We start from the raw sequence: 55,164 nt of genomic DNA on the forward strand, positions 1-55,164 counted from the left end.
TCGTTATCGCCTTGTTTAGCGGCAACGAATAATAATATACCATCCTATAAATAATAGTGCAATAGTTTTTTTGAAGAAAAAACAAAAAAACTTTAATAGAGATTTTGTTTCAAAAAAAGAGTGCCTTCCTTATTCATGATAAGGCTGGCACTCTTTGAAATTAACGCTGTCTCATTTGAGGGAATAATAATACATCTCTAATAGAAGGAGCATTTGTTAAAAGCATGACAAGACGGTCAATACCGATGCCAAGTCCGCCCGTTGGCGGCATTCCGTATTCAAGAGCCTCGACAAAGTCTTCGTCCATCATATGCGCTTCGTCGTTCCCTTCTTCTCTTTCTTTTAATTGCGCCTCAAATCGTTCTCTTTGGTCGATAGGATCATTTAGTTCGGTAAATGCATTCGCATGCTCACGACCGACGATAAACAGCTCAAAACGATCTGTAAAACGAGGATCCTCAGGGTTTTTCTTAGCAAGAGGAGAAATCTCTACAGGGTGACCGTAAATAAATGTTGGCTGAATCAATGTTTCTTCGATTTTTTGTTCAAAGAACTCATTAATGATATGGCCTACTGTCATAGATTTCGTGATTTCCACGCCATGTTCTTTTGCATAGTCACGCGCTTGCTCAACAGTCACTTCATTCCAGAAATCAACGCCTGTTGCTTCTTTAACTGCGTCTACCATATGAAGTCTTTTCCACTCAGGTTTAAGATCAATTTGTTCTTCACCGTATTGGATAGTTGTAGATCCAAGCACTTCTTGAGCGATATGAGCGATAAGATTTTCCGTTAAACTCATGATGTCTTGATAATCAGCATACGCCTCATATAATTCAATCATAGTGAATTCAGGGTTATGGCGTGTAGATACGCCTTCATTGCGGAAAACACGGCCGATTTCATATACTTTCTCTAAACCGCCGACAATCAAACGTTTTAAGTGCAGTTCGATTGCTATACGCATGTAAAGCGGCATGTCTAATGCATTGTGATGAGTGATAAACGGGCGTGCGGATGCTCCTCCCGGAATGCTGTGCATTGTTGGTGTTTCAACTTCTAAGTATCCGTGGTCATCTAAGTATCTTCTCATTGCTTGAATGATTTTGCTTCGTGCAATGAATGTGTTTTTACTATCAGGGTTCACAATGAGGTCAAGATAGCGTTGGCGGTAGCGCTGTTCCACATCTTTCAGGCCATGATACTTATCCGGCAGCGGACGTAAAGCTTTTGTCAGCAATTCAAATGACGTTGCTTTAACAGAAAGTTCCCCAACATTTGTTTTGAACACTTTCCCTGTAACACCGATTAAATCACCGAGGTCGGACGTTTTGAAAATCTCATATTGCTCGTCGCCGACACTGTCTTTTCTTACGTAAATTTGGATTTGGCCTTCTAAGTCCTGGAGATGGGCAAAGCCAGCTTTTCCTTTGCCGCGTTTTGTCATCATACGGCCTGCAATTGTAACTTCGATCGCTTTTTCTTCTAATTCTTCTTTAGATAGTTCTTGGTACGCTGCGATGATTTGTTCAGATTGATGGGAGCGGTCATAGCGTTTTCCGAAAGGATCTATGCCGTTATCTCTTAATTGGTTCATTTTATCTCGTCTGACTTGCAGCTGGTCGTTCAATTCCTCATGATTTTGCTCTTCTTGACTCATTGGTATCACTCCGTTACGTTTATTTTTCATGAAAAAAGCAGAAAAACTGCCAGCAAAAAACTGGCAGTGAGCAGCAAATAGAGGTGATCGTTATCCTACCTTTGCGTCTTGAAGCTCTTTTGCCTCAACTTCAACCGTAAATGCATCCAATAGCTGCACAAATTCTTTCCGCGTTTCGCAATGGTTAATTTCGTTACGAACTTTCGCATTGGCTCTTACGCCTTTCAAGTACCAAGCAGCGTGTTTTCTCATCTCTCTGACTGCTACATTTTCACCTTTTAAATCAATTAAGCGGTCCAGATGAAGCTTACATACCGCCATTTTTTCACGCACTTGCGGTTCGTCTTTTAATTCACCTGTTTCAAGGTATTGAACCGTACGATAAATCATCCATGGATTGCCTAATGCGGCACGGCCGATCATAACACCGTCGACTCCGGTTTCATCAAGCATCCGCTTAGCGTCCTGCGGCGTTTTGACATCACCGTTACCGATTACCGGTATTGATACTGATTGCTTAACCTCTTTGATGATATCCCAATTTGCGGTTCCTTCGTACATTTGGACCCTTGTGCGCCCATGGAGTGCTACAGCTTTTCCGCCCGCGCGCTCCACTGCTTGCGCGTTTTTCACCGCGTAAATATGATCTTCATCCCAGCCCATTCTCATTTTTACAGTGACTGGTTTATCGACAGCATCCACTACTGCAGATACCATTTCATAAATCTTATCAGGATCGAGAAGCCATTTGGCTCCCGCATCACATTTTGTAATCTTTGGTACTGGGCATCCCATGTTAATATCAATGATATCAGCAGTTGTGTTCTGGTCTACAAACTTCGCCGCTTCCACAAGGGTTTCCTTTTTTCCTCCGAAGATTTGAAGGCTGAGGGGTTTTTCACGTTCATCAATGTAAAGCATACCCATTGTTTTGGCATTGTTGTAAAGGATAGCTTTGTCGCTGACCATTTCAGCGCATACCAATCCGGCTCCAAATTCCTTTACAGTCAATCTGAATGCTGAGTTGCAGACACCAGCCATAGGGGCCAGCACAACCCGGTTTTTCAATTGAATATCACCGATTTTAAACATTTTTTCCCTCCTTTCATTTATTATTTTCTGGCGGGGCTAATTCCTCCGCACTTATATTTAAAGCATCGGCCACATCTTTAATAATAGCAGGTGACGGCAAACGGTTCCCTCGTTCAATTTCGCCGAGAATGGAAACTGATATGCCTAAAGCCTTTGCAAATCCTTCTTGAGTATACCCTTTCAGCTTTCTGAATGCACGAATTCGTCTACCCCAGATTTCTGCTTCCATACTCTTACACCTTCTTGGTTTGTTTCAGCGCTTATTTTATTATTTTCCACTTGCGGGCAAATCTCTTTTAACGGCGCAAGGACAAATAAACGCTCATACATTCTCGGATGCGGAACAATTAATTGCTCTGTTTCAATATTTTCACGATTATAAAGCAAAATGTCAAGGTCTGCCGTCCGCGGTCCCCATCTGATATCTCTCTTTCTTCCCAATTGTGATTCAATGGTCTGGGTAAGATCAAGCAGCTCGAATGGAGTCAGAGAGGTTTTAATTTCTGCCGCCATATTCAAAAACTCATCCTGCGCTTCATAACCGACCGGATCGGTTTCATAGATGGAAGACACTTTTGTTACTGTTACGGCTTCATGCTGATGGAGCAGCACAACGGCTTGTCTCAAATAGCTTTCCCGATCTCCGATATTTGAGCCGAGCGCAATATAGGCTGTATTGTTCATGATTTTGTTCTCGTCATTTCGATGGCAACTGATTTGTAGTGCCCGCGAATAGGAGGGTCCGGCTTAATGACTTTTACCGTGCATTGCTGTACCGGCTGAAATTTTTTCAGTACGGTATCGGCAATGCGTTCCGCCAACGTCTCAACAAGATTTACCGGTTCGCCTTCTACGATGTCCTGACACACATGGTAAAGCTCAGCATAGTTAATCGTTTGTTCCAAGTCATCCGTCTGACCGGCTTTGCTCAAATCAAGCTCCGCTGTCAAGTCGACTTTGAAGCGCTGTCCCAGTTTGTTTTCTTCTTCAAAAACACCATGATATCCGTAAAACTCCATGCCTTCCACATAGACTTTATCCATGATGCGCCCCTCCTTTATTCAGCATGGCATCCATCATTTTAGCCATTCTTGCGATTTGTTTAACATCATGCACTCTGACTATATCACAACCCTTTTGAATGCCGAGGCACACCGTTGCACCCGTGCCTTCCGCCCGCTCTTCAGGCGGAAGATCCAATACACGGCCGATGAATTTTTTCCTCGAAGTTCCGAGAAGCACAGGATAGCCGAGTCCGCTGAATATCTCAAGCTTGTTCATAACAGCAAGGTTATCATGATATGTTTTCGCAAATCCGATACCCGGATCAAGGATAATATGCTTGTCCTCCACTCCGGCCTCTTTTGCAATTTTTACACTTTCCATTAAATCAGCAAGCATATCAGGAATTAAGTCATCGTAATTCCGCTCCGAGCGGTTATGCATCAGCACAATGGGAACTTTATGAACGGCTGCCACAGCTGCCATTTCCGGCTCTGCTTTCGCTCCCCAAATATCGTTAATGATGGAAGCCCCCGCTTTAACTGCTTCATCGGCAACAGCTGCTTTATACGTATCTATAGAGATTGGGACATCCAGTTCACTCGTTATCCGCTCAATAGCTGGAATGACTCGTGACAGCTCTTCGTCTTCTGATACATACTCAGCACCGGGCCTGGTTGATTCTCCGCCTATATCAATAATATGGGCGCCGTCTTCAATCATCTGTATGGCATGCCGGAGCGCCATATCTGTATTTTCGTATTTCCCGCCGTCCGAGAAAGAGTCCGGCGTTACATTTAAAATCCCCATCACCAGCGTCTTTTCTTTCCATGATAACTTGTGATGCTTGGCGTGAAGCAGTTTGGTTTGTTCAATCGTTTGCTGCGCCATTCTCTTCCCCCTCTTTTCTATCCTAGCCTGTCATTCGTATATAGTTCTTGAAGAAAGCCTGTCATTTCCCCGCTTACACCGGGAAAAGCTGCCTCTTCAATCTTAGAAAATGGAACAATCTCCAAAACTGAGTTTGTCATCCATGCTTCGTCAGCCGTCAAGAGGGCCTCCAGCCGAAAACGGCCAGTCTTTACTTCCGCTCCAAGCTTCTCCATTTTTTCAATCACAAAACGCCTTGTCACTCCGTCAAGTATCCCGGTATCAAGCGACGGTGTATAAATGCAATTACCTTTAGACCAAAAAATATTAGAAATGATGCCCTCTGCTACAGCGCCGTCCTCGGTTAAGAAAATCCCTTCATACCGAGGATCGTTGCCAAGCTCTTGTTTTGCATACATATTATTTAAATAATGATGTGATTTTAACCGGTACTGTCCTTCCGGCGTATTTCTCCGGATAGTCAGAACCTTCCCCTCTTTTTGAACGGGCAGGTTTTCCGGATTCAAAGGATTTACAAAACAGAGTACTGTAGGGTTTTCATAGGTTTGAGCGGTAAAGCCCTTGGTGCTGACGCCCGCAGAGATATTCAGCCTGACACGGGCGTTTCCGTCTTCTATATGATTCAGCCGGAGCAGGTTGTCCAGCATATCCGCAAGTTCATCTTTTGTTATTCTGTGCTTGATCTGCAGATCCTTTGTCGCCCGCTCCAGCCTTTCTAAATGCCACTCGATCAGAAAAGGCCGGCCTTCATACAGCCTGAAGGTTTCAAACACACCGATACCGTATAAGAAACCATGGTCAAAAGGAGAAAGAGATGCTTCTTTCTCCTCTATAAATTGACCGTTCAAATATATGATCACGCCGTTACTTCCTTGCGGTGCGTCTCTATGAAATTTCTAAGCATGTCTTTGCCAAAAGAGGTCATAATCGATTCGGGATGAAATTGAACCCCCTCAATCGGAAGGGCATTATGCCGAATAGCCATGATTTCTCCTTCTTTTGTCCGGGCCGACACCGTGAAACAGTCCGGAAGTGTCTCTGCTTTTACAATGAGCGAATGGTACCGGGTGGCGACAAGCGGGTTTTGCAAACCTTCAAATACAGTTAAACCGTCGTGTTCTATTTCAGATGTCTTCCCGTGCATGAGGCGTTCCGCCCTTACAACGTCTCCGCCGAAAACCTGTGCGATTGATTGATGTCCGAGACATACCCCAAAAATGGGTACCTTACCAGCAAAATGTTTGATTGCTTCCAGGCTGATCCCAGCCTCATCAGGACTGCACGGTCCAGGAGAAATCATTAAAAAGTCCGGCGACAGCTCCTCAATTTGCTCGATTGTGATTTCATCGTTTCGTTTGACGATAAGTTCCTCACCAAGCTCGCCTAAATATTGCACTAGGTTGTACGTAAATGAATCGTAATTATCAATCATTAAAATCATTTCTCAGCTCACCTCATCTAATTTTTGTCTCTTCTTGGCTCTGCTCTAACGCCTTCTTCATCGCAAAAGCTTTTTTGAAAGATTCCCTGTACTCATGCTTAGGAACCGAATCAATGACAACTCCTGCGCCGGATTGCATGAAGGCTTGCCCCCCGGCTGCATAGATTGTCCGGATCACGATATTAAATTGCATATCCTGATTATATCCCAGCCATCCTATAGATCCAGTATAAAGCCCGCGCCTTGTCGGCTCAAGTTCTTCTATAATTTCCATCGTTCTAACTTTCGGCGCGCCCGTAATGGTGCCTCCCGGAAATACTGCATGGATAATGTCTACAGCGTCATTTCCTTCACGCAATTCGCCTTTTACATTGGAAACAATGTGCATGACATGGGAGTATTTTTCTATAGCCATAAATTCATTGACCCGTACAGATCCATAACTGGATACTCTGCCTAGATCATTCCGTTCAAGGTCGACCAGCATGACATGCTCTGCCCGTTCCTTCTCGTTTTGAATTAATTCGTTTGCCAGTGCTTCATCCTCTGCGTCGTCTTTTCCTCTAGAGCGCGTTCCGGCAATCGGTCTAGTCTCAAGCATTTTGCCTTTTTTGCTGACAAGAAGCTCTGGAGAACCGCATATAATTTGAAATTCCGGGGTTTCAAGATACGACATGTACGGAGATGGATTTATCTCTCTCAGCGTTTTATAGATCTTGTACGGATGAGCAGAGAGAGTTGTGGACTGCCTGACGGAAAGATTGACTTGAAATACATCTCCGCTTGCAATGTATTGCTTAATTTTCTCAACAGCCTGAGAAAAACTCTCTTCAGTAAACGGAACTGCAAATGATTTGTCAGCGCTTGGCTTTTGTTCTTGCGGAAGCGGTGATGCGCTGTTTTCCGCTAACCACATTTGTTCCAGGGCGGAAAGCTTCATCTCCGCTAACGCTTGGTCATCTTTCTCTGTATGGGTAATCAGCCAGAGCGCTTCTTCTTCATGATCATAGACAGCTATATCATCGAATACGAGAAAATACAGATCCGGGGTTTCCAAATCGTCTAATGAAAGCATCTTAAAGTTTTCAATATAGCGTGCGTAATCATAACTGAGAAAGCCGATTGCCCCGCCTTGAAAGTCGGGGAATTCTTCATTTGTTTCAGTTTGAAGAGTTTCAAACCAGCTGTAAAACGCGCGGAATGGGTCACCTTCTTTAAATATTGTTTCTCCATTATATTTTATAGTGGTGATACCGTCTTTTCCCTTTGCTGTCGCAATCGGATCAAGACCGGCAATACTGTATCTCCCGCCTCTCGCGCTATCCAAAAGAACATGTTGTTTTCTGGACTGCGCAAGATTCTCATATTGTTGTAAAAATGTTTCTTGGTCAAAAGGTATTTTTCTGCCTGCCGGTCTTCGTTGTGCCATTGTATCAATCCTCTGCCTTCGTTTTGTGCTTATCTTTATTTTAAAGCAATCTTATTAGTGAAAAAAGGTGAATTTCGCTACCAAAAATAAGATTCGCAGCATACTTGGCGTTTTCGAGACATTCACATAAAAAACTCCCGGCGCAGATCCGGGAGTTTTCACACATTTTCTATTCAAATTGGTAAAGCGGTGTACTTAAGTAGCGTTCACCGTTACTTGGAATAACAGCCAAGACTTTTTTGCCTTTTCCTAGTTTTTTCGCTACTTGAAGCGCTGCATAGATTGCGGCGCCGGATGAAATTCCGCCTAGAATTCCTTCTTCACGTGCAGCTTTACGCGCATATTCAAAGGCTTCTTCATTCTTCACAGGGAAAATTTCATCATAAACTTCAGTATTTAAAATTTCAGGCACAAAACCTGCCCCAATTCCCTGAATTTTATGAGGGCCTGGTTTCCCTCCTGAAAGCACTGGAGAATCAGACGGCTCAACCGCATAAATTCTTATAGAAGGATAGGTTTCCTTCAGTACTTCACCTGCTCCTGTAATGGTTCCGCCTGTTCCGATACCGGCTACAAACGCATCAAGCTGGTCTTCACCGAACTGCTCAACGATTTCTTTACCGGTTGTTTGGCGATGAATTTCAGCGTTTGCCGGGTTATTAAATTGCTGAGGCACAAAGTAACCGTGCTCTTCAGCTAGTTCTTCTGCTTTTTTGATCGCGCCTTTCATTCCCTCAGCACCTGGTGTAAGCACTAATTCAGCACCGTAAGCGCGAAGAAGGTTGCGGCGTTCCATACTCATTGTGTCAGGCATGACTAAAATGGCTTTTAAACCTTTAGCAGCAGCTACCATCGCAAGCCCGATTCCCGTGTTTCCGCTTGTGGGCTCGATGATTGTATCTCCGGCTTTGAGTTTGCCTTCTTTTTCAGCAGCTTCAATCATCGCAAATCCGATACGATCCTTTACGCTGCTACCCGGATTCATGTATTCGAGTTTCAGATAAACATCCGCGCTGTTTTCTTCAACCAGACGATTTAGTTTGACTATTGGAGTATTTCCAATCAATTCAGTAATGGAGTTTGCTACACGTACCATCCTCGACACCTCAATTTCCGACTATTTTTATTGGTATTATGTATACAATCTATCAATTTCAAAATTTTTTGTCAATCTTTTAGTTTTCTTCATCAGCGTAAAACCAAGACACGTCAGCTTCTTTCCAAAGGGTTTTGACAGTTGCTTTATCGCCTAATTGATCCATGGCAATCTGCCGTTTAATCTGATCCTTCACTTCGTCGTATGTAAATGTTCTGGCATTCAGTTTTTCCTTCAGCTGAATAATCGCATACCCTTTACTGACTTTAATCGGTTCAGTCGACCATTCGTTTTCTTTAAGCGTTCTGGCCTCCGTTATATATGCGGCCGGAATGCTGTCCTGTGATTCTGTGACGAAACCAAGATCCCCGCCATATGGTGAAGTATATCTGTCGGTTGAACGTTCTGCCGCCACTGCTTCAAAACTTGATCCGCCCTTTAGGTCCTTTAAGACCCGGTTTGCTTCTTCTTGATCCTTTACCACGATATGACGGATTCGGTATGAATCATCAAATTGATACAGTTCTTTATTTTTAGTGTAAAATGATTTCATTTCTTTCTCGGAAATATCAATGTCTTTTGTGAGCAGTTCTTCCAGCAGAATATTGTAACGGATTTGGTCTTTCCACTCTTTTTCAGTTGTATGCTCGTCCTCATAAAAAGAATTATTCACTGCTTTGATCAAGAGAAACTCACGCTCGATATCACTATCCGATACCTTGAGTTTGTTCTTTTTGGCGAGCTGTTCCACCACACGGACGTTAATCATGTCTTCAAGTGTCGACTTTCCGTATTCATCCTCCATTTTCTTCAGCCAATCTTCTCTTGTTACACTTTTATCTCCAATGGTAGCGATGGATTCTTGAGATTGGGTTGCTGCCGCCTGTGATTTCGTTAACTTATACGCAACAACGATACAACTGACCAAAAGCACACCCACAATGATTGTCCAAATTGTTCTTGATTTCAAATTCAACTTCAGCCCCTTCTTTTCAATCATAAAACAACCCGCTAAAGAGCTTAGCGGGTTGTTTCGTCTCGAAGCTCTTCCAGCTCTTCTTTTGTAAATAAATATTTTTCATTACAAAAATGGCATTCTGCTTCGGCTTGTCCGTCTTCTTCTATCATATCTTGAATTTCTTTTTTGCCTAGTCCCAAAATGGCTGTTGTGAATCGTTCTTTTGAACAAGGACAGTGAAATTTGACCGGCATGGTTTCCAAAATATCAGGTTTCTCCCCTAATACTTCTTCCAGAACTTCTTCTGGCGTCAGACCTTTTTGGATCAGCTTAGAAATAGGCTCTACTTGAGAGAGACGCTGTTCAATTTTTGTGATGGTTTCCTCATCGGTTCCCGGCAGGAGCTGCAGGATAAATCCTCCGGATGCTAAAATGGTGTTATCAGGATTGACAAGCACACCCACGCCGACTGAAGAAGGAACCTGCTCAGACGAAACGAGATAATACGTGAAATCATCTCCCAACTCTCCGGAGACTATTTCTACTTGGCCTGTGAAATAATCACGCATTCCCACATCTTTTACGACACTTAATGTTCCGTCCGTACCTACGGCTCGTCTGACATCAAGCTTGCCATGTTCATTCAGGTCAAAATGAACATGCGGATTTGATACATATGCCCGCACTTCTCCTTTTGCATTGGCATCGGCAACAATTGCACCGATTGGGCCGCCGCCCTCCACTTTAACCGTAAGCTTATTGTCGCCTTTCAGCATAGCTCCGAGCATTAGTGTTGCTGTCATTGTACGGCCTATCGCCGCTGAAGCTGTCGGCCATGTATCATGGCGCCTTTGAGCCTCATTAACCATATCAGTCGTGTCCGCCGCATATGCCCGAACCTTTCCGTTATACGCAAGAGCTTTAACTAAATAATCCATTGTAACCTCCTATACACTTCCTACGCGATTCCGTTCATAAATAATTTCAAGCCCTTTCAGGGTTAAGAACGGGTCGACGATATCTATACAGTCTGATTCATTCGCAATCAATGGCGCAAGGCCCCCGGTCGCAATGACTTTAGGCTCTTGGCTCGACTGCCATTTCATTCTTTTAACGATTCCTTCCACTTGGCCGACATAGCCAAATAAAATTCCCGATTGCATCGCAGAAACTGTGTTTTTACCGATGATTTGATCAGGACGGGCAATTTCTATTCGAGGCAATTTCGCGGCACGGGAGTACAGCGCCTCTGTAGAAATTGTAATACCCGGTGCTATCGCTCCGCCCATGTATTGTTTGTTTTCATCAATATAACAATACGTCGTCGCCGTTCCAAAATCGACAACAATAAGAGGGCTGCCATATAACTGAATGGCCGCGACGGCGTTGACGATCCTGTCTGCCCCGACCTCTTTTGGATTATCATATTTTATATTTAAACCTGTTTTCATACCGGGACCGACAATTTGCGGGTCGATATGAAAGTATTTCTTGCACATTCTTTCTAATGCAAACATAATCGGCGGCACAACTGATGAAATAATAATTCCTTCAATTTGCTCAAACATAAGACCGACATATTCAAATAAAGAGTGCAGAAGCATCCCGAACTCATCTTCTGTTTTATGCCTGCTGGTCTCAATACGCCAGTGATATTCTAATTCCCCATCATGATATACACCAATCACGGTGTTGGTGTTCCCCACATCAATAACCAGTAACAACCTCTATCACCACTTTTGAATAGTTTCTCTATCATTAGTTTTACAACATTCTACAATACCATACACGATCAGTAACTGATTTGTAAATAAAACGATACTATATCGGGGTGTTCAGAAATAACTGTATTTTACCCTTTTCACAACAAAAAAACTGCCAAGACAAGCTGGCAGTTTTTTTAGAGTAAGAAAGTGAATTTATTCTTTAGGATTGTCTTTCTTTTCTTCTTCTGTTTTTGACAGAATGTTTACTTTTACATCATCGCTCTTCTCATGATCATCTGAGAACTTGCGCTCCGGCAATGTACCATGATCTGTAAGATGCTTGATTTGTTCAGCATCCAATGTTTCAACTTCAAGCAATGTTTGAGCGATCAATTCAAGCTTATCGCGATTTTCTGTCAGAATAGTCTTCGCACGTTCATAGCTTTCTTTAATGAAACGCTGAATTTCCTGATCGATTTGATAAGCGATTTGTTCACTGTAGTTTTGCTCGTTGTTGAAATCACGGCCTAGGAATACTTGACCGCCCTGGGATTGGCCAAATTGCAGCGGACCCAGTTTGTCGGACATACCGAACTCTGTAACCATTCTTCTTGCTATATTTGTCGCGCGCTGGAAGTCATTGTGCGCTCCTGTGCTGACTTCGCCGAAGATGATTTCTTCAGCAACACGTCCGCCCAAGAGACCGACAATCTTATCAAGCAGTTCGGGTTTCGTCTGGAAGTAACGGTCTTCTCTAGGAAGCATAACCGCATAACCGCCAGCCTGCCCGCGAGGTACAATTGTTACCTTATGAACCATATCCGCTTCATCCAAAACAAGTCCGATGACGGTATGACCGGCTTCGTGATAAGCTACGATATTGCGTTCTTTCTTCGATATGACACGGCTTTTCTTAGCCGGACCGGCAATGACTCGATCCGTCGCTTCATCAATGTCGCGCATATCAATTTTTTTCTTATTTTGACGAGCGGCTACAAGAGCTGCTTCATTCAATAGGTTTTCTAAATCAGCGCCGGAGAATCCAGGTGTTCTCGTAGCGATCGCTTTGAGATTAACTGTTTCATCAAGCGGTTTGTTTCTCGCATGGACTTGCAATACCGCTTCACGGCCGATGACATCAGGTCGGTCGACAGTGATCTGACGGTCAAAACGTCCCGGACGAAGTAAGGCAGGGTCCAAGATATCCGCGCGGTTTGTAGCCGCAATAATGATGATTCCTTCATTTGAGCTAAAGCCGTCCATTTCAACAAGCAGCTGGTTAAGCGTCTGTTCACGTTCATCGTGCCCGCCGCCAAGACCTGCTCCACGCTGACGCCCTACTGCGTCGATCTCATCAATAAAGATCAAACAAGGCGCGTTCTTCTTAGCATTTTCGAACAAATCACGCACACGGGAAGCACCGACACCGACAAACATTTCAACGAAATCAGATCCGCTGATGCTGAAGAAAGGTACACCGGCTTCGCCCGCAGAAGCTCTGGCAAGTAATGTTTTACCAGTACCAGGAGGTCCTACTAACAGTACGCCTTTAGGTATTCTTGCGCCTAGCTCGGCGAACTTGCGGGGATCTTTAAGAAACTCAACAACCTCGACAAGCTCTTGCTTTTCTTCGTCAGCGCCAGCTACATCCTTAAATTTGACACGTTTCTTTTCCTCTGTATAGAGCTTCGCTTTACTCTTACCGAAGTTCATAACACGGCTTCCGCCGCCTTGAGCCTGGTTAAGCAGGAAGAAAAACAGAATGAAGATAATGACAAACGGGATGATGGTCGTCAAGAACGTCACCCATCCGCTCGTTTCTTGAGCGGGCTCAACTTTCACATCCGTCTTTTTCAACGCACTAAATATCTGGTCTGCTCCCTTTCCTTCAGGAACATGAGTCAAAAAGTATTGATCCTTGTCGTAGTTTTTCAGCTGTCCTTTTACCTCATAAACACCCCTGACAGGCTGAACCGAAACGCTATCTACCTTCCCGTTATCCAGGTTTGTGATAAACGTACTGTACGACATATTTTCTGTTTTCGGATTTGAGGTTTGGAAATAACTCACAACCCCTATTACTACTAATAAAATAAGTAAATAAAAAATGGTATTACGGAAGACCCGATTCATTCCTTACCTCCTCCCACAGTAAGCACAACTATGTTCAATAGTATCATAGAAAATCATTCCAATACAACCAATAACCATCTCGGAAGCAGGCCGCTTATCAGCTTTCATAAACTGCCGGTTTTAACACTCCGATATAAGGCAGATTGCGATATCGCTCAGCGTAATCAAGTCCGTAACCCACAACAAATGCGTCAGGAACTTTAAAGCCTACGTAGTCTGCTTTAATATCCGCTTTTCTTCCGCTTGGTTTATCCAAAAGGGTAACAATCTTAATTGATTTTGCTTTACGGTATCGGAAGAGCTCTACAAGATAACTTAACGTTAACCCACTGTCGATAATATCTTCAATAATTAAGATGTCCCGGCCTTCTACAGATGTATCCAAATCTTTTATGATTTTTACTTCTCCAGAAGAAACGGTTGAATTTCCGTAGCTTGATACATCCATGAAATCCATTTCCAAATATGTATCAATATGTTTCAAAAGGTCTGCCATAAAAGGAAGAGCTCCCTTTAATACACCGATCGCCAGCGGAAATTTATCTTTGTACTCGCTTGTTAAATCAGCTCCAAGCTCTTTTACTTTCTTTTGAATCTCTTCTTCAGAGATCAAAACTGATTCAATATCTTGTTTCATGATTTTGCTTGCCCCCTACACATTTCATGCTGTCTATATTGTAATACAATGCGGTCGCCGTTTGGAATCACAAGATCTTCAAAAATGGATTTTTTTAAGCCGGGTATCCAGATAATTTCACCGGTTGTATCAGTCACAATCGGCCAGCTGTCTCTCATTTGCAGAGGCAATTTTTTATCAATAAATATATCCTTTACCTTTTTTGAGCCATTCATCCCTTTAAGTTTCATCCGGTCACCTATTCTTCTCGCGCGGACTGTTAAAGGAAATCGCACCTTGTCTTGACTTGTAATAAAAACAGCATTCCCAATTTCATCAAGAGATTCAGCATCGCGCTCAACCGTTATCTGAGAACCGTCGGGGAGAATCACCGTTTCACCGGCAGCTCCGCTTATTTGATATTCAAAGGGAACTTCTTTACATTGCAATTGTTCAAATGTAAACAAACATGTCTGATATGATTTGACCACCTTCAGTCCGTTTGGAAAGTCAAGCACTCCAGAAGGACTGCCGTTTTTCGCCCATTCTAAAAATTGCTGAATGTGCCTGGCGGAAAAAGACGATGGAACGTTTTCATAAAGATAGTTTAATATTAGTTGAACTCCTCTTCTTTGTAAAGGCATTGGGAGGGCAAGCAATGCGTCGGAATTCAATTCAACTGATGTTTCAGACTGGCTTGTGATTACTTTATTCATTTCGTCTTTCGTTAATGACTGCAAGTATTGTTCATCTTCAGTCAGGGCTTCGCTTACCTTTTGAAACTTTCTGTGCACATCGTGTGATTCTTGTTTTAAAAAGGGAAGCACAGCTTTTCTGAACCGGTTTCTGGTGTAATCATCTTTGGCATTGCTCTCATCTGTCCTGTAGCTTACATCATGTTCAAGACAATATGTAAGCACTTCTTCCTTTGTAATTGAAAGGAATGGTCTGATGAGCCATCCGGTCTCAAACTTCCGTACCGGCTGCATTCCGGCCAGTCCCGCTCCGAGGGTGCCTTTTGCCAGCCTCATGAGCATGGTTTCAACCTGATCATCACCGTGATGGGCAAGCGCTAAATAATCAGCCTGGTGCTTGACCATAAGGTCCTTAAAGAACCGGTATCTGCACTCACGCGCTGCGGCCTGCTTATTGAGTCTGTTCGTTTCAGCATAAGCAGAAACGTCAATTTTCACTGTTTCACAGGTGATCCGTTCAGTCTCGCAATATTCTTGGACAAATCGCATATCTTCTTCAGATGCTGCCCCTCTGAAACTGTGGTCAACATGCGCGGCGATAATAACCGAAGTACGGCCAAAGCATGTGTGCAGGAAGTTGAGAAGAGCCATTGAATCAGGGCCTCCGGAAACGCCTACAATGATTGTTGCCCCTTCTAAATGAAGATTGTATTTTTCGAAAAAGTCTTTCGCACTGTTCACAACGTCCTCCTCACGATGAGCAGGTATTTTAAAGATATACATATCCTATCACTTTCAAACCTTCCAAGCAAAGAAGAAGCACGGGTTTTGCATATCCGAAAACAATCAAATCAAAAAAAGGACAATGTATGCAAAATAGAGCGCAAGGACGCTAATAACAATAAGAGTTGTTTCAAACAATCCGCTCGACTTGACTGCTTTCTTTTTGGCTTTATATCTCGTTTGTGCCACTTTGCCTTGCCGAGGCTTTGACTGCAGTGTTCCTGATGATGCTTGAGACGATGTCGGAGCAGGCGCTCTGCTTCTTTCATTCTGACGGCCTGCTGCCAGCAAGTCATTTTTCATCGCATCGGCTGATTGATAATCTCCGTTCAAAGCGGATACCAGCACTTTTTTATACTTTTTTAAAAATGGGTTGCCCTCAATGATAGAGCGAAGCTGTTCCTTCGGCTGATTCGACTTTTTGAATTCCTTTTTATGTACACAATTGATCATAATCATCGCAACAGCAAAGAGGTCATATGAGGGCTCTGCTTTTCTTGTGCCATATCCCCAATAGCCCCTATCGAAAAACTCTGTATATTCTTTTACGGATCGGCCTTCCTTTGTTGTACCCCCGACATCGATACAGCGTATTCTCGCAGGCGGACCGTTTACAATCAGGTTATCCGGCTTCAGATCACCGAAAATCCAACCTTGCTGATGAAGAACGGAGAGACTCGACAAAAGTTGAATCATTAGCACAGGCACCCATTCCAAGCCCCTTTGGCTGACATATTGCAAAAGCAGCGGACCTTCTATATATTCCATTACATAAAAGGAAATATTGATTTTCGCACTTGGAACGAAGGCATCATCGACATCAAAAAAAGAAGGCCCCATAGTTCTCGATTGGGCCTTTGAAAAAGATTTTAAGACATTCACTTCAGAAGTAATAGACATGCTGTCATCACTAACTTTCAAGGCAACAAGTCCATCTGATGCTTCTGCCAAATAAACGATTCCGTTAGCCCCTTTTCCAAGCTGTTTAAGCAATCTGTAAGGTTTACCATTCCATTTCCCTTGGATTATAGTGCCCGTCGACAGACTACATGCCAAACTCGTCAAAGCGTCGTTCATCATCTTCCAACATGCCCCTTCTTGAGCGTATTTTCTCAAAATGCTGTGTCGCTTCACGTATCGCCGGGCCGGTAGGTGTAATGCCGCCTGTTGAAAGCTTCGCAAAGAGTGTGGAAAGAGATTGCAGCTTTGGCGTCCAGTTCAGCACAAGCTCGACCTCTTGTTTTTTCCCGGGAAATATAAACATCGCAAATTCATTATTCCCGATTCTTGAGTTGAGACTGATAGAGAGATCAATCAGCGCCTCTTTCACTGTGGGGAGCTTCGGAGCCATACTGGCGCTTGTATCAACAAGCACTAGCACCTGAAGATGCACCGTTTCCCCCAGTTCATCAACCACTTCCATCACTTCGCCGCGTTTTTCCGGAGAGAGTTCCTCCATTTCCACATTCTTTCCCAAGATTTGCTTAAGCTCTTGATTGACAACGCCTTGCAGAGTTTGAGTCATTGCCTTTTTCGTCACCATCTGTACGGTCTGAGAGAGCTGTGATGCGTACACCACCTGGTGCACACCTCCGCCGGCAAGGGCTATGCCTTCGACTTCTTTCATTGCTTCATGATCGACTGTGTTTTCCTCCATAATACCGATGACATTCACCGTAATTCCCTGCTCCTTAGCAAAAGCCGCCATTGCCAGCGGGTCTTCTCCATGGTTAGAGCAGCCGTCCGTTATCAGCAGAATCTGATTTAAATGTCCACTTTTCACATTCCATTCCTCCTGGAGAATACGATCATTCTCAGTCTGATTTATTTCCATCTTCGCCAGAAGAAATTTGATTTATACGGAACGGTTATGAAATTTCTTGTTTATTTTGAAAGAGAGCCGGAACAGGAATTGACGCCCATTTTGGAGTGTTGTGGTCAATTCGGACAACAACGACAGTCATATCATCTTCGATTTGACCTGATCGCGTACGGATGACCTCCTCCATCATTACATCCGCAATTTCTTGCGGGTCTTCGGTTTTTAGCCCTTTCATTTTGCGTTTCATCCATAAGTCATAATTCTCCACGTGCTTAGGACCTTCAAAAATACCGTCACTCATCATAATCAGGAGATCACCGGCCTTCAGCTGTTCGCTTACAACTTCGACATCAAATTCGTTAATAATGCCGATTGGCAGGTTGCTTGCCTGTATTTTTATGACTTGCTCCCCGCGTTTAATAAAGCTTGGTGTCGATCCGACCTTCAAGAATTTACAGCTCGCGTCCTGAAGATCAATAATGGACAGGTCCAGTGTGGAATAGATTTCATCAGTTGTCCGTAACGATAAGATACTATTGATTGTTTTGATAGCTATTTTTTCATCAATTCCCGATTCGAGAATTTTTTCTAGCAGCTTTATTGTCTCGTTGCTTTCAAAGTGCGCTCTTGCGCCATTTCCCATCCCGTCGCTGATTGCCGCTGCATATTTTCGTGCGCCCAGCTCCATCATGCTGTAGCTGTCGCCGGAGACAAGGCCGCCTCCCTTCGCCGCATGGGCCGCGCCCGTAGACACCCTGTATGATTTTGTTGAACCGAAAGCCACATGGCTATATCCATTTGGATGGTCTGAATGCTGTTCGGCTTTTACCAAGATCTGTTCTTCAAGTATATCCGAAAGCATAGGTGCAATGATTTTTTCACTTTCTCCATGCCCTCCGCTAAAAGGGATTGTCATTTCAATGTCAATATTGCCTTGTTCAAGGCTGTAGATTTCTACCTGCTGTATTTCTATTCCGAAGTGTTGCAAAGCCTCTATAATTTGCTCCTCTTGGATAAAGTGCTGTTCTCTTTCCCTTTTTATTTCCCGAGAAAAGTCTGACATAACTTCGGAAACGCCCAAAAGCTGTTCAGCAACCAGTCGCCTGCTGTCTTGGACCTTTTTCTTTAGTGTCAAATGGGCCTGATGGTGAGCAAGCTCGTCTTCAATCAGTTCTTCCACTTGACGGGATTTTGAACAGTGCTGTTCGAACTCTTTTTTCAGACGGCGGTTTGTTGTGTATTGATTTTGTTCGGTTTCAAGCATAACTTGTTTCATGACATCATATGTTTTATCAAAGTTCTGAACCCAGCATTTATTTTTCTTATAGCAGGTTTGGCAAGAATGCTCCGTGATCTTACTTAGGAAAAGATCCACTTCGCTGTCTTCATTCTGATCTTCCGGCACTGTTTGATAGAAGGTGGCAAAGCTTTCTGACAAAGCGTGAAAGACATTGGAGAACTGGTCAACCTTTTGAGCAGTTACATCTCTGATCTTCCTCGCATATTGCTGCTGCTCCTGTATATGTTCGGCAGTCCCCGGAATGTATTTCGCCACTTTTTTAGTAATCGATTGGGGGGTCAGCAAAAACAGCACAACGGCGATTAACGATTCATATAACGTCGTCATCAGCCCTGCTGATCCTTCACCATATAGTGATATAAGGAGAGATCCTATGATCAGGCCGATTGCCGCACCTGCTTTCTTTCCTTCTTTCAACAGACCGCCCAGCAGGCCGGAAAACGCGAGTAAACTCATTTGATACAGGTTTCCGATATTAGCAAGGCCGAGAATCAAACCCGTCACTACGCCTACAGTACAGCCGATGCTGGCCCCGCCGATAAAAGAAAAACTCAGCACAACATAACGGGCCAAAACATGCTCCGCCTGCATCCCTTGGAAAGATACACCTGCCAGCCCGGTAAGGACAGAGGCTATTAAAATCATAAAACAAATAATTTCTTCTATTTTTAATGATTGCTTCACTTTTTTTACGGTGAAAATCGGAAGACTTTGGAGAAAGATCAGCGTTAATATAAAGGAAAGCCCGGCTTCTACGACAGCCATTACATAATCATAGGTTGTAAATGCGCCATTTTGCGCGTAGATAAACCCCGCCCTTGCAACGGCCATGGACAAAAACACCACGATCGGCAGCATTTTGACCCGGTCCTCTATCATAAAGGCAGCAATCTTTGAAAAGATGGAGAACACAAGCAATGCCGATAAAATAAGCAGAGTATGTTTTGGAGATATGGTCAGCGCGCCCGCCAGCAATGCCAAACATGCATAAAATGCTTTATCTCTTCTGATAAGCAGCATGGCACCGAAAAAAGGAAGCGCGAAAGGAAGGACCTCAGATAGAATAAAAGCTCGTCCGAGTAAAAAACCAATTATTACATAAATGAAACCCTTATAGAAAAATAGTGAATGCAGATGATGGACCACCAGCTTCGTACCTTTATCAAAAAAGGATTGAAGTTTTTCTAAAGCTTGTCCCGCCATCGGCCCGTTCACTCTTCTTTCTGCTTTTTCCATTTCACTCATCTCCCACCTGTTCTATTCGTTGCTTGTCATTATAGCGAAAGCACAGATAGGATTTTGTCAAAAGAAGGTAACGAATTCAAAGAAGTCTTCGACGGTTTCTGCCCTGATCCTCATTACTCTCTTATTTTTCCGAGGATTTCTCAGAAATGTGTCAAATAACCGTGATGATTGAAATAAAAAAATCGGCTCCTCTATAGAAGCCGATTTTTCGCTTGATGACCCGTACGGGATTCGAACCCGTGTTACCGCCGTGAAAGGGCGGTGTCTTAACCGCTTGACCAACGGGCCATAAATGATATGGTAGCGGCGGAGGGGATCGAACCCCCGACCTCACGGGTATGAACCGTACGCTCTAGCCAGCTGAGCTACACCGCCATGTCATTTGTGCTTACAAGCACAAGTTATATAATACAAAGGTTTGTCTTATCCGTCAACAGAAACTTAAATGTTATAATTTTCTGACTATAAAACGAGATACAAATAAAAAAAGCACCCGCTGGGATAAACGGATGCTCCATTTTATTTATAGAAAGCAGCAAGGTTAACCTCTTCTTGCTCCGCGCCCTCCACGTTTTGATTCCGTGTTGCGTTTTAAAGATGATAAGCGGTCTTCGCTATCTTTTAAAAACTTATTCATTTTCTGCTCAAAAGATTCTTTTGGACGGAAATCATTTCTAGGTCTGGCTTGCGGACGGTCTTTAGCTTTTTTTATAGATAAACCAATTTTCCCGTCTTTTTCAACGTTGATGACTTTCACTTCAACTTGGTCGCCGACTTTTAGGTGTTCGTTAATGTCTTTTACATAATTATCGGCTACTTCACTGATATGAACGAGACCGGTTGAGCCTCCAGGCAATTCAACAAACGCTCCGAAATTTGTAATACCTGTTATTTTCCCTTGCAACTTGCTGCCAACTTCTATCGACATAAAAAAAGTGCTCCTCCTTAGGCTATAAAAAGATCGTTTGCTTAATTATACCTAAATAAAAATTTAAGTGTCAACAAGGCTACTTATTCTTCTTCTCTACGTTGAAGAGAATTTCACCGTCGCCAGACAAGAAATAGTCCCTTCTGGCAAGCTCTGTGACGTATTCTTCGTCTTTTAATTTGTTAATTTCTTCTTCTAAATCTGATTGTTTTGCCTTCATGCTTTTCAGTTCTTTTTGCAGCTGCGCTTTCTTTTCTTCTTTGGCGCTAAGGGAAGCGGTTTGCGTCCAAACAGAACTAGCTAAGACAATTGCCGTTAATAATACAAGGGCGCCAAATACGGCTAACCGCCTGAATAGCCCTTTTCGTCTTCTTTTTTTCTGCTGTGATTGACGCTCTACTTGTTCTTTATAGTCGTTTTGTATTTCAGTTATCGTTCGTTCCCTGGATAAATTCAAACCAGACGGTCCTCCTTTCACCTTTTCAGGTAACGTGTGATGGTCGTTTTGATTGTTATGAATAGTTTCTTCTTCTTTTCTAAAAATCCTGCACCTTTTTGAAAATAGCGTTTGACCCTTAGACGCAATGTTTCGGGAAGAAGTTTCAGACATTGTTTCAAAAGAAAATATATGGGAAAACATAATACCTTTACGATTTTATACAGACACAACAAAAGAAAAGTAATCAAACGGTATACTTTCTGTATCAAAAACATGACGAGCCCGATAATCAGTGTACATACCCAGACAACTGGACGGAATAACACGTGCTGAACAAGCCTTTTTATGAATTGGTATACAGAAACCGCGAGATAGATGGTGAATTTCAGTATTTTTATATACATTCGTTTGCAAAGGCCTTGATACGTCGCAACGCCTAATAAAACTGCCAAGAAAATATATATCCTGAGTTCACCCTCGTTCACATTGAGTAAGACATAAAAGAAGAGCAGCCCTTGTACGGCCCAAAAAAGGATATCATGGATAAATAAAAGCCACCTGGCTGTTCTCGCCCGAACGACAAACAGCCTGTACGTGTCTAATGACGCCCCAAGCCAGGCGCCCATGCCGGCCATTGCCAACATCGTATAGAATTGAGTCGTGAGCGTCATTTAAACAACTTGCTAAAAAATCCTTTAGCTTTATCCCCTTGTTGCTCGTCTAAATAAACAAGATCGAATACCCTGCCTTTGATAGATACAATTCCTTTTTCAACATCAAGGTTTTTCATTTGAAGATTTTCGCCTCTGACAGAAAGCATACCCATAACGGTTTCCAGCAGGAATTCTTCATTGTCAAAGCTTTCAACATGCTTGACGCCTGAAATATCTAAATGCTTCCGGCCTTTCATTGTGATATCATGCTGTTCCGGAACAGAAGAAGATCCTTTTTGTTCATAATATGAATTCATCTATCCAGCCCCCATATCCTCGATACTTTTAGCATTATTACTGCATTGTATGAGGCGGGGGAATTGTTTAGAACAAGCCTATCCGCCGAGTTTTTCTTCCTTCAGAATCGTGTACATATTGGCGGCCTCTTCTTTTTTAGTCGTGTCTTTCAATTCATTGACTTGAACGGTAACGAGTTTTTGGCCGAAGCGAACTTCTAATTGATCTCCCGCTTTGACATCAGAACTTGCTTTTGCCTGGTTTCCGTTAATGGAAATTCTTCCTTGATCAGCAACTTCCTTTGCCAAGGTACGGCGTTTGATCAGCCGGGATACTTTTAAAAATTTATCGAGTCTCATGTTCTGATCTCCTCTCAGTTTCTTTTGCTTCATTCCACAATTTGTCCATGTCTTCAAGCGACATGTCCGACAGCTCTATTCCTTTTGATTTTGCTGTTTGCTCAATATACGAGAATCGCCGGCGGAACTTGTCATTCGTCATTGCAAGCGCTTCTTCCGGTTCTATTGTATAGTAGCGCGCTACATTGACCAGTGCGAACAAAACATCTCCAAATTCAGCCTTTAAGCTATGCTCATGAGGAACGTTCTCGGAAACCTCGGAGGAGAACTCCTTCATTTCTTCATTGACTTTTTCCCAGATGTCGCCGACGTCGTCCCAATCAAATCCGACTTTCGCAGCTTTTTTCTGAAGCTTTGCCGCTTTAGAAAGGGATGGGAGTGTTTTTGGCACGGTATCTAATAACGATGCTTCTGACGTTGGTTTTTCAGCTTTTTTTATCTCTTCCCAGTTGGCTAATACGTCGGTCTCGTCCTGAACCTTAACATCCTTAAACACGTGCGGATGTCTTCTGATCATTTTTGCGCTGATCTCTCTTATGACATCATCTATCGTAAAGTATCCCTCATCTTCACCGATTTGTGCGTGGAGGAGCACTTGAAGCAAGACATCCCCAAGCTCTTCAATCATATGGTCAGTGTCTTCTTCATCAATCGCTTCCAGAAGCTCGTAGCATTCTTCGATCATGTATTGTTTTAACGTTTGGTGAGTCTGTTTTTTATCCCATGGACAGCCGTCCGGTCCGCGCAGTTCCCGAATGATTCTGCGGAACGCGGAGAACTCTTGGTAAAGGAGCTTCTCTTCTTTAATCGGCGGAACATAAACACTTGTTAAATTATTAATTTCGACGCTGCGGTCAAGCTCGTACAGAGGGACGGTTTGTATCATTTCCTGACGGCTTCCCGCCGCAGTGACAATCACGACCTCATAATCGTCCGGAAGCTTTTCCATCAATGTCAATTTCACTTCTGAGGCTGTCATCTGATCGTATACCTGACAGATAATTAAGTGATGACGCAGCTCCAGCTCATCAGGCGTTAGGGCTCCCGCATCAACGAATTGAAGCCCTTCAATCGGGTCTATCTTCAGCGCGTTAAACGTAGCGTCAAGAAAGCTTTGGCCTCCGGCGACGGTTACCTTCACTTGTTTTTCCTCCTGCCGATCAACCAGCAGCTGGACGGTTTTTTCAGCCATAAAGGGGTGACCCGGCACGGCATAAACGATGTCTTGATGTGCTGCTTCCGCAAACAGGATGTCTGTAATTTCTTCGTATACCGCATCAAACTGGCCGTGCTTTTCGTAAATGTCGTCAAAAAACCGAATGTAGCCCGTTTCCTTTTCCAATTCTTCGATCAGGGGGTGGTCTTTTGTTCTGATATAGAGAGCCTCAGCCTTTGTCAGCAGCTTATGTACGCCCAGAGTCAACTGGTCCATATCGCCGGCCCCGAGACCGACGACTGTAATATTACCCGCCATTTTTTTCTCTCCTTCTTTTGAATTTGCTCAACTTGCTGCCAAAAGGCACGCTGTTCAGCTCTTCGTCCGTAAATATATTCATATTCATCATACAATAAATAAACACAGCGCCACCAATGGCTACTGCCGATAAACTCTCAACAGCGGCTATTCCCCTTCCTGCCTCAGGGAAAACCAAAGAACAGATATTCAGATACGCGAACAGGACCACTGACATCAAAAGCACTGAGCTAAGAAGCGGAAAAATGGAGCTTCCCAGATTTTTCAGCCACCCTTTTTGCCATAAACGAAACAGATTGAGCCCGGCGACTGCCGCAAAAGAAATGACTGTTGCAAGCGACGCGCCTTCAATACCGCAGCTCGGCACCAGAACGGAATTCAATATCCATTTGGCCGCTATTCCCGCACAGACCGAGATGGCGGGAAATATTGTATTTCCCGCTCCCTGCAAAACAGCTGCAGCGGTCACGGCAATAGAAGTAAAAAAGATAGAACAGCTGAAAATCTGCAAGGCCGCTGTTCCTTCGGTATTCCGAAACAGCATCATATTGACAGGTTCAAGTATACAAATAAGCCCTGCTGACGCCCCAGCTCCGATGACAAGAGAAAGCTTTAACGAGGACGTTATCTTTTCCTTTAATAACGACATTTCCTTTTCTTTTACAGCCTTTGATATATACGGTACCAAAGATGCCGCAATGCTTACGGCAAAAACGGTTCCGAGCTGAATAAGAGGCTGGCCGCGATCATAAATACCTTTAAGCCGCTTTGCTTCTTCGTCCGCTAATCCGTATGACAGCAATGCATACAAGTTTAGAGCATCCACCAGCTGGATCAAAATCAAAAGCAAACTGCTGACACAAATTGTCACGGAATAAAGCAGCAATTTTTTTATGATTGCAGTTGTTCCGACCACATCTAATTCTTGTGAGTTCTTATGTTCGACTTTCTTCGCTTTAAACCAAAATAAGCCTAATAAAAAGAGCGCCGCCATACTTCCGGCAAGCGAGCCGGAGGCCGCGGCCGCACCCGCGGCGTAGAGAGAGTACCCTTCTTTCACAATCCAAAATGACAATCCGAGCAAAACTGCAACACGCAAAAGCTGTTCTGAAATTTGTGATAACGCCGATGGCAGCATGTAGCTGATCCCTTGAAAATAGCCCCTTAAAAGGGCAGCGAACGGAAACAGGAGAAAGGCAAATGCCGCTACTTGTATTAACAAAGCGAGCTGAATGTCTCCCATAAACTGCGCTATCGGAACCGCGCCCGCATATAGAAGGATAAACAAGATCAAACCGACTGATGATAAAAACAACGCGGCTATTTTTAATATTTTGCCGCTGTTTTTTTCACCATAATCATTCATCAGCTTTGATATAATGACCGGAAATCCTGATGTTGAAAGCATAACCGCGATACCGAGAAAAGGATACACCTGCTGATATATATAAAATCCAACATCGCCGACAATGTTTTGAAATGGGACTCTGTAAACGGCGCTTAGTATCTTGGTCATCACACCCGCGAATACTAAAACAAAAGCCCCTTGCCACATCTGATGCCGTTTGACGTCTATTGAATCATTCATCCAAAAGCTCCTTCCACTTGCAGGGGACCTTAATGGTTCTCTGTTAAAACGGATAAAAACGAGCTTATTATAACATATCCCCAGGCTTGGAATCCTTTTTCAACCATATGAAAAAGAACAGCACATATGTGAGCTGTTCTATCATCGCTTAAGAATGTATTGGTTTCAGTAAATGGTATAAGACCTACTGTTCCATTTGACGAGCGAGAAAACCGGCTGCCGTTTCTACAGCTTTATGTTCTACCTCACCCAATGATTGATCCTTTGAAAAAATGACCACAGCTCCAATTGGATCGCCATTTGCCACAATTGGGCCGATGGTATAAGAATTCATGTCTTCATCAATGCCATCAAGAAGCTGCGCTGACTTGACATCACTCTCTACAACGGAGCTGCGCTGATCCATGGACTTCTCAAGCAATTCGCTTATTGATTTGTTCATATAGTCCTTTTTGGAACTGCCTGAGACTGCGATAAATACATCACGGTCACAAATCAATACAGAATGCCCAAGACTGTCATAAAGTGCGTCTGCGTATTCTCTTGCAAAGTCTCCAAGCTCGCTGATAGGAGAGTATTTCTTTAAAATGACTTCTCCATCACGATCAACAAAAATTTCGAGCGGATCACCTTCCCTGATTCTTAAAGTTCTTCGGATTTCTTTAGGGATGACGACCCGTCCTAAATCATCAATACGACGTACGATACCGGTTGCTTTCATCTCTCTGGTGCCTCTCTTTCATTTGATGATATATATGGGAAAGACCTAAAGCTGTCTACTTTATGTACCTTCCGCCTCGCTTGAAATTAGTATCCGTCACATCAAATGTAATATACACCAGAGAGTAACAAAATTTATGATGAAGCAATGGTTTGTTTTTTTACTTTTTTGAGGCCTTTTAGCATTCCGAGTACGGTTTCCAGCCATTCGTCTGTTTTTCTGCCTTTGGTTTGAATGGAGATTTTTAATTTTTTACCTTCCATTCCCAGTCCGATTTGTCTGCCGTATTTATTTCCCAGCTCGAACAATTTCTGACCGTCAATTTCGGCACTCGCAGACTCAGTAATTGTAAATCTGACCGCATCTTTGTCCTGCTTAATCAATTCGACCCGCTCATTTTTTGCGTAAACCTTCATTTCAGCGACGGTAAATAAGTATTCCACTTCTTTCGGATAATTTCCAAATCGGTCAATCATTTCATCTTGAAGCTCATTTTTTTCTTCAAGTGTTGCGACTGATCTAAAGCGTTTATACATATCTATTTTTTGTTTTCCGTCTTGTATATAGGTTTCCGGAATATATGCATCAAGTTCCACGTCAATTTCGGTTTCAAATTGCTCGGATTTTGACGTGTCTCCTCTGCGCTCTTCAATTGCTTCCTTAAGCATTTGCGAATAAAGATCAAAACCGACTGAATCAATAAATCCGTGCTGCTGAGCGCCAAGAAGATTGCCGGCTCCGCGAATCGTCAAGTCACGCATTGCGATTTTAAAACCTGATCCAAGCTCCGTAAATTCTTTAATGGCTTGAAGCCGTTTTTCCGCTACTTCCGTCAGCACTTTGTCTCTGCGGTATGTGAAATAAGCGTAAGCTACGCGATTGGAACGGCCGACACGCCCCCGGAGCTGGTAGAGCTGGGAGAGGCCCATCTTATCGCCGTCAAACACAATAAGGGTGTTCACATTCGGTATATCCACGCCTGTCTCGATAATAGTGGTGCTGACAAGAACGTCTGATTCCCCTTCCAGGAAATTAAGCATGACACTCTCTAATTCATTTTCTGTCATTTTCCCATGGGCATAAGCCACTTTGGCGTCAGGGACAAGCATGGAAATCTCATCCGCTTTCCGCTCGATGTCATCGACACGATTATATAAGAAATATACCTGGCCTCCTCGGGCCAATTCCCGTTCAATCGCTTCTCTTACAAGAGCTCCGTTATATTCAACAACGTACGTCTGCACAGGAAAACGATTTTCAGGCGGTGTTTCGATAACAGATAAATCCCTTACCCCGAGCATAGACATATGCAATGTTCTTGGGATCGGTGTCGCCGTTAATGTTAATACATCAACATTTGCTTTGATTTGTTTGATTTTTTCCTTATGCGTCACGCCAAAACGCTGCTCCTCATCTATGATGAGTAAGCCTAAATCCTTGTACACGACATCCTTTGATAAAAGGCGGTGGGTCCCGATCACCATATCAACAGTTCCGTTTTTCAAACCTTTAATCGTCTCGTTCGCTTCTTTTCTCGTCCGGAATCTGCTGAGCAGACCAACCGTAAGCGGATAGTCTTGGAATCGTTCCATAATCGTTTCATAGTGCTGCTGGGCCAATATAGTTGTCGGCACGAGTAATGCAACCTGCTTGCCATCTGCAATTGCTTTAAACGCCGCACGTATGGCGACCTCTGTTTTACCGTAACCTACATCTCCGCACAGCAGGCGGTCCATCGGCCGTTCTCTTTCCATATCCTTTTTGATTTCATTTATAGAACGCAGCTGGTCTTCCGTTTCTTGATAAGGGAAGGCTGATTCGAATTCGCGCTGCATTTCATGGTCAGGAGAGAAGGCGTAGCCTTTGCTCGCTTCCCTTTCTGCGTAAAGCTTGATGAGATCGTCAGCAATATCCTGAACAGAGGTTTCTACTTTTTTCTTTACGCGCTTCCATTCACTGCCGCCCAATTTGTAAAGCTTCGGCTCTTTCCCCTCTGAACCGACATACTTTTGGACTTGGTCAATTTGTTCAACGGGTACGTAGAGCTTGTCGCTGCCTTGATAATGAATGTTTAAATAATCTTTATGGATTCCATTGATTTCAAGGGTTTCAATTCCTAAATACTTACCGATCCCGTGATTCACATGAACGACATAATCGCCGACCTGAAGCTCTGAATAGCTTTTGATTCGTTCTGCGTTTGTAAGCTTTTGTTTTCTCGGCTTCTTTTTTATGCGATTTTTAAATAATTCTTCTTCTGTGATGACCGCAAGCTTCATCAGCGGCAGTTCAAATCCTGACTGAAGCTCGCCCTCCATGACATACACCTGTCCTTGAGCAAGGGCTTTTTTGTTATCAATCATAGCGGCTTCTATTTCATAATCAGCAAGCACAGACGAAAGTCTTTCTGTCCGCTCCTTATTTGCCCCTAAAAATACCACTGTGAAATTTGATTTTTTGAATCGTTCCATTTCACTTGCAAGGACATTCATTTGGCCATGGAAGCTTTGCATTTGTCTGCTGGATACATTGACGATGTTTTGCGGGCTCGTATGCTGTACGTGGCGCAAAAATAAAGAATAGTATAAAATAGGCCGCTGCTGTTTGGACACTAGATTTTGGAAGCTGAAGGACAGACTGATGTCATGCAGAATCTTCCCTTCCTCTAAAAGATTCGTCACAAATTCTGCTTCTTCTTTTTGAAGCTGCTCTTCCATTTCGTGAATTCGGCTGACTTCATCTAACAAAAGAAGGGTGTCAGGCGAAGTGTAATCTAGCAAACTAGCAGGTTTTTCATAAAAATACGAGAGATACTTCACTAACTCCTGATCTGTTTGGCCTTCTGATAGACGCTCTTTATCATGAGAAATATTCATGTGGAGAATCTCTTTTTGTTTATCCGCCTTTACCTTTTTCAGGCTGGCAGCAAGCCCTTTATCTATTTTTTCAATCGCACGGGCTTTTTCCTCCGCTCGGATAATCAGTTCTTTCGCCGGACCGATATTGACGGAAGTAAGCGTTTCAATTGACCTTTGATCATCTGAATTAAAGGTGCGGATAGAATCAACTTCTGTATCAAATAATTCGATCCGTACCGGATGTTCAGCTGTTAATGGGTAAATATCTATTATTCCGCCGCGAATACTGAATTCACCGGGTGCAGAAACCATATCGGAACGCTCGTACCCCACTTCTACAAGGCGTGCGGACAGCTGATCCGGCTCTATATCTTCACCAGTTGTAATTGTCATTTGGCTGTTTTTCCAGACATCGACGGGCGGAAGCATTCTTCTGACCGCTGCCACAGGAGCAACGACAATCGGCGTTTCACCAGCCGTCAATCTGTTGATAACGTCAAGACGCTGTGCACGCAGTTCAGGGCTTGCCACTGCAATTTCAGAAGAAATCAGTTCATTGACCGGGTACAAAAGAACAGACTGATCCTCCAGGAGAGCAGTCAAGTCTTCCGTTACTTTCTGGGCTTGATACAGATTATGCGTGATCAAAAAAATGGGCTGATTGATTTTCTCCGAAAGGGCGGAAGTAAACACAGACCGCGCGGAACCTGACAGACCCGCGAGCAGTTGTTCCCTTAAACCCTCGTGTAAACCGTTTACGATGGATTTAAAGTCATCGCTTTCTTTAATAAAGGTTTGAATGTTATCCATATGGCCCCTCCTCTCTGTTTCCTTTAAGAACAGAAAAATGCTTTGGTCTAGTGTCTACACCAAAGCTTTTTATTGAATAAATGTTTGATATTCATGAAAATGCGGATTTCGTTCAAGAGCCTCTTGGCAGTCTTCACAAATTGTAAGAACATGGACATCTCCATTATCTTTATAAGAAATCATATCGTTTCTTTCCTCATTTGTTAAGTGATGAAATCCAAGTAAATCCGTTGTGACGAGTGATTGTTCAAGGCTTCCTACTTTGACGCCGCAATGTCGGCAGTAATAATGCAAAGCCATACGCCGAACCTCCTGATAAAGTCGTTTTCAGCTAGTATGGGCTTCGATTATTTATCTTATACATTCGCGTTAAATTCGTTCATTACCTCTAAAAACGGTTTGCTTAATGAAGCCTCACAAGCTTTTACTGATTTTGAAATCGCTTCATCGATGGCAGGCGCTTCTTCTTTTGTGAAGGCTCCTAACACATAGTCAACTACTTTCATACCATTTACAGGACGTCCGATTCCGATTCGGATTCGGTCGAATTCAGACGTGCCTAAATGCTGAATGAGCGACTTAATGCCGTTATGCCCCCCGGCGCTGCCTTTCGTCCGTAAACGAATTTTACCTGCCGGCAGATCCAGATCATCATAAATCACTTTTAGTTCTTCATTTCCCACATTATAATAATCCATCAACGGCCTCAAACATTCTCCTGATAAATTCATATATGTAAGCGGTTTAACAAGTAGAACCTTTTGCCCGGAAACAAATCCGGTTCCGTACAAACCATTAAATTTAGTCTGATTCAGCTCAATATTCCATTCCTTTGCGAGCTCGTCTATTGTCATAAAGCCCACATTGTGTCGCGTATTTTCATAATTCTTTCCCGGGTTTCCCAGACCGGCAAGCACAAGCATGGCGAATCCTCCCTTAGTTACGTAAGCCCGCGCAGGCGAGCTATAATTCTTCTCATTCTAGCACAAAAGACGTAACCGCGGGAGGGTTACGCCTTAAGCCATTATTGATTTTCGCCTTCGCCTTCAGGCTGACCGCCCGTCTGTTCCTCTTCCTCCCCTTCAGCCGCTTCTTGCTGCTGAGGCGGAAGAATAGAAGCCACCACTTCATCTGACTCATGATTAAAGGAGTATTCGCCGTTAGCTGATAAGTCTGCAATCGTCAACACATCGTTAATATCAAGACCGGATATATCCGCCTCAATGGATTGCGGTATCGCTTTTGGCTTAGCTTTTACAGAAAGCTCATACAGCGGCTGCTGCAATACGCCTCCCTCTTTTACTCCGACTGATTCTCCAGTCAAATGAATAGGAACATCTACTTCAATGTCTTCACTCATATTCACAACTTGAAAATCAGCGTGAGTGACTTCGTTTTTTAGCGGGTCAGTTTGAAGCTCAGACACCATCACGGCATGTTTCTTGCCGTCGATGTCAATCGTAATAATCGTGTTTTTCCCTTCATCCCGCAGTGTTTTAATAAGTTCTATACTGTCTAGGGAGACGGGTGTGTTTGTCGTTTCTTTACCATATATAATACCTGGAACATGTCCTGAAGTACGGATTTTTCGAAGAGATGAACGTTTAAAATCCGTTCTTTCTTTTGCTTTTAAAGTTGCCATATTCAGCACCATCCTATTATCGTTTTCTCGTCCTAATAGAACAATACCCATAACGATTAGGATTTAAACATCGGCGGCCGAATTAGCTGAATAAAAAGCTGACAGATTGCTTTTCGTGAACGCGGATAATGGCTTCTGCCAAAAGCGGTCCTACAGAAAGCTGCTTGAATCGCTCAATTTTCTTTTCTTCAGGAAGTTTGATGCTGTTTGTCACAACAAGCTCCTTGATTCTTGAGTTATTGATCCGTTCAACAGCAGGGCCGGATAATACAGGGTGTGTACAGCACGCATACACTTCTTCCGCCCCGTTTTCAACAAGCGCATTAGCGGCAAGCGTAATTGTACCCGCAGTATCGATAATATCATCAATAAGAATAGCTGTTTTGCCTTCAATGTTACCGACAATATTCATGATTTCCGCCACGTTTGGTCTCGGACGGCGTTTATCAATAATCGCAATTGGCGCTTTCAATCGGTCTGCAAGCTTGCGCGCACGTGTCACTCCGCCATGGTCAGGAGAAACGATCACGATATCCTTAAGGTTCTTGCCTTCAAAATATTCTCCTAAAATCGGAACACCCATTAAGTGGTCAATCGGTATATCGAAGAAACCTTGGATCTGCGGCGCATGAAGGTCAAGCGCGATGACACGGGTCGCACCGGCAGTTTCAAGCAGATTCGCAAAAAGCTTAGCCGTGATCGGTTCACGCGCTCTTGCCTTTCTGTCCTGGCGAGCGTATCCGTAATATGGAATGACGATATTAATGGTTTTCGCAGAAGCGCGTTTTAGCGCGTCTACCATAATCAGCAGCTCCATGATATGCTCATTCACCGGGTCACTTGTAGATTGAATGATATAGCAGTCGCATCCGCGAATACTTTCTTCAATATTGATTTGGACTTCGCCGTCGCTAAATCTTTTAACAGAGCACTTCCCTAACTGAACTCCAACATTATCCGCAATTTCTTTTGCAAGCTCTGGATTAGAATTCAAAGAAAAAATCTTTAAATTCTTATCTCCGTATTGATTAGACATGGATAAACCTCCGATTTTAGGATTGTTTTTTATGAATTTTTTTCACATAGTCATCTTTATTTACTTGTCTTGCTCTGGCAATGGCAAGCGCTTTGCCAGGCACATCCTCCGTTACCGTTGAGCCGGCAGCTACATACGCGCCTTTTCCGACTGTAACAGGAGCGACTAAATTGGAGTTGCAGCCAATAAAGGCGCCGTCTTCAATTTTCGTCAAAAATTTATTTTTCCCATCATAATTAACAGTAATTGATCCGCAGCCCAGATTCACATCCGCGCCTACTTCAGCATCACCGACATAACTTAAATGAGAAGCCTTGCTTCGGTCTCCGAATTGAGTTTTCTTAACCTCAACAAAATTGCCGATCTTTACCTCGTTACCGATAGTCGATTCCGGTCTGATGTGAGCGAACGGGCCTATATTGACATCATTCCCAACTTTACTGTTATTGACAACTGATTGTTTAATAACAGTGCGGCTGCCGATTGAGCTGTTCTCAATCTCTGAATGAGGACCGATGGTTGAATCTTCTCCGATTTGAACCCGACCTTTGATCACGGTTCCGGGATAGATTACAGTATCGCTTCCGATGACGGCTTCCGGGGAGATATATGTGTTCATCGGATCAATCAGGCTTACGCCGTTTTGCATATGCCATTTATTAATCCGCTGTTTCATAAACAATTCTGCCTGAGAAAGAGCGACTCTATCATTAACTCCGAGCGTTTCTTGGAAATTACCAGTCTGGTAAGCAGCAACAGTTTCGCCTTCATTTTTAAGAATTTCAATGACATCAGGAAGGTAATATTCGCCCTGCACGTTGTCGTTGGAAACCTGTTCGATGACACGAAAAAGAGCCTCGTTATCAAAACAATACGTTCCGGTATTGATTTCTTTCACAAGACGTTCCTGATCTGAAGCGTCTTTATGTTCCACGATTTTTTGAACCGCTCCGCTTTCACTTCGGATGATGCGTCCGTATCCGGCCGGATCATCTGCTACAGCGGTCAGAATCGTTGCTTTTGCGTCTTTTTCTTTATGTTCCTTCAGCATTGCTTCCATTGTCTCTGCAGTTAAAAGCGGTGTATCTCCGCATATAACAATGGTAACTCCTTTTTCACCTGTAAGAAAAGGTTTTGCCTGTTTGACAGCATGGGCTGTTCCAAGCTGTTCGGCTTGAAGCGCATACTCGCTTTTTTCTCCGAGCTGCTTCTTCACATCTTCGGCTCCGTGTCCGACAATGGTAACAAGCTTAGCTAAAGATAATTTGAGAGCTTCGTCTACAACATGCTCCACCATAGGCTTACCGCAAACTGGATGAAGGACTTTATAAAGCTTTGATTTCATTCTCGTGCCTTGTCCAGCCGCTAAAACAACTGCAAACCGCTTATCCATTTAATGGCCTCCAATATCCCTTTTATCCATAGAAAAATATATCCTAAATATGCGTTGATTTCAAGGAGACTTCATTAAGTGCAAGAATTTTCTATGTAGCGGGTTTATGATTGAAAAATCAGAATTAAAAAAGGACCGCTAAATAGAGGCCCTTTGATCAGCCGTCTAAGCAGTCCTTGCTGTTTGTTATTTTATTAAGAAGCCCCAGCTTCTTCATATTCTAATGCTTCAGTGTCACCCAAACGATGGTACTCATTTAACACAGCATCTTGAATCTTTCCACGTGTGCTAGAATTAATGGGATGAGCAATATCGCGGAACTCTCCATCAGGGGTGCGTTTACTCGGCATCGCAACGAAAAGACCATTGTTTCCATCAATCACACGAATATCATGTACGACAAATTCGTGATCCAGCGTGATGGATGCAATCGCTCTCATGCGACCATCGGTATTCACGCGGCGTAATCTTACGTCAGTAACTTCCACAGTAGTTCACCACCTTTTCCCTATATAAAAGCATTAGTCTAACAATTCCACGATTCTTTTTAAATTCCTGCTTAATTCAAAAATATTTTTTGAAAATATAGGATAATATTGCACAAATAGGTCATACCGCTGTTATCCCGGCATAAAATAAATAAAAAAGTGATCCTGAGCGCTCAGAATCACTTTTTTCTGTGTTATTTAACTAACGCAATTACTTCAATCTCCACTAACGCGTCCTTAGGGAGTCTGGCTACTTCAACGCAAGATCTGGCCGGTTTGTGAGTGTTGAAGTATTGTCCGTATACTTCATTAACTTCAGCAAACTGTTCCATATCAGCGATAAATACGGTAGCTTTCACAACTGTTTCAAAAGAAGCGCCCGCCTCTTCTAAAACTGCTTTCAGGTTGCTGAATACTTGATGAGTTTGCTCAGTAATGTCACCGTTTACCATTTCGCCGGCGGCAGTCAAGGGAATCTGGCCTGAACTGTAAAACATATTATTGACAATAATTCCTTGAGAATACGGTCCTATCGCTGCTGGTGCATGTTTTGTGTGGACTGCTTTTGTCATTTTTCTGTCTCCCCATTCTTTAAAAGGTTTTCTTTAAAAAAAACGCAGAAAATTGCCATTTTGAATCTCAATTGATTTATCTTTCATGTTGATTTTTGAAAGAGTAAGAAGAGACATATACTCATCTACGAGACGTTCATCTACTCCTTCAGCTTCAACCAAGACACCGATCCCCGCTACATTGGCATTGAACTCATCCAACAGGTTAATCATACCATTAATCGTGCCGCCCGCTTTCATAAAGTCGTCAATAATCAAAACGTTTGAACCCGTTTTCATACTTCTTTTCGCGAGAGACATGGTTTGAATACGATTAGAAGAGCCAGAAACATAGTTAATGCTGACTGTCGACCCTTCGGTTACTTTATTATCTTTTCGTACGATAACGACAGGAACATTAAGAAAGCTTGCAGCTGCATAAGCAAGCGGAATGCCTTTTGTTGCAACTGTCATGACAACATCTATATCCCTTTCCGCAAATACAGAAGCGAACAGCTTCCCTACTTTAGAAAGAACAGATGGTTTTCCTAAGATATCCGTTAAATATAAATAACCGCCCGGGAGGATACGCTCAGGGTTCACTAATGACTGTCCAAGTGTCTGCACAAACTCTTCCGCTTCAGCATGCTTGACCTTTGGAATATATTTGACTCCTCCAGCAGCTCCCGGAACAGTGAGCAATGTACCGATTCCTTGCTGCTCAAAGGTTTGTTTAATAATTGTTAAATCTTCACTGATAGATGATTTTGCAGATTGATACCTTTCCGAAAAAAAGGTCAATGGTATTAATTCGTGCGGATGGGTTAACAAATAATTTGTTAAGTCCACCAATCTGCCGCTCCGACGAAACTTCATGAACTTACCCCCAAAATCCGAATAATTTTAAAAATAATATAACTTAATATACGGATTTAATCAAGGGCATTCTGTTCGCCGATCATTCTGACAGCATAAACCTGGTCACAGAAACCTCTTAACCCGTTATATATTCTTTGCACCTTTGATTCATACTGAACCAGCCCGAAAACAGTCGGCCCGCTGCCGCTCATTAAAACGGCATCTGCCCCAAACCGCTTCATTTGATTTTTAATCATAGCCACTTCCGGATGCATATCAAGCGTTACGGATTCCAGCACATTTCCCAACTGGCCGCATACCTTCTGAAAACTCTTTTCTTCAATGGCCTCAATCATGCCGTTTACGTCCGGGTGCTCTACTTTATCAAGCTTTAATTGCCTATATACTTCTGCTGTGGACACACCTACAGTCGGCTTCGCAAGAATTACCCAGCAGTGCGGAGGCGCACTAATATGTCTGATTCTTTCTCCTCGCCCGGTCGCAAGTGCAGTTCCTCCATATACACAAAACGAGACATCTGATCCGATTTCAGCCCCAAGCTCTGCAAGCTCTTCAACAGAAAGGTTCAATTTCCACAGTCTGTTCAGCCCTCTGAGAGTAGCCGCTGCGTCGCTGCTTCCGCCTGCAAGGCCCGCTGCCACCGGAATCACCTTTGTGATCATGATGGAAACTCCTTTTTTCACCTTGTATCTGTCTTTGATAAGCTTGGCAGCCTGATAAGCCAAGTTTCTTTGGTCGTCTGGAACAAAGCGATTGTGTGAGGCTACCCTTACTTCATCCTCAGCAATCTCTGTCAGTTCAATCCGATCAGCCAGATCGATTGTTGTCATAATCATTTCTACTTCATGATAACCATCCGGGCGCTTTTTCGTGACGTCGAGTGACAGATTTATTTTGGCCGGCGCTTTTTCTAAAATACGCATAGCTTTCACCTACTTCTCCATCTAAACATAAGTATGAACATTGTATCACATTTGAAGAGCAGGAGGTATATACCGATAATGCCGGCAATCAAGTATTCATGATGAATTCAAAAAACCGGGGAACAAAAGTCCCCCGGGCCACTGCCTTATCGGTTATTCTGATTCTGAGCCATTTGCTGTTCGGCTAATTCAATTGCCCGCTTAACCATATTACCGGCATCACGAGCACGAATGCCTCCCCAACCTTCATTTTTTACGGTGTCGTAAAAACCAAGGTCTTTCGCCAGCTCATATTTAAACTCATCTGACATAACTCCACGACGTCTGCCCAAACGAAACAGCCCCTTTCAGAGATGATAGCCATTCGTGCACGCCACGATAAAACATGTGACCCTTTTATCATTTGTTTAATCAGATGAAACTTTCAAGAAAATTATTGGGAAATCATTTTTAGACAAAACAAAAAGCAGTGAACAAAAGATTCACTGCCCGTTAAAATGCCAATGAGCTTGCTGCATCATCATTGAATCGTAATTCAACCGTTGCAGTCAAAATATCTGCATAACTGTATGAAACTCTTTCAAACGAATTCTCGTCTTGGTCTAATTGTATCACAAAAACAGAAGGGTACGTCTCAGCTAAAATGCCCGAACGCTCAATCGTTTTTCGGCGGCCACCGTTTGCTTTTAACGTCAGCCGTTTACCTAAATTCCCATCAAGCGATCTTTTAATGTCGGACAACGTCTTCGCCATTGCATCCACCTCACTACACTTATTGTACAACAAGAGCCCATTTTTGTCAAATAAAATTTAAATTATATCAACGTTAATAAGCTATTGTCAACAAAATTATTTTGACAAAATTCTATGGATTCCTTTGATATTTTCCGCAAGTTTCGGTAAATTATGTATCATTATGTAAATTTAAAAACCCGCATACACGAAATATGCGGGTTTTTCATTTTATTGATTTGACTTAAACGGCATACCCACTCTAAGCACACCCCGTGTTTCAATGCCGCCTAATCCCTTTTCTCTGGTCAACGTGTTACGGAGCACATCCCATACATTGACCCGGTCCATAAAGGGCGTAAAACTGATTTTCGCTACGATATAAACGGGATCTAGGGCATGAATGTTCACCCTTGAAGGAGAGCTTGCAAAATTGGCTCCCGCTCTTATTAAGGATTCAAAATGCGATTGGCAGGCACCCGCAAAAATGACAAGCTGATCCAAGTGCGGCACTTTTCGCCTTGCTTTCTGAACTGTTTCGACAAAGTGCTTTGAATGTCTGTAGGCACTCAAATCATCAATACCGCCTTTTTGCTTGGAATAAGCGTCGTGCCCGGTGATGACTAAAATGTCAGGTCGATATTTGTCGAGTAATTCGTCAATTGAAGCGGCCATTTTCTTTTCATGGCAATGAATGCCGTAAACGGGTACACCTATTTTCTTGTAGACGGCGAGACATTTTTTCAAATATGCTTCATCACCATCCAAATGCAGCACTTTTCCCGGCATATGAAAATAGTGCTCTTGATGCTGATACTGGCTTGTGGCATGATACTCCTGTTTTTCACGAAGCAATTTATAATCTTGGCGAAGCAATTCAAGCGATTCATTCATCCTGGTCTCGTCTTTCTTTTTCCGCATCAGTTGCTCATCTTTTTGAACCGCCACCAAATCAGAAAAATCAGCATCTGCAATCAACCTCACTTCATCACCATGCAAAATAGCGATTGTATTACCCTTGCTTGTTTGTTCTATGCCTATAATCCGAAATAAAATATCCATTTGATAGGATTTTCTGGCTACCATATCCCCTATTTGAAATTGCATGTTACTCACTCCACACATAGACTAAGCCTCTTGAGAAAGAAAGAGCCTTTCTGAAGGCCCCTCTCTTCCCCTGCGTCGCCTGAAAAGTCCAAGCTTTCCTTACGGCTGAATATAAGGTCCTTCTCTAGCCTATGTGCCGGCAGTCCATGTGGTGACGCAAAATAAAAAAGCCCTCTTAGAAAAGGGCTTTATACAATCCATTAGACAAGGCCGCGAATTCATCAATGGACAATGCTTCGCCTCGGCGCTTGCCGTCAATTTGTGTTTCTTTCAAGACTTCCTCAATGATTGATTTCTTTTCTTTCCCTTGAGGAAGGTTGTTCACCAGGTTATTTAAAAGGGTTTTACGGCGCTGAGCAAAGCTTGCCTTAATCAACTGAAAGAAAAAGGCTTCATTCACCACATCGACAGCAGGACCCTCACGAAGCAGCAGCCGAATAACAGCTGAATCTACATTAGGCTGAGGGACAAATACCGTTTTCGGAACGGTCATTACTGTTTTAGCTTCGGTATAAAACTGCACGGCAATCGAAAGTGAACCATACTCCTTCGAAGACGGATCAGCCGCCATACGCTCCGCAACTTCTTTTTGCAGCATAACAACAATCCCTTTTAACGGAAGATTTTCTTCCAACAGCTTCATGATAATCGGAGTTGTTACATAATACGGAAGGTTTGCTACAACCATGATCTCATCACAATCATGAAATTGCTCTTCGATGACGGTCCGTACGTCAGCCTTTAGCACATCCTGATGAATGACGGTTACATTATCGTAAGGAGACAATGTATCTTTCAGAATCGGAAGAAGGCGCTGATCGATTTCAAAAGCGACGACCTGCTTTGCCCGTTTGGCTAGCTGTTCAGTTAAAGCCCCTATTCCCGGACCGATTTCAATCACACCGGTTCTCTCTGTCACTCCTGCATGATCCACGATTCTGTCTAAAATATTCGTGTCAATCAGGAAGTTCTGCCCTAAGCTCTTTTTAAAAGAAAAACCGTATTTTTTCAGTATTTCTTTCGTTCTAATCGGCGTCGCTATGTCTTTATTCATTCTGTTCCTCCCGCAGTACATCATCAAGTGCACTCATAAAATCGCTTTTTGTAATTTGAAACATTTGCAGCCGTTTCTGAAGTTGTTTTCCATTTGTATAGCCTATCTTTAATATATCGCCAAGCCTTTCACGACGGCGTTTTGCAGCAGAACCGCCAATCAGCCCGGCATGGATTAAATCTTCAGCAGCAATTTCGCTTGGCTGATCTTCCATTTCTTCATGAACATTTTGCAAGCAAGCTCTGATGCTTTCGATCGAAGCGTGCTCCACTCCGATTCCCCGTTTATTCTTAGGTTTGGCAAGATGCTTCGGCAAAAAGGCATGTTTGCATCCGGGAACAGCCTCAGATATCGTTTTACGGATTTTTTCGCCCGGAAAGTCAGGATCGGTCAAGATAATGACGCCCCTTGTCTCCTGCGCCAAGCGAACCTGTTTTATCACATGGTCTCCGATCGCTGAGCCGTTTGTTTCAATTGTATCCGCATCAACAGCCAGCTTTATACGCGCTGTATCGTCGCGACCTTCGACCACGATAATTTCTTTAATTTTCATTGCTGCCTCCACATAAAAAGTAAAAACTTTTTTATATTCAAACGAAACTTTTCCTCATTTTAAGCGTCTAATAAACAGAAAATACACTTTATCTATTATAACGAAAAAAACAGAGGGCACAAAACCCTCTGAATACATACTCAAATTTAGTTAAGAACTTTAATCGTGACTTGTTTGTTTCCCCATCGGTAAGCGGCCGATTTTTCAGGGAAAAAGACGTCAATTTTCTTTCCTTTAATAGCAGACCCAGTATCAGCGGCGATGGCATAGCCATACCCTTCCACATGGACTTTAGAGCCAAGCGGAATAACGTTGGGGTCAACTGCAATAACTTTAGCGTCCGGATTATTCTTTAGGTTGACACCCGTAGCCGTGTGGCCGGAACATCCGCTGCAGCTTGCCGTATAAGCCGTAGAAGATACAGTAAGCACTTTACCTGTTGATTCATTGCTGCGTGATACAGTGTCAGAAGCTTTATTATCAGCAGTTGATGCCGCGCCGACCTTTTCAATCTTCGGACTGGTTTGCTTTGTGCCGACAGCAATGACTTTATCTTCACTTTGTTCAGCTGTTTCTTCTTTTACAAGCTCTCTGGAAACTTCCTTGCCGTTTTCCTTCACAACATCATAATGTTTTTTGAGCTTGCCTTCTTTTCCTTTTTGAACGACCTTTTCTTTCCCTTGTTCAAGAGATGCGTCTTCTTTTTCTTTCACGTCAAACGCTATTTTTTCTTCAACTACATCGGTGACCTTTTCGATACGAGTAATGTGAATATCAGCCTTTCCTTTCGTCAGCTTATCGTCTAACGCAGGCTTGATTTTATCTTCGTCTTTTATGTTCATCTTCTGCTGTTTTAAAAAGTCAGCGACCGTAGTCGAAGTCGTCCATATCTTTTTCTCTTTCCCAGCGTCATTTACGGTAACCTGAAACGCGGGATCTATGGTTATCTTCATGTCTTTAGAGATTTCTGTATCTATTGCAGGATCTATTTGATCGTGTTCTTTCACATCAAAATCTTGTTCGTCCAGTAATGCACCGACTGTTTTTGCCGTTGTCCATAATGTCTTTTCTTCCCCGTCTCTTGTAAGCTCGACAGGTTTTGCAGCTGCATACACAACATTCATGTTAGCTGTTATCTTTGTCTGTTTAGAAGGGGTGATCTGGTCTTCTTCTCTTGTCTTTATGTCCAGAGCCTCTAAAAGCTCCCCTACAGTTTTTGCATGTGTGCGCATTTGTTCCTTTTTGCCATTGATAGAAACTGAGATTGGTTGTTTCGTGAGCTCATGAGCCCCATACGCGGTCCCGCTTCCTGCCAATAGCAAACAAGCAGCAATCAGAATGACTTTGCTTTTGCTAAGCTTTACGGAAAACAGCTTTTTCATTTTTTGTGTGATGAAAAACGCCTCCTTCTCCTCGGAGAGATTATATAGAGTATCTAAAAGGCTGTCAACCCTCCTTTCTTTTCCTCCCAAAAGCTCAGTGTGTATTCCTAATTATGCAAAACCGAACCTGGAAAAGGAAGAAAGACTTGTCGACAAACCTATCCTATGAGAAGAAGAAAGCGTGTAGAACTTTTTTGAATCGTCGCTAAAAAGGACAAGCCCCAACAAAAGGCAACAGCGTATGCTGTCAGTTTATGCGGAAAAGTCTTTTCGCGTTTTCTGTCGTGACAGCTGCCACTTCCTCATAAGTCATGCCCTTTAATTCAGCAATTTGTTCAGCGACATATTTAACATAACTTGGTTCATTTCTTTTTCCCCGAAAAGGGTGCGGCGTAAGAAAAGGACAATCTGTTTCAATCAATAAACGATCATTTGGAATTTCTTTTACAACTTCTTTTGGTTTTTTTGCATTTTTGAATGTCACCGGACCCCCGAAGGATAAATAAAAATTCATGTCCATACATTGCCGTGCGACTTCCACACTGCCTGTAAAGCAATGCATGATTCCCCCGACAGCCTCCGCGCCTTCCTCCTTCAATATGGTTACAACGTCCTCGGTTGCATCACGATTATGAATAATGATCGGAAGGCGAACTTCTTTTGCGAGAGCTATCTGTTTCCTAAAGACTTCCTTCTGCACATCTTTAGGTGATTTGTCCCAATGATAATCTAAGCCCATTTCACCAATAGCTACCACTTTTTCATGAGCGGACAGCTCCTTTATCCATAACAGGTCTTCATCCGTCATATCAATGGCATCAACCGGGTGCCAACCGATGGCAGCGTACATAAAATCATACTCCTCAATGAGTTCCATCGCCCGTGTGATTGTCGGACGGTCAAAACCTACCACTACAACATGGTCGACTTTTTCCTCTCTTGCCCGCTGAATCACTTCTTCTAAATCTGTATCATATTGTTCGGCATTTAAATGCACATGCGTGTCAAATAACATATATAAAAACTCCTTTCTTGTCGAAAACACAAAGGGTGTTCGACGAATTGTTACACGTGAAACACCCTTTGTTTGATATTATTTAATTCTTGTGCCTTTTGGTAAAGACTGGTCAATAGAGACGACTGATAACACGCCGTCAGCTTCTCCGGCAAGGATCATTCCTTGAGAAAGCTCTCCTCTTAGTTTGACTGGTTTTAAATTTGTTACACATATTAATTTCCTGCCGACAAGCTGTTCAGGAGTGTAATGCTTCGCAATTCCTGATACAACTTGGCGTTTTTCAAATCCAAGATCAAGTTGCAATTTCAATAATCGGTCAGCTTTTTTCACAGGTTCTGCTTGAAGGACTTCGGCTACCCGAAGCTCTACATCCATGAACTGATCAATTGTAATTTCAGGTAAACGATCGACCTCTTGCGGCTCTTCTTCTTTTGTCTCTTCTTGAGCCGGAGCTGTTCCTTGCATTTTTTCTTTGATGTAGGCAATTTCTTCTTCAGCTTCAAGACGAGGGAATAAAGGATCGCCTTTTTGTACTTTTGTTTTATTCAGCTGGCCAAAGCGCGTAATACTGTCCCAAGCTTTTAAAGCTTCGTCAGTTATGCCTAGCTGTGCAAACATTTTTTTCGGTGTTTTTGTTAAGAACGGCTGGAGTAGCACAGCTGAAATACGCAATGACTCAGCCAAGTGATACATAACAGATTGTAATTCTTTTTCTTTCGCCGGATCCTTAGCAAGCACCCATGGAGCAGTTTCATCAATATATTTATTTGTACGGCTGATCAGCTGCCATAATGTCGACAAGGCCACTGAGAATTCCATGTTTTCCATAGCACGTTCGTACGACTTTACCGTTTCTTCAGCAACGGATGAAAGAGTTTGGTCAAATTCAGTGATTGTCCCTTCATATGAACCAAGGTTTCCGTCAAAATATTTGTTGATCATCGCAACGGTACGGTTTAAAAGGTTTCCTAAGTCATTCGCCAAATCATAATTAATCCGTTCCACAAATCCTTCTGGCGTAAACACACCATCTGAGCCAAACGGCACTTCACGAAGAAGGTAATAACGAAGTTCATCTAAACCATATCGTTCAATCAATGTTACCGGATCAACGACATTCCCTTTAGATTTCGACATTTTTCCATCCTTCATCAGCAGCCAGCCATGTGCGAATACTTGCTTAGGCAATGGGAGATCAAGAGCCATCAGCATAATCGGCCAATAGATCGTATGGAAACGCACAATTTCTTTTCCGACTAAATGAACATCGGCAGGCCAATACTTCTGATAAAGCTCATCATTTTCAGTATCAAAGCCCAGTGCGGTTAAATAATTAAACAAGGCGTCGATCCATACGTACACGACATGCTTTGGATTTCCCGGAACCTTTACGCCCCAGTCAAAAGTGGTGCGTGAAACGGCTAGATCCTCTAGTCCAGGCTTAATAAAGTTGTTAATCATCTCATTTTTACGTGATTCCGGCTGAATGAAAGTAGGATTTTCCTCATAGAAAGCCAACAGACGATCCGCATATTTACTCATACGGAAGAAATAAGACTCCTCTTTAATTAATTCAACAGGATGGCCGCTGTCAGGGCTTTTTCCGCCGACTACTTCACCTTTTTCATTCCGTTCAATGTCAACAAGCTGTGTTTCTGTGTAGAACGTTTCATCTGGAATGCTGTACCAGCCTTCATATTCATCGAGATAGATGTCTCCGTTATCAAACAATTTTTGAAACACTTTTTCAATCACAACTTTATGCCGGCTCTCTGTCGTCCGAATAAAGTCATCGTTAGAGATTTCAAGCTGCTTCCATAGTTTTTGGATATCGGCCGCTGCACGGTCTACATATTCCTGCGGTGTAATATTTTCTTCTTCCGCTTTTTGCTGAATCTTTTGGCCGTGCTCATCCGTTCCCGTTAAATAGCGAACATCAAAACCCTTTAATCTTTTGTAACGTGCCATTGCATCTCCTGCAACTGTTGTGTAGGCATGGCCGATATGTAATTTTCCGCTCGGATAATAAATCGGTGTTGTAATATAGAATGTATTTTTGTCTTGCGGCATCTTGAAACCTCCCAATCAGAATGTCAAAAAAACTCCCGCCCAATGGACGAGAGCGGCTGTTAACTGATATACAATATGTTTTATATTTTGTCCTCTATCTATGATACCATCTTAGCCTTTAAGATCAAGGATATATACATTTGGAGAAAAAAGAGAATAAAAATTAAAAATCTTTAATGAAAATAAAAAAAGTCTGTTCATGTCGAATTTTGTCGTATATAATCTACTGATATAAAAAACTTTGGTTCGAAAGTCTTGATTTAAAAGCTTTTTTAGTAGGATAATGGCTTTATGAAAGAGCATATAAAAGCTGTTATTTCAGTATTTTCAAGGACTTTATTGACTATAAGAACTAATTCTTACAAACAATAGTAAACAAAATGATTGACGATTATTGGAAACCTTGATATGCTATGAATGTAAGGATTTTGTCGAATAATGACGAAGATAATTATAATTTACAAATAAGTATCTCTTGGGAGGAGAATGTTTATGAAATCTACTGGTATCGTACGTAAAGTTGATGAACTAGGACGTGTAGTTATTCCTATCGAACTGCGCCGTACACTTGGAATCGCAGAAAAAGACGCTCTTGAAATTTATGTTGATGATGAAAAAATCATCCTTAAAAAATATAAGCCTAACATGACTTGCCAAGTAACTGGTGAAGTTTCTGACGATAACCTTAAACTTGCAGGCGGTAAATTGGTTCTTAGCCAAGAAGGCGCTGAGCAAATCATTAAAGAAATCCAAAACCAGCTTCAAAGCCAAAAATAAGCTGACTTTTTAAAAAAAGCCGTTCTTGTCGCGAGACAAAAACGGCTTTTTTTATTGCTGAATATGATAAGCGTCATAAATCTCCCGCTTTGGGACATTGCGGTCAACAGATGCTTTTTTAATAGCTTCTTTAGACGTGGCCCCTTTTTCAATATAATGCTCCACATGTTCTTTTTCAGTAAGGTTTTCCCACCATTGAATCTCTTCCTCTGGTTCTGTGTTCCTATTTCCTTCGACAACAAGACAAAACTCACCGCGAATTTGATCTTCACCGGCCCATTTTATGGCTTCGGAAATCGTACCTCTGATAAATTCTTCATACTTCTTAGTCAGCTCTCGTGTCACCGCAATTTCCCGATCACCTAAAGCATCTAGCATGAGCGACAGTGTTTCCTTTAACCTGTGCGGAGCTTCATAGAAAATGATCGTCTCTTGACGCTTTTTCAGGATCTCCAGTTCTTTCTTCTTTTCTTTCTTTTGTCTGTTTAGGAATCCATAGAAGAAAAAGGGCTGCGGAACGATACCGGAAGCAGTCAGCGCTGTTAATGCGGCGTTCGCTCCAGGCAATGGAACAACATAGCCGCCGATTTCCGTAAAATCCCTGACGATTTCCGCTCCCGGATCAGAAATGGTCGGCATTCCCGCATCACTGACTAACGCGACATTTTTCCCGGATTTCAGCCATTCAATAATTTTATAGCCGCTGCTTTCCTTATTGTGTTCGTGATAACTGACGAGTGAAGTTTCTATCTCATATACATGGCAGAGTTTCTTTGTTTGTCTGGTGTCTTCGGCAGCGATCACATCCACTGACTTCAGAGTGTTTACTGCCCGGAATGTCATATCTTCTAAATTGCCGATAGGGGTTGGGACAAGATAGAGAATCCCCATTTCCGACTTTCCATTAAAGCTCATTTGGCGCCTTAACATAGACTGCCTCCTTGCTGTTCCGTTTTTCTTCTATATAAAGTTCTTTTTTCTTGCGTGTCAGCGTTTTGAAATAATATTCAACCTGCATCGCTTCCCGCTTAGTTGAGTATGCTTCTGCAAATAGTAATTCAACAGGCCGTCTTGCTCTTGTATACTTTGCGCCCTTTCCATCGTTGTGTGTTTTCAGGCGTTTTTGCAGATCATTTGTATATCCTGCATATAGACTGTTGTCCTTACATTTCAAAACGTAAAAGTAATGATTATTTGTCTCCATATAAAATGGTCCTGATTTCTTTTGTATATTCATTTTGATCATCATACACAAATAGCGGAGGGAGTATTTTTAAGTCAGGACGCCCGCCTTTTATGCCTTCTACTAAAATGGTGTTTGCTTCTTTGCCCTGTTTAGGATACACAAACTGAACACGTTTCGGTTCAATTTGATATGCTTTCATCAGTTCAAAAATCTCCAAAAGCCTTCCCGGCCGGTGAACAAGCGCAGCTTTTCCTCCCTGCTTTAACAGTTTGCTGCTGACGGAAATGACATCCTCAAGCGTGCAGTGAATTTCATGCCTGGCTATTCTGAGATGCTCATTCAAATTTTGTTCTGTTTGTTTCGGTGTTTTAAAATAAGGCGGATTACATGTGACCACGTCATATTTATTGTGCCCCAGCTCTTCCGGCATATTTTTCAAATCTTCATGAATGATCTTAATTTGGTTTTGCAGTTTATTAAACTCCACACTGCGAACCGCCATATCATGCAATCTTTCCTGAATTTCAACTCCAATGATGTCTGCTTTTGACCTCGTGCTTAACAAAAGAGGCACAATGCCGTTGCCCGTACATAAATCCACTATTTTTCCTTTTTGAATCGGCACATATGCAAACTTCGATAACAGCACCGCATCTAAAGAAAAAGCAAACACCGTGGGGCTTTGTACAATTTTCATGTCTTCTGCCAACAAATAATCCAATCTCTCGTCATCACGTAATGAAACCATAATCCTACCCTTTCAGCAATCTTTGAAAAAGGCTCCCGTCTGCAGCGGAAGCCTTTTCCCTATTTTTTATTTAAGAATGACAGACAGAAGAGACAATCTTCTTTTCGCACACTTCCATAGTGAACGTTACAGATATGAAAGCCTTCTTGATACAGCCGGGCCAGATTATCGTAACCTTCTCCTATATCAGTCTGCTCTGTCTTCTGTGTTTTTGTTTCTTTTTGATCCGCTTCGAATTTTTCAATTCTTTGCGTCGTATCTTCCAGCCTTTTGCGCAAATGCTCATTTTCAAGCTGTAAATGATGATTTTCTTCAATCATCTCTCCAATATGCTGCTTTAAATCACCCAGCTGGCGGTAAAGCGATCCGATTTGTTCTTCCAGGTTTATGACTGTATCAAATAACTCTTTTTTATCCAAGGTTCCACACCTCGTTAATCTGTGGTTTGCGCGGATACGACGCCCTCTTCCAAGAGCTCTTCCCAAGTATATTCTATCACTTTTTCACGGTTCTTCAGTTCCACCTGAAGCACCCGTTCCAGAATATTAAGTCCGACAACCTTCGCAGGGCCGTTCGCTGTCTTAATCATTTCCCCTATATCCGGCAGCTGTTCCTTTGCTGTCTCATACTCATCGTTCTCGTATTTCAGACAGCACATTAGACGGCCGCATAGACCGGAAATCTTAGTTGGATTCAAGGATAAATTTTGATCCTTCGCCATCTTGATGGATACCGGTTCAAAATCACCCAGAAACGTTGAGCAGCACAGCATTCTTCCGCAAGGACCGATTCCTCCGAGCATTTTCGCCTCGTCTCTGACTCCGATCTGGCGCAGTTCAATCCTTGTTTTAAAAATGGACGCCAAATCCTTAACAAGTTCTCTAAAGTCGACTCTTCCATCGGCTGTGAAATAAAAAATCACTTTATTGCGGTCAAATGTAAATTCCACATCAACCAGTTTCATATCCAAGCCATGGTCACTTACTTTTTTCTGACATACTTCAAATGCCGAAAGGGCTTCTTGCTTATTTTCTTCTACAATGAGAAGATCGCGCTCATCTGCGACGCGGATTACTTTACGAAGCGGAAGCACGACATCATGCTCATCCACCTGTTTATTTGCTATGACAACCTGCCCGTATTCTACACCTCTGACGGTTTCTACGATGACACAGCTGTCATGTTCTATATCAAATCCGTTTGGATCAAAATAATAAATCTTCCCCGCTTTCTTAAAGCGGACTCCAATTACGTTGTACAAGCTTATCCCTCCTGCAACGTTAACACCAAGTGCTCCATTAATCCTTGCACATTCACATTGGAATGAAGCCGTTTTTTTGCTTCTAAAACAGCGAGAATTTGGTTCGTAACGCTTTGTTGTGTTGATTGTAGCGCGTGCTGTTTTATTGATTGGAATAAGTCTTGATAAATCAGTTTATCTTCATTTCCTATTTGGATGGATAACACATCACGATATATCAATAAGAGCATATCAAGACCCATTTCTTGATGGGCTTTCTCCTTGAAAAAGGGCATCCATTGATCTTGAATAAAGAAAAAGGCATGTCCTTTCCGCTGGTGTAAGACTTCATACAATTTTATCACTTTCGCTCTCGACTCTGCAAACTCATCATTTCGACTTAATTCGACGGCTTCCGATACATTATTGGTCATATTCGCCAAAAGCCTTGCCATATGCGGCGATACGTCCTGTTCTGCCAGTCTGTCTTCTATCGCTTTTGGCTGTAAAGGCTGAAATGATAGGGTTTGGCACCGAGAGATAATGGTATCTAACAACTTTTGCGGCTGCTCTGTCATCAAGACAGCCATTGTATCTTTATTTGGTTCCTCTAAAAATTTCAACAGACTGTTCGCTGCGTTTGCCGTCATTTTGTCTGCATGCGAAATAATGTAGAGCTTTTTATGCGATTCGAGCCCTGTTTTTGAGAACTCTTCTTGCAGTGCCTGAATTTGCGCCTTTTTTATAGATAAACCGTCGGGATGGACAACATGTAAATCGGGATGGTTTCCCGATTCGATCCTTTTGCAGTTCCGGCAGTTCTCACACGGTTCCGCTCCGTCCTCAAGGCAAAAAAAGCTCTTGGCAAGCAGCAATGCCGCATCTAACTTCCCCGTTCCTTTTCTTCCTTCAAACAAATAAGCGTGGGACAGTCTGTCTTTATCTATACTATTATGCAAAAGCCTCATTACTCTGGGCTGCTGCTCCGTCATTTCTTTCCAGGTTATTGCCATTGTATCACTCTCTATGTGTAAAGGTTAATCAATAAACCTTTTATTTCGCCAATACGTTCCAGCAAATCAATTGCCGGCTGTTCCTGATTCATCATCTCTTCTGTGAGCTGAATCAGTTTCTCATCAATTTCTTTTACAATTCCCAGTTTTCTGCTGTTTCCATATAGGTCGAAACTTCTGGCTGTTTCATGCGATAAGCCATTATCTACAGCTTCTTTGACAAAACGCTTTACTAATCCTTTGAACCTGGCCAGGTCTTTAAAGTTTCTGGATTTTGTCAGTCTTTTTCCGAACGCTTCTATATCACTTAAAAGCCTTGTCAGCTGGTCAAACTTCAGTTTGCTGCTTTGGCTGTCCATGGATGTTTTAAAAGACGCAGAGATATCTGCTGATTTCACAGAAGGAAGCTGCTTTTTTTCTACTATTGTACGTATATCTTGATTAATTTTCACGATTTCAAATCCTTAAAATTGATGAAATTCATCGACCGGAAGGACAAATACCGTCGCACCGCCAACTTCAACTTCAACTGGATAAGGGACGTAGGAATCTGCATTTCCGCCCATTGGAGAGACAGGCGCAATCATCTGATCACGTTTTCTTCCATTTTCTTTAATGAGATTGAGCGCTTTTTCTACACGAATATCTTCCACACCAATCATAAATGTCGTATTTCCCGATTTTAGAAATCCTCCGGTAGTAGCCAATTTGGTTACTCTAAAGTTGTGGTCGGTTAACGTCTTTAAAAGCCTGTTGCTATCCTGGTCCTGTACAACTGCAACTATTAATTTCATCTTGAAGGCCTCCTTTTGATTGGAAACAACATGAATCACTTACATTATTATATCAACTAATGAGAAACAGGTCACAACTGAATTTTTTTCAATGCTTCATTTATAACGAGTTGGACGTCTTGAATCACGCGCTCTTTTGATTGTGAAGCATCTATTGTGCGGAATCTTTTAGGAAAACGCTTCATTAATTCATGATACCCTTCTCGCACTCTTGTATGAAAGCTAAGCTCTTCAAGATCAAGACGGTTTTTTTCCCTCAATCCATTAGCATGAATCCGGCTTAAGCCTTCTTCCGGCTTGATTGAGAAATAAATGGTCAAGCTAGGCATCATATCTCCGATGGCAAATTCATTGATTGAGAGAACCTCATCGATTCCAAGACCTCTGGCATAACCTTGGTAGGCCAATGAACTATCAATAAATCGATCACATAGAACGATATGTCCCTGTTCCAAAGCCGGCTTCACTTTCTCCACCAAATGCTGGCGTCTTGCTGCTGCATAAAGCAGAGCTTCCGTTTTTGCATCCATCAGAGTATTTTTTTCATTCAAAATGACCTCTCGAATCTGTTCTGCAATGTCTATGCCGCCTGGCTCCCGCGTAGCCGTGACCTGAAGGCCTCTAGCTGCAAGTGATTTTTTGATTTCCTGAAGAACAGTCGTTTTTCCTGCTCCTTCAGGGCCTTCAAATGTAATAAATAAACCGCTCATGATTTCTCCTCTTCTATATATACGAGTAATTGATTTTCTTTCATTTTCATACTGCCCTGAATGTGCGCGTTCATGTTGATTAAGCTGGACAGCTTTTGGACGCTTTCTTCCGTTATTCTTTCTCCCGCCATAATCAGCGGGATTCCCGGCGGATACGGAATAATATTTTCTGCATTCAGCCGGCCCGCCGCTGCTTCAATCTCTATATATTCTTTTTTGAAACCGATTAAAGTCTTTTTATCATATGGAAGAGCAGTCACAAGCGGAAACGCCAAATCAACAGAAACAGACACGAGATCTGGAGGTGTATCTTCGATCGATTGCTGAACTTGTTGGACTACATTAGCAGGTAATTTTCTTTTTCCTCCCAGCGGAAGAATAAGCAGCACCTGTTTTTCATCTGCAAGTTCAGAAAATATATTTACACTTTCTAATATTCTTTGCAGCGTGTAACCTGAATGACCGCGCCTTGACCGAATCGAAAGTTTCAGAGGATCAGTCTGAATATGGGGGCTGACAGGTTCAATTACTTCAATTTGCGGGATTGAAGCAAACGTTTGTTTAAAATGGTCTAAATGCTGCAAAATTCCTGAAAGCTTTTTTTCCTCGATGACATGCTGTACATAAGCTCTGGCTATATCCAAAGATGCCATAATGGGATAGGAGGGACTGCTGCTCTGCAAACTGCCCAAGTAATAGGCCAGCTTGTCTCTGTTGATCAGACAGCTGTTTACATGCAGATAAGAGCCCATTGTCATAGCAGGAAGGGTTTTATGCGCAGATTGAACAACCACATCCGCTCCCATTTGCAACGCAGATACAGGAAAGGGCTCGCCAAGAACAAAATGTGCGCCATGTGCTTCATCTACAAGAACAGGGATGCCGTGCTGATGCGCTTTTGCAATGACAGCCGTCAAATCAGCGGTATGTCCATAATAAGTTGGGTTCGTCAGCACAAGACCTTTAGCTGTCGGATAAGCTGCAATGGCTTCTTCAATTATCGCTAAAGGAACGTGTGTCGGCACATTCATTGCTTCATCCATTTCGGGTGATACATATATCGGCTTTGCCCCTGCCATATCTACGGCATGAAATACTGATTTATGACAATTTCTTTGAATCAATATTGAATCACCAGGTTCGCAAACAGATAAAATCATCGCCAGATTTCCCACTGTCGTGCCATTCACGAGAAAAAAACTTTCGTCTGACCTATACAGACTTGAGACGAGATCTTGCGCTTCCTGAATCACTCCTGAAGGCTGATGCAAGTCGTCAAGCCCTGCAATCTCAGTCATATCAATAGTGAGAAGGGAATGATATATAGATTTAGCTTCATCAAAAAAGACATCTCCATTGTGATGTCCCGGAACGTGAAACGAATAAGCGTTTGTTTGCGCATGATTAACTAATGCAGTATATAAAGGTGTGTTCATCGAAACAATCCTTTGAATAGTTGGTAAGAGCACCCAGTATAAATAACCGAGGCATGCTCTTATTATATCGTGCATGTGACAGAACTTAAAGCTTAGACTTTTGGTAACTGATTGTTTTGGCTGGCTTTCATAGTCAAAAGTTTTTGCTTTAAATCGCCTTCCATCATCATAAGCTCCTCTTCAGCCTTCCGGCGTTTCAACCTGCCCTCTTCTTGAATGGTCAAAGTTTCTTCAAGTGTACTGATCAAGCTTTCCTGTACTTTTTTTAATGTATCAACATCTACCAGACCGCGTTCATTGGCTTTTGCTGTTTCAATTGTATTGGTTTTTAACAGCTCAGCATTTTTCACCAGCAGTTCATTTGTTGTATCGGAAACTTTTTGCTGAGCATCAACGGCACTTCGTTGGCGCAAAAGAGTTAATGCGATCGCCACTTGATTTTTCCAAAGCGGAATGGCCGTCACGATAGATGATTGAATTTTTTCTGCTAATGTCTGGTTTGTGTTTTGAATAAGCCGTATTTGCGGAGCGCTCTGAATGGTTATTTGCCTGCTCAACAGTAAATCATGAACTCGTTTATCCAGCCTGTCAGCAAATTGAACCATATCGTTCACTTCTTGAACCGCCATCTGATTATGCTCACTTGATTCAGCTTGTTTCTTCAGCTCAGGAATGATCTTTGTTTTTAATTCTTCAATTTTAAGCTCGCCTGCGGCTATATAAATATTTAAAGCGGCAAAGTACTCTTTATTCTTTTCATAAAGCTGCTCTAGCAATTTATTATCACTGATTAAAGCATTTTTAGAATGCTCCAGCTTCAAGCTGATTCTGTCAATCTGCACACTCGTTTTTTGGTACCTTGAGAGAACTTCCTGGACAGAGTTTGATACTTTTCCAAACATACGGGAAAAGAAGCGCTTTTTCTTCGATTGCAGATCGTCAGGATTCACTTGTTCAAGCTTTTTCATCAGCTCTCCCAAAATAACTCCCACTTCCCCGACATCTTTCTTTTGCACATGGTCAATCATAGAGTGTGAGAAGTTCAGCAGCTTGGATTGAGCCTGTGATCCATATAAAACGATGCTTTGCATATTTTTTGGGTCAATTTGGGTCGCAAGCTGAAACGCCTTTTCTTTATTTTCTTCAGGCAGCACATCAACTAGCCTGATCTGCTGTTCTTCCTTTTTTGGGCGTTCCTGGGGTGAAGGAATGCCATTTTCCCCAAATGGATCTGATAATAGATCGTCAAATGCAGCTTCTCTTTTTTGAACCTCCTGATGATCTTTACTCAATTCACTTTCCTCCTTTCTTTCATTTTTTTAAAGAATGCTTCGCTATATCTAATTCAAAGTGCAAATCATCAATATCTTCTTCCATCACAAGATTTAGATCTTCTTCTAAACGCTTTGTCAGCTCAGCGAGTGTTATCCGTGTTTCACTCAACGACATGGAAAGAGCTTTGTTTTTTCGCGGATGAGTTGAAAGAAAGCTGTACTTTTCAATCAGTTCCACAATTGAATCAAGAGTCTGGTAAAAAAAACGCTCTGCTTGATAAAACCGCTTCGGTTCTTTTTTTACAAGGACATAAATTCTTCTTACGATCCTCAGCATTTCTGCATTTTGCTTAAATATCTGAATGCTTTTTGCCTGAAAGAGCGCTTTTCTCAATCGTATGATTTTACCTCTTGCTTCCTCAAGACTTTTCCTGATATAGATATACTCTTTTCTCGTCAGCTGATGTTTTTTCAAAAAGAGGCGTTTGGAATACCAGCTCCCGGCAGAAAGTGCAGCTCCGCCTGCCGCTACTCCATAGATAAGTGATAAGAAAAAGGATTGATTCAATACAAAAAAGCTCATAAATCCTATAAAAAAAGAAGTCGTACCGCTTGCTAAGATCCATATCAAAAAACGAAGAAATGGTTTCATTACATGATCGACTCCTATAACATACTTTTTATTTACTATTATTATCTACTACGTTTGGTCTCTAAACAAGTTTCATCTTCTTTATAGTATCAATTCCTTTCTCTAAAGTGAAAGGCGTTGATCAAAATCCTCAATAAAAAAAGACCTGTTCAGGTCTAAGAATATAATGGCGGTGTATGAATACTTTTTAGCTTTTTCACATAAAAGGCATAGTCTGGGTCTGATGTTGAAGTGGAGATTACCTTTTTTTCACAATCTGAACATATAAATTTTGTATAAATATGAATCCCTCTATTTTTCTTATGATCACAAACAATACAAGTTTCCCCATGATTGGACGTTTCGCTCATTATCCCACCTCCGTACTGTATAGCCTTCCCCCAAAACAAACATTGTATACAATATTTAGATGTTTTTGAAGTTTGCAATTAGTATATGGGCAGTTTAGGCTTTCGGTGTCTGTATATGTTTATATTTAAATGGTCATAAAACAAAAAACCCAGTTCAACA

General features: G+C 42.5%; 58 protein-coding genes, 2 tRNA genes and 1 pseudogene. 1 reads left to right on the forward strand and 60 read right to left on the reverse strand.

The window, feature by feature from the left end:
- Positions 1-160: 160 nt before the first annotated feature.
- The 47 genes and pseudogenes from lysS to metG all read right to left on the reverse strand — a co-directional run bounded on the left by lysS (position 161) and on the right by metG (position 44,824).
- Entirely contained in the window at positions 161-1,660 is a 1,500-nt protein-coding gene (gene lysS / locus GXP75_RS20670) for a lysine--tRNA ligase (RefSeq protein WP_003328541.1), read from the reverse strand.
- A gap of 90 nt (positions 1,661-1,750) precedes the next feature.
- Positions 1,751-2,752, reverse strand: a complete 1,002-nt coding sequence (dusB, locus tag GXP75_RS20675; protein ID WP_239815774.1) for a tRNA dihydrouridine synthase DusB — start codon at positions 2,750-2,752, stop codon at positions 1,751-1,753.
- A 13-nt stretch (positions 2,753-2,765) separates the two neighbouring features.
- Positions 2,766-2,981: a helix-turn-helix domain-containing protein gene (locus tag GXP75_RS20680; protein WP_214919267.1), complete on the reverse strand. Its 216-nt coding sequence runs from the start codon at positions 2,979-2,981 to the stop codon at positions 2,766-2,768.
- On the reverse strand, positions 2,933-3,436 hold the full coding sequence (gene folK / locus GXP75_RS20685; protein ID WP_214919266.1) for a 2-amino-4-hydroxy-6-hydroxymethyldihydropteridine diphosphokinase: 504 nt from the start codon (positions 3,434-3,436) through the stop codon (positions 2,933-2,935). The genes GXP75_RS20680 and folK overlap by 49 nt, the downstream gene beginning before the upstream one ends.
- Complete coding sequence (gene folB, locus GXP75_RS20690; protein WP_003328545.1) at positions 3,433-3,795, reverse strand: dihydroneopterin aldolase; 363 nt, start codon at positions 3,793-3,795, stop codon at positions 3,433-3,435. The genes folK and folB overlap by 4 nt, the downstream gene beginning before the upstream one ends.
- Positions 3,788-4,645 (reverse strand): dihydropteroate synthase, encoded by an 858-nt coding sequence (gene folP / locus GXP75_RS20695; protein ID WP_214919265.1) that lies wholly within the window; start codon positions 4,643-4,645, stop codon positions 3,788-3,790. The genes folB and folP overlap by 8 nt, the downstream gene beginning before the upstream one ends.
- Positions 4,646-4,662: 17 nt before the next feature.
- The gene (gene pabC / locus GXP75_RS20700; RefSeq protein ID WP_242557770.1) at positions 4,663-5,502 is read right to left on the reverse strand and encodes an aminodeoxychorismate lyase; all 840 of its coding nucleotides are present in this window, start codon (positions 5,500-5,502) and stop codon (positions 4,663-4,665) included.
- Positions 5,502-6,086 (reverse strand): aminodeoxychorismate/anthranilate synthase component II, encoded by a 585-nt coding sequence (gene pabA, locus GXP75_RS20705; protein ID WP_003328550.1) that lies wholly within the window; start codon positions 6,084-6,086, stop codon positions 5,502-5,504. Before pabA ends, pabC begins: the two co-directional genes overlap by 1 nt.
- A 13-nt stretch (positions 6,087-6,099) precedes the next feature.
- Positions 6,100-7,515, reverse strand: coding sequence for an aminodeoxychorismate synthase, component I (gene pabB, locus GXP75_RS20710; protein WP_242557753.1), 1,416 nt, complete (start codon positions 7,513-7,515; stop codon positions 6,100-6,102).
- Positions 7,516-7,684: 169 nt separating this feature from the next.
- Positions 7,685-8,611, reverse strand: coding sequence for a cysteine synthase A (gene cysK / locus GXP75_RS20715; protein WP_214919262.1), 927 nt, complete (start codon positions 8,609-8,611; stop codon positions 7,685-7,687).
- 79 nt (positions 8,612-8,690) lie between these two features.
- Positions 8,691-9,581: a peptidyl-prolyl cis-trans isomerase gene (locus GXP75_RS20720; protein ID WP_242557771.1), complete on the reverse strand. Its 891-nt coding sequence runs from the start codon at positions 9,579-9,581 to the stop codon at positions 8,691-8,693.
- A 50-nt stretch (positions 9,582-9,631) separates the two neighbouring features.
- Positions 9,632-10,507 carry an Hsp33 family molecular chaperone HslO gene (gene hslO, locus GXP75_RS20725; protein WP_003328554.1) on the reverse strand — a complete coding sequence of 292 codons (876 nt, stop codon included), beginning with the start codon at positions 10,505-10,507 and terminating at the stop codon, positions 9,632-9,634.
- Positions 10,508-10,516: 9 nt separating this feature from the next.
- Complete coding sequence (locus GXP75_RS20730) at positions 10,517-11,293, reverse strand: type III pantothenate kinase (RefSeq protein ID WP_061571135.1); 777 nt, start codon at positions 11,291-11,293, stop codon at positions 10,517-10,519.
- A gap of 195 nt (positions 11,294-11,488) precedes the next feature.
- Positions 11,489-13,408, reverse strand: a complete 1,920-nt coding sequence (gene ftsH, locus GXP75_RS20735) for an ATP-dependent zinc metalloprotease FtsH (RefSeq protein ID WP_003328556.1) — start codon at positions 13,406-13,408, stop codon at positions 11,489-11,491.
- Between the two features lie 97 nt (positions 13,409-13,505).
- Entirely contained in the window at positions 13,506-14,048 is a 543-nt protein-coding gene (hpt, locus tag GXP75_RS20740; protein WP_087941800.1) for a hypoxanthine phosphoribosyltransferase, read from the reverse strand.
- On the reverse strand, positions 14,042-15,460 hold the full coding sequence (tilS, locus tag GXP75_RS20745; protein ID WP_242557754.1) for a tRNA lysidine(34) synthetase TilS: 1,419 nt from the start codon (positions 15,458-15,460) through the stop codon (positions 14,042-14,044). Before tilS ends, hpt begins: the two co-directional genes overlap by 7 nt.
- 105 nt (positions 15,461-15,565) lie before the next feature.
- Positions 15,566-16,582, reverse strand: coding sequence for a serine/threonine protein kinase (locus tag GXP75_RS20750; protein ID WP_242557755.1), 1,017 nt, complete (start codon positions 16,580-16,582; stop codon positions 15,566-15,568).
- Entirely contained in the window at positions 16,548-17,285 is a 738-nt protein-coding gene (locus tag GXP75_RS20755; RefSeq protein WP_061571130.1) for a vWA domain-containing protein, read from the reverse strand. Before GXP75_RS20755 ends, GXP75_RS20750 begins: the two co-directional genes overlap by 35 nt.
- Positions 17,286-17,370: 85 nt before the next feature.
- A complete protein-coding gene (gene spoIIE / locus GXP75_RS20760; protein WP_242557756.1) occupies positions 17,371-19,860 on the reverse strand; it encodes a stage II sporulation protein E in 2,490 nt (829 codons plus the stop codon).
- Positions 19,861-20,085: 225 nt separating this feature from the next.
- Positions 20,086-20,157: transfer RNA gene (locus GXP75_RS20765), tRNA-Glu, on the reverse strand.
- Positions 20,158-20,167: 10 nt separating this feature from the next.
- Positions 20,168-20,244, reverse strand: a tRNA-Met gene (locus GXP75_RS20770).
- Positions 20,245-20,410: 166 nt separating this feature from the next.
- The gene (locus GXP75_RS20775) at positions 20,411-20,797 is read right to left on the reverse strand and encodes a S1 domain-containing RNA-binding protein (RefSeq protein WP_004264630.1); all 387 of its coding nucleotides are present in this window, start codon (positions 20,795-20,797) and stop codon (positions 20,411-20,413) included.
- A gap of 79 nt (positions 20,798-20,876) precedes the next feature.
- The gene (divIC, locus tag GXP75_RS20780) at positions 20,877-21,254 is read right to left on the reverse strand and encodes a cell division protein DivIC (RefSeq protein WP_003328566.1); all 378 of its coding nucleotides are present in this window, start codon (positions 21,252-21,254) and stop codon (positions 20,877-20,879) included.
- 17 nt (positions 21,255-21,271) lie between these two features.
- Complete coding sequence (gene yabQ, locus GXP75_RS20785) at positions 21,272-21,907, reverse strand: spore cortex biosynthesis protein YabQ (RefSeq protein ID WP_242557757.1); 636 nt, start codon at positions 21,905-21,907, stop codon at positions 21,272-21,274.
- Positions 21,904-22,206 carry a sporulation protein YabP gene (yabP, locus tag GXP75_RS20790; RefSeq protein ID WP_003328571.1) on the reverse strand — a complete coding sequence of 101 codons (303 nt, stop codon included), beginning with the start codon at positions 22,204-22,206 and terminating at the stop codon, positions 21,904-21,906. The genes yabQ and yabP overlap by 4 nt, the downstream gene beginning before the upstream one ends.
- Positions 22,207-22,284: 78 nt before the next feature.
- Positions 22,285-22,545, reverse strand: a complete 261-nt coding sequence (locus GXP75_RS20795; RefSeq protein ID WP_242557758.1) for an RNA-binding S4 domain-containing protein — start codon at positions 22,543-22,545, stop codon at positions 22,285-22,287.
- Positions 22,532-24,019, reverse strand: a complete 1,488-nt coding sequence (gene yabN, locus GXP75_RS20800) for a bifunctional methyltransferase/pyrophosphohydrolase YabN (RefSeq protein WP_242557759.1) — start codon at positions 24,017-24,019, stop codon at positions 22,532-22,534. Before yabN ends, GXP75_RS20795 begins: the two co-directional genes overlap by 14 nt.
- Positions 24,009-25,607 (reverse strand): putative polysaccharide biosynthesis protein, encoded by a 1,599-nt coding sequence (locus tag GXP75_RS20805; protein ID WP_242557760.1) that lies wholly within the window; start codon positions 25,605-25,607, stop codon positions 24,009-24,011. Before GXP75_RS20805 ends, yabN begins: the two co-directional genes overlap by 11 nt.
- A 184-nt stretch (positions 25,608-25,791) precedes the next feature.
- A complete protein-coding gene (spoVT, locus tag GXP75_RS20810; RefSeq protein ID WP_061571124.1) occupies positions 25,792-26,328 on the reverse strand; it encodes a stage V sporulation protein T in 537 nt (178 codons plus the stop codon).
- 134 nt (positions 26,329-26,462) lie between these two features.
- Positions 26,463-29,996 (reverse strand): transcription-repair coupling factor, encoded by a 3,534-nt coding sequence (gene mfd, locus GXP75_RS20815; protein ID WP_242557761.1) that lies wholly within the window; start codon positions 29,994-29,996, stop codon positions 26,463-26,465.
- Between the two features lie 69 nt (positions 29,997-30,065).
- Positions 30,066-30,296 carry an anti-sigma-F factor Fin gene (gene fin / locus GXP75_RS20820; RefSeq protein WP_003328578.1) on the reverse strand — a complete coding sequence of 77 codons (231 nt, stop codon included), beginning with the start codon at positions 30,294-30,296 and terminating at the stop codon, positions 30,066-30,068.
- A gap of 56 nt (positions 30,297-30,352) precedes the next feature.
- Complete coding sequence (gene pth / locus GXP75_RS20825; protein WP_242557762.1) at positions 30,353-30,919, reverse strand: aminoacyl-tRNA hydrolase; 567 nt, start codon at positions 30,917-30,919, stop codon at positions 30,353-30,355.
- Between the two features lie 101 nt (positions 30,920-31,020).
- Complete coding sequence (locus GXP75_RS20830) at positions 31,021-31,638, reverse strand: 50S ribosomal protein L25/general stress protein Ctc (protein WP_242557763.1); 618 nt, start codon at positions 31,636-31,638, stop codon at positions 31,021-31,023.
- Positions 31,639-31,720: 82 nt separating this feature from the next.
- Positions 31,721-32,674 carry a ribose-phosphate diphosphokinase gene (locus GXP75_RS20835; protein WP_010787401.1) on the reverse strand — a complete coding sequence of 318 codons (954 nt, stop codon included), beginning with the start codon at positions 32,672-32,674 and terminating at the stop codon, positions 31,721-31,723.
- A gap of 16 nt (positions 32,675-32,690) precedes the next feature.
- Positions 32,691-34,067 carry a bifunctional UDP-N-acetylglucosamine diphosphorylase/glucosamine-1-phosphate N-acetyltransferase GlmU gene (gene glmU, locus GXP75_RS20840; protein ID WP_242557764.1) on the reverse strand — a complete coding sequence of 459 codons (1,377 nt, stop codon included), beginning with the start codon at positions 34,065-34,067 and terminating at the stop codon, positions 32,691-32,693.
- Between the two features lie 194 nt (positions 34,068-34,261).
- Positions 34,262-34,555, reverse strand: a complete 294-nt coding sequence (spoVG, locus tag GXP75_RS20845; protein ID WP_003328583.1) for a septation regulator SpoVG — start codon at positions 34,553-34,555, stop codon at positions 34,262-34,264.
- 194 nt (positions 34,556-34,749) lie between these two features.
- Positions 34,750-35,127: a 2-iminobutanoate/2-iminopropanoate deaminase gene (ridA, locus tag GXP75_RS20850; RefSeq protein WP_088116347.1), complete on the reverse strand. Its 378-nt coding sequence runs from the start codon at positions 35,125-35,127 to the stop codon at positions 34,750-34,752.
- Positions 35,124-35,982, reverse strand: a pseudogene (gene purR / locus GXP75_RS20855) (pur operon repressor). The gene ridA and the pseudogene purR overlap by 4 nt, the downstream one beginning before the upstream one ends.
- A gap of 56 nt (positions 35,983-36,038) precedes the next feature.
- A complete protein-coding gene (gene ispE / locus GXP75_RS20860) occupies positions 36,039-36,908 on the reverse strand; it encodes a 4-(cytidine 5'-diphospho)-2-C-methyl-D-erythritol kinase (protein WP_003328587.1) in 870 nt (289 codons plus the stop codon).
- Between the two features lie 146 nt (positions 36,909-37,054).
- On the reverse strand, positions 37,055-37,240 hold the full coding sequence (locus tag GXP75_RS20865; protein WP_003328588.1) for a small, acid-soluble spore protein, alpha/beta type: 186 nt from the start codon (positions 37,238-37,240) through the stop codon (positions 37,055-37,057).
- 160 nt (positions 37,241-37,400) lie between these two features.
- Positions 37,401-37,661 (reverse strand): biofilm formation stimulator Veg, encoded by a 261-nt coding sequence (gene veg, locus GXP75_RS20870; protein ID WP_003328589.1) that lies wholly within the window; start codon positions 37,659-37,661, stop codon positions 37,401-37,403.
- Between the two features lie 210 nt (positions 37,662-37,871).
- A complete protein-coding gene (gene yabG / locus GXP75_RS20875) occupies positions 37,872-38,747 on the reverse strand; it encodes a sporulation peptidase YabG (protein ID WP_061571118.1) in 876 nt (291 codons plus the stop codon).
- A 175-nt stretch (positions 38,748-38,922) separates the two neighbouring features.
- Complete coding sequence (gene rsmA, locus GXP75_RS20880; RefSeq protein WP_003328591.1) at positions 38,923-39,801, reverse strand: 16S rRNA (adenine(1518)-N(6)/adenine(1519)-N(6))-dimethyltransferase RsmA; 879 nt, start codon at positions 39,799-39,801, stop codon at positions 38,923-38,925.
- Positions 39,794-40,354: a ribonuclease M5 gene (gene rnmV / locus GXP75_RS20885; RefSeq protein WP_003328592.1), complete on the reverse strand. Its 561-nt coding sequence runs from the start codon at positions 40,352-40,354 to the stop codon at positions 39,794-39,796. The genes rsmA and rnmV overlap by 8 nt, the downstream gene beginning before the upstream one ends.
- Before the next feature lie 146 nt (positions 40,355-40,500).
- Complete coding sequence (locus GXP75_RS20890) at positions 40,501-41,826, reverse strand: G5 and 3D domain-containing protein (RefSeq protein ID WP_242557765.1); 1,326 nt, start codon at positions 41,824-41,826, stop codon at positions 40,501-40,503.
- 157 nt (positions 41,827-41,983) lie between these two features.
- On the reverse strand, positions 41,984-42,751 hold the full coding sequence (locus GXP75_RS20895; protein ID WP_010787391.1) for a TatD family hydrolase: 768 nt from the start codon (positions 42,749-42,751) through the stop codon (positions 41,984-41,986).
- Positions 42,752-42,829: 78 nt separating this feature from the next.
- A complete protein-coding gene (gene metG, locus GXP75_RS20900; protein WP_061571115.1) occupies positions 42,830-44,824 on the reverse strand; it encodes a methionine--tRNA ligase in 1,995 nt (664 codons plus the stop codon).
- A gap of 486 nt (positions 44,825-45,310) precedes the next feature.
- Here metG and abrB point away from each other — a divergent pair, with 486 nt between their 5' ends.
- Entirely contained in the window at positions 45,311-45,601 is a 291-nt protein-coding gene (gene abrB / locus GXP75_RS20905) for a transition state genes transcriptional regulator AbrB (RefSeq protein WP_087941801.1), read from the forward strand.
- Positions 45,602-45,652: 51 nt separating this feature from the next.
- On the opposite strand, the gene rsmI is transcribed toward abrB, so the two are convergent.
- The 13 genes from rsmI to GXP75_RS20970 all read right to left on the reverse strand — a co-directional run bounded on the left by rsmI (position 45,653) and on the right by GXP75_RS20970 (position 55,004).
- Complete coding sequence (rsmI, locus tag GXP75_RS20910; protein WP_214919247.1) at positions 45,653-46,531, reverse strand: 16S rRNA (cytidine(1402)-2'-O)-methyltransferase; 879 nt, start codon at positions 46,529-46,531, stop codon at positions 45,653-45,655.
- Positions 46,506-46,805 carry a GIY-YIG nuclease family protein gene (locus GXP75_RS20915; protein ID WP_061571113.1) on the reverse strand — a complete coding sequence of 100 codons (300 nt, stop codon included), beginning with the start codon at positions 46,803-46,805 and terminating at the stop codon, positions 46,506-46,508. The genes rsmI and GXP75_RS20915 overlap by 26 nt, the downstream gene beginning before the upstream one ends.
- Complete coding sequence (locus GXP75_RS20920; protein WP_061571112.1) at positions 46,792-47,535, reverse strand: tRNA1(Val) (adenine(37)-N6)-methyltransferase; 744 nt, start codon at positions 47,533-47,535, stop codon at positions 46,792-46,794. Before GXP75_RS20920 ends, GXP75_RS20915 begins: the two co-directional genes overlap by 14 nt.
- Positions 47,536-47,594: 59 nt before the next feature.
- Entirely contained in the window at positions 47,595-47,954 is a 360-nt protein-coding gene (gene yabA / locus GXP75_RS20925) for a replication initiation-control protein YabA (protein ID WP_061571111.1), read from the reverse strand.
- A gap of 14 nt (positions 47,955-47,968) precedes the next feature.
- A complete protein-coding gene (ricT, locus tag GXP75_RS20930) occupies positions 47,969-48,796 on the reverse strand; it encodes a competence/sporulation regulator complex protein RicT (protein ID WP_061571110.1) in 828 nt (275 codons plus the stop codon).
- 2 nt (positions 48,797-48,798) lie between these two features.
- Positions 48,799-49,788: a DNA polymerase III subunit delta' gene (holB, locus tag GXP75_RS20935; RefSeq protein WP_150225156.1), complete on the reverse strand. Its 990-nt coding sequence runs from the start codon at positions 49,786-49,788 to the stop codon at positions 48,799-48,801.
- A gap of 11 nt (positions 49,789-49,799) precedes the next feature.
- Positions 49,800-50,240, reverse strand: a complete 441-nt coding sequence (locus GXP75_RS20940) for a YaaR family protein (RefSeq protein ID WP_061571108.1) — start codon at positions 50,238-50,240, stop codon at positions 49,800-49,802.
- Between the two features lie 12 nt (positions 50,241-50,252).
- Entirely contained in the window at positions 50,253-50,582 is a 330-nt protein-coding gene (darA, locus tag GXP75_RS20945) for a cyclic di-AMP receptor DarA (protein ID WP_003328606.1), read from the reverse strand.
- A gap of 71 nt (positions 50,583-50,653) precedes the next feature.
- On the reverse strand, positions 50,654-51,292 hold the full coding sequence (gene tmk / locus GXP75_RS20950; RefSeq protein WP_242557766.1) for a dTMP kinase: 639 nt from the start codon (positions 51,290-51,292) through the stop codon (positions 50,654-50,656).
- A complete protein-coding gene (locus tag GXP75_RS20955) occupies positions 51,289-52,728 on the reverse strand; it encodes an aminotransferase class I/II-fold pyridoxal phosphate-dependent enzyme (RefSeq protein WP_242557767.1) in 1,440 nt (479 codons plus the stop codon). The genes tmk and GXP75_RS20955 overlap by 4 nt, the downstream gene beginning before the upstream one ends.
- Positions 52,729-52,820: 92 nt before the next feature.
- Positions 52,821-54,020 (reverse strand): toxic anion resistance protein, encoded by a 1,200-nt coding sequence (locus GXP75_RS20960; RefSeq protein ID WP_242557768.1) that lies wholly within the window; start codon positions 54,018-54,020, stop codon positions 52,821-52,823.
- Positions 54,021-54,039: 19 nt separating this feature from the next.
- Positions 54,040-54,654: a 5-bromo-4-chloroindolyl phosphate hydrolysis family protein gene (locus GXP75_RS20965; RefSeq protein WP_242557769.1), complete on the reverse strand. Its 615-nt coding sequence runs from the start codon at positions 54,652-54,654 to the stop codon at positions 54,040-54,042.
- Positions 54,655-54,809: 155 nt separating this feature from the next.
- The gene (locus tag GXP75_RS20970; protein ID WP_061571103.1) at positions 54,810-55,004 is read right to left on the reverse strand and encodes a sigma factor G inhibitor Gin; all 195 of its coding nucleotides are present in this window, start codon (positions 55,002-55,004) and stop codon (positions 54,810-54,812) included.
- Between the last annotated feature and the right edge of the window lie 160 nt (positions 55,005-55,164).

Origin of the sequence: Bacillus sp. HU-1818 (assembly GCF_022695965.1) — a bacterium.
GTDB lineage: Bacteria > Bacillota > Bacilli > Bacillales > Bacillaceae > Bacillus > Bacillus atrophaeus.

Bases quoted from the DNA above. Each gene is read 5' to 3' on its own strand.
- lysS (WP_003328541.1), bottom strand. From the start codon at position 1,660: ATGAGTCAAGAAGAGCAAAATCATGAGGAATTGAACGACCAGCTGCAA.
- dusB (WP_239815774.1), bottom strand. From the start codon at position 2,752: ATGTTTAAAATCGGTGATATTCAATTGAAAAACCGGGTTGTGCTGGCC.
- GXP75_RS20680 (WP_214919267.1), bottom strand. From the start codon at position 2,981: ATGGAAGCAGAAATCTGGGGTAGACGAATTCGTGCATTCAGAAAGCTG.
- folK (WP_214919266.1), bottom strand. From the start codon at position 3,436: ATGAACAATACAGCCTATATTGCGCTCGGCTCAAATATCGGAGATCGG.
- folB (WP_003328545.1), bottom strand. From the start codon at position 3,795: ATGGATAAAGTCTATGTGGAAGGCATGGAGTTTTACGGATATCATGGT.
- folP (WP_214919265.1), bottom strand. From the start codon at position 4,645: ATGGCGCAGCAAACGATTGAACAAACCAAACTGCTTCACGCCAAGCAT.
- pabA (WP_003328550.1), bottom strand. From the start codon at position 6,086: ATGATTTTAATGATTGATAATTACGATTCATTTACGTACAACCTAGTG.
- pabB (WP_242557753.1), bottom strand. From the start codon at position 7,515: ATGGCACAACGAAGACCGGCAGGCAGAAAAATACCTTTTGACCAAGAA.
- cysK (WP_214919262.1), bottom strand. From the start codon at position 8,611: ATGGTACGTGTAGCAAACTCCATTACTGAATTGATTGGAAATACTCCA.
- hslO (WP_003328554.1), bottom strand. From the start codon at position 10,507: ATGGATTATTTAGTTAAAGCTCTTGCGTATAACGGAAAGGTTCGGGCA.
- ftsH (WP_003328556.1), bottom strand. From the start codon at position 13,408: ATGAATCGGGTCTTCCGTAATACCATTTTTTATTTACTTATTTTATTA.
- GXP75_RS20750 (WP_242557755.1), bottom strand. From the start codon at position 16,582: ATGATGAACGACGCTTTGACGAGTTTGGCATGTAGTCTGTCGACGGGC.
- spoIIE (WP_242557756.1), bottom strand. From the start codon at position 19,860: ATGGAAAAAGCAGAAAGAAGAGTGAACGGGCCGATGGCGGGACAAGCT.
- GXP75_RS20775 (WP_004264630.1), bottom strand. From the start codon at position 20,797: ATGTCGATAGAAGTTGGCAGCAAGTTGCAAGGGAAAATAACAGGTATT.
- yabQ (WP_242557757.1), bottom strand. From the start codon at position 21,907: ATGACGCTCACGACTCAATTCTATACGATGTTGGCAATGGCCGGCATG.
- yabP (WP_003328571.1), bottom strand. From the start codon at position 22,206: ATGAATTCATATTATGAACAAAAAGGATCTTCTTCTGTTCCGGAACAG.
- GXP75_RS20795 (WP_242557758.1), bottom strand. From the start codon at position 22,545: ATGAGACTCGATAAATTTTTAAAAGTATCCCGGCTGATCAAACGCCGT.
- yabN (WP_242557759.1), bottom strand. From the start codon at position 24,019: ATGGCGGGTAATATTACAGTCGTCGGTCTCGGGGCCGGCGATATGGAC.
- GXP75_RS20805 (WP_242557760.1), bottom strand. From the start codon at position 25,607: ATGAATGATTCAATAGACGTCAAACGGCATCAGATGTGGCAAGGGGCT.
- spoVT (WP_061571124.1), bottom strand. From the start codon at position 26,328: ATGAAAGCAACCGGTATCGTACGTCGTATTGATGATTTAGGACGGGTC.
- mfd (WP_242557761.1), bottom strand. From the start codon at position 29,996: ATGGATAACATTCAAACCTTTATTAAAGAAAGCGATGACTTTAAATCC.
- fin (WP_003328578.1), bottom strand. From the start codon at position 30,296: ATGGCTTTGCATTATTACTGCCGACATTGCGGCGTCAAAGTAGGAAGC.
- pth (WP_242557762.1), bottom strand. From the start codon at position 30,919: ATGCTTGTGCTTGCCGGTCTGGGAAACCCGGGAAAGAATTATGAAAAT.
- GXP75_RS20830 (WP_242557763.1), bottom strand. From the start codon at position 31,638: ATGGCAACTTTAAAAGCAAAAGAAAGAACGGATTTTAAACGTTCATCT.
- GXP75_RS20835 (WP_010787401.1), bottom strand. From the start codon at position 32,674: ATGTCTAATCAATACGGAGATAAGAATTTAAAGATTTTTTCTTTGAAT.
- glmU (WP_242557764.1), bottom strand. From the start codon at position 34,067: ATGGATAAGCGGTTTGCAGTTGTTTTAGCGGCTGGACAAGGCACGAGA.
- ridA (WP_088116347.1), bottom strand. From the start codon at position 35,127: ATGACAAAAGCAGTCCACACAAAACATGCACCAGCAGCGATAGGACCG.
- ispE (WP_003328587.1), bottom strand. From the start codon at position 36,908: ATGCGTATTTTAGAAAAAGCGCCGGCCAAAATAAATCTGTCACTCGAC.
- veg (WP_003328589.1), bottom strand. From the start codon at position 37,661: ATGGCGAAGACGTTGTCCGACATTAAAAGATCGCTTGATGGGAATTTA.
- yabG (WP_061571118.1), bottom strand. From the start codon at position 38,747: ATGCAATTTCAAATAGGGGATATGGTAGCCAGAAAATCCTATCAAATG.
- rsmA (WP_003328591.1), bottom strand. From the start codon at position 39,801: ATGAATAAAGACATAGCGACGCCGATTAGAACGAAAGAAATACTGAAA.
- rnmV (WP_003328592.1), bottom strand. From the start codon at position 40,354: ATGAAAATTAAAGAAATTATCGTGGTCGAAGGTCGCGACGATACAGCG.
- GXP75_RS20895 (WP_010787391.1), bottom strand. From the start codon at position 42,751: ATGTTATTTGACACGCATGTGCATTTAAATGCCGAACAATATGATACA.
- metG (WP_061571115.1), bottom strand. From the start codon at position 44,824: ATGCCGCAAGACAAAAATACATTCTATATTACAACACCGATTTATTAT.
- abrB (WP_087941801.1), top strand. From the start codon at position 45,311: ATGTTTATGAAATCTACTGGTATCGTACGTAAAGTTGATGAACTAGGA.
- rsmI (WP_214919247.1), bottom strand. From the start codon at position 46,531: ATGTTAAGGCGCCAAATGAGCTTTAATGGAAAGTCGGAAATGGGGATT.
- GXP75_RS20915 (WP_061571113.1), bottom strand. From the start codon at position 46,805: ATGGAGACAAATAATCATTACTTTTACGTTTTGAAATGTAAGGACAAC.
- GXP75_RS20920 (WP_061571112.1), bottom strand. From the start codon at position 47,535: ATGGTTTCATTACGTGATGACGAGAGATTGGATTATTTGTTGGCAGAA.
- holB (WP_150225156.1), bottom strand. From the start codon at position 49,788: ATGGCAATAACCTGGAAAGAAATGACGGAGCAGCAGCCCAGAGTAATG.
- darA (WP_003328606.1), bottom strand. From the start codon at position 50,582: ATGAAATTAATAGTTGCAGTTGTACAGGACCAGGATAGCAACAGGCTT.
- tmk (WP_242557766.1), bottom strand. From the start codon at position 51,292: ATGAGCGGTTTATTTATTACATTTGAAGGCCCTGAAGGAGCAGGAAAA.
- GXP75_RS20955 (WP_242557767.1), bottom strand. From the start codon at position 52,728: ATGAACACACCTTTATATACTGCATTAGTTAATCATGCGCAAACAAAC.
- GXP75_RS20965 (WP_242557769.1), bottom strand. From the start codon at position 54,654: ATGAAACCATTTCTTCGTTTTTTGATATGGATCTTAGCAAGCGGTACG.
- GXP75_RS20970 (WP_061571103.1), bottom strand. From the start codon at position 55,004: ATGAGCGAAACGTCCAATCATGGGGAAACTTGTATTGTTTGTGATCAT.